Source organism: Pseudomonas sp. NPDC087358 (genome assembly GCF_044900785.1).
Lineage (GTDB): Bacteria > Pseudomonadota > Gammaproteobacteria > Pseudomonadales > Pseudomonadaceae > Aquipseudomonas.
On the sequence record NZ_JBJDOA010000004.1, the window covers coordinates 417095 to 474490 of the forward strand.

Here is a 57396-nt window from a genome sequence, read left to right on the forward strand (position 1 = left end):
GCGCACCATTGACGAAGCTTGAGTCGTCACAGGCCAGGAACAGGGCGGCCTTGGCGATCTCATCCGCCTCACCCACTCGACCCATCGGGACGAGGGTGCCCAGGTAATCGAGCATGCCTTGTTGATGTGCGGGATCATCACCTGCGTATTCCAGCAGCGCCGGAGTGCGGACAGGGCCTGGGCTCAATACATTGATCCGAATACCGGTGCCTTTAAGGTCGATAATCCAACTGCGAGCCAGATTGCGCACCGCCGCCTTGGACGCCGAGTAAACGCTGAACGCAGCCGTGCCGGCAATGCTGGCGCTGGAGCCGGCGAGAATGACGGATGATCCAACGACCAGCAGTGGCAGGGCTTTCTGAACGGTGAAGATCAACGCCTTGACGTTCAGCCCGAAGGTATCGTCGACCTGTTGTTCGGTGATCTGTCCCAGCGGCAGCAGCGTGCCGCCACCCGCGTTTGCGTATAGCACATCGATATGGCCTGCCTGGGCCTTGATCTGTTCGAAGACGTGATCAAGGTCGGCAAGATGAGTCGAGTCTGCCTGTATGCACGTCACATTGGCGCCGATTTCGTTTTGCGCCATCGCCAATGCTTCAGCGTTGCGGCCGGTGATGTAGACATGTGCGCCTTGTGCTGCGAACAACTTGGCGGTGGCCAGGCCGATACCGCTGGTGGCGCCGGTGATAAGTGCGATCTTGCCATCGAGTCTATCTGACATGGTCATGGTTCCTAGTGCCTGAAAGGTCTGACCTGAGGGAGTCAAGTCAGCAACTTGGGGCGAGTCTAGGGTGGGTGTGTCGATGGCAGAAGCCCGCCAGGATAGAGACATTATCCATGGCAATGGATAATCGAAATTGTGGGGTGCAGTCGTCCGCTAGCGAAAGCAGGTCAGTGGGCTTCCTCAGGATCTGAGGTTGTCGCTGCTGAATAACTCCACTGCCCAGTCAATGAAGGCGCGCAATTTCGCGCCGGGATGACGCGTTGCCGGGTAAACCAGTTGCAGCGGCAAGGATGGCTGAGTCCAGTCTTCCAGAACAGGCACCAACTGGCCCGACTCGATGTGTGTTCGAGCGCTGAAACGGAAGATCTGACCCATACCGATGCCGCTGAGTAACGCCTCGGTCAATGCCGTGCTTTCACTCACGTTGAGGGCGGGTTGGCCGTTCACTTCGTATTTCTCGTCACCTTTGCTGAAGTTCAAAGGCAGCGTTTTACCTGTGTGGGGGAAGAAATACCTGACCGTATGGTGACTTCGCTCAATGTCCAAAGGATGCAGCGGGATACCGAATGCGGATAGGTAATCGGGAGTCGCACAGGTCACGGAGTCGACATTACACAGATGGCGTCCGATCAGCGAGCTGTCCGGCAGGGCACCCCCGCGAATTACACAATCCACACCCTCGCCGATGAGGTCGGCAGGGCGATCACTTACGCCAAGTGATAACTCCAGATCCGGGTAGCGCGCACGGAACTGAGGCAATGCCGGAAGGATGACCAGGTTTGCGAGCGATGAACCTATATCCACCCTGAGGCGACCCCGAGGGCTGGCTCGCGCGTGCCGAGCAGCGCTATCCATGCCCTCCAGTTCAGCCAGCAGGCTCAATGCCTGGTCCCGGTAGATCTCACCCGCCTGTGTCACGGTGAAGGATCGGGTACTTCGTTCAATCAGTTTGCTGCCCAGGTGTTGCTCCAGATCTTGAAGCAGCTTGCTGACCGAAGAGCGCGGAATGTTCAGCGAGTCAGCCGCTTTGGCAAAAGAGCGAGCTTCCGTGATCCGGATGAAGACACGTATGGCGAGAAGTTGATCCAAAGCTGCGCTCCGTCGAAACCTGATGAGAGATGCCCAACCTGACGATTAAACCTGAGCGACCTCGGGTTCTCGCTGATCGAAAGCCGCTTGAGTCTGAACCACCGCCGCCAGATGATCGAGCGTGCAGAGGTACAGCGGGTTAAAGGGCTGCTCGAGCGTCCTGCCCAGCGCAGTGATGTTGTATTGGAGTGCAACTGGCGAGGAGGGACGACTTGCCGCGCCAGAATACCGTTTGGCTAAAGGCGCCTAAGGGTGTGGGTCAGGGCTTTATGAGTGGTGCGGTCGAGGCAGCGTTTGAGTTCATTGAGTTTGAAAAGTGATTGAAGCAAAGCCACACGTGTCTTTACTCGAATAAGCGATACAGATATGAGAGCGCTACTCACGGTTTTACTGCTGAACTCAAAGTCGATGGGTTCGTCATATTGTTCCTCGTGTCTGGATCTGACGATGCTGCGACCTGCTCATACCCCGGTTGTCATCGCAACGCGAAATGCTCACAGCGATCAGCCGGTTACTTGAAAAATTTTCCAGGTCCGAAGCCGACCTGCGCTGCGGATGCCATCTGCCGATTCAATACGTCAAATACGACCGCTATGCGACTCTACGATAAGGTCGCTGAGAAATCGGGTTTTGTCGTGTACCGAAAACTGCTGTAAGGGGCCGCCGCTCCGGGCCGGACGATACTGTCACAGCACGGGGCTCAAGTGTCGATACTGCTGTTTCGCGGCCGTATTTGCTCGGGCTCGCCAACGGACAGCAACTTCCCAGCGTCTGTAAACCGACGCAAGAATCCAGACCTTCAAGATCAAGCATCAGATGAAATCCAGCACTCTGTTGCAGGTCAAGTCATCGATGATCCCGGCTTCCGGGGCTAGCCTAGGGTCAGCCGCCGCCATTTGCCAGGGCTGCAGTTTTCGCTGCGGGTGAACACGCGGGAGAGATGGCTCTGGTCGACGAAACCGCAGGCCAGGGCGATCTCGGCCAGGCCCAATGTGTTGCCCTCCAACAACTGCTTGGCCCGCTCCACACGTTTTTTTACCAACCACTGATGCGGGGCCATGCCGACTGTCTGCTTGAAGGCGCGGGAGAAGTGGCTCGCGGAATATCCGGTTTCAATCGCCAGTTCGGTGATCGAGATGTCACGGCCCAGATGCTGGTTGATGAACTCGTGCGCACGACGCAACTGCCATGGGGCCAGGCCCCCTCTAGGCGGCGCTTGGCTTTTCGGTGCATTGCCGTAATGGCGGATGATGTGGTCGTGGAAAGCCAGGGTGATGTGTTCGGTAAACAGCTGCGATGCCGTTTCAGGTTGTGCCATCGCCGCCGCCAGCATCTGCGCCAGCCCATGCAGGACGAAATCCTTGTCTCCGTACCCGGTGGCACGCAGACCGCCTACGCGCTTGTGCCCGCGTTCGTAAGCCATCTGATCCAGCGCGTGCTGGGAAATGTACATCCGTAGCGTATTGAACGGTGTGTCCAGTTCGACAACGGGCATGGCCGCCAGATCGAACAGGAACACCGAGCCCTGATCAGCTGAGGGCAGGGTCGTGCGTTGTTTGCAATTCCAGACAGTGGAGAAAAACGGCCCCGACAACGGCACCTGAAACGCGAAGGCTTCTTCCCCCGGGATATTGAGTGATCTTGCGCTCAGGGCCTGGGTGCTGCGCAGATGCGAGAAGGTGATGGGCTGTTTGACCAGTGAGGGCACCCATAATGCGGGAGGCTTGGTGATGCGGAAACGCTGCGCGAGTATTTCTTCGGGATCTTTGACCGCCATCGTCGGCACCTCGGCTGTTAACAGGTTTCAACGCGGGCAGGTTGCTGGGCGTCTACGGCGATTGCGAAATGGATGCCGCAGGGGTCGAGGAAGTATATCGCTTTGAAGCGGTCCTGCTGACATTCGGCCGTAACGTTCAGACCTGCGCTTTTGACGGCTGCGCCGATGTGCCTGAGGGCCGATTCGTCAGCCACGCGCCATACCAGGTCATGGGCTACGCCAGAGCCTGGAAATCCCGAACGTGTGTTCGGCGCTGACACGACATCGAGGGTGATCGCCCGGCCCATCGCCTCATGCCTGAAACGTGACACGGCACCTTCCCGGCCCGAGCGAACAAAGCCCAGGGTCCGGGTCAGAAAACGCGTGGTCTCTGCCAGCGCACGCACCTGGATTTCCACGGCGCTGATGCGTTCGATTTCATGCTCGGCGTCGCCGCAGGCCGCTGCCTGCAAGCTTTGCGTATCGTCCTCGACCATCGCCAGCTGCAGCCCGTCGGGGTCGCTGAAGCACAAGTGTTCCTTGCCAAATGCCCAGGCCCGACCAAATACCTGACTGCCAGCACGCTCAAGCCGATGCTGCCAGTGCCACATCGAGCCGCTGGGGATCGAGAACGTGACCGCGCTGATCTGACCACTTCCGTTACTGCCCGGCGTCGCGGCCTCATCGACCACGAAGCTCAGAAGGGAAGTGGGGTTGTCGACGTGATCCCCGCAGTAGAAATGCATCAGCTTTGTTGCGCCCGTATACAGCGGCATGCCGACCAGATTGAGATCCAGAGTGCCCATGTAAAACCGTAACGTGCGCTCGAAATCCGTCACCACCGAGCAAATGTGATGAAGGCCCAGAATGGACTTGACGGGTTTCGCGCTCTTGGAGTTTTGCATGCCATACCTCAATAGGGCCGACTGCCAGGCACTCAGGTGATCAAGCGGTTGCGCTGGGGCGGGCGCAGACAGCGTCATACCATCTGAGCAGGTTGTGCTGGCTGTGGCCAATGGCATGATTGAGGGCGCGAGTCGCGAAATCCACTGCCGCCAACGCCGTGATATCTGCGGCACTGAACGAGGCACCCGCAACGAAGACAACATCCGCCAGACGCAGGTCAAGGTCGGCAAAAAAGTGCGCGACCCGGGCCTTGCTGCGCTCGGCCAGTGCCGGGATCTGTTCGTAGGCGTGCGGGCCAGCCAAGGCCCGGCCTTTCAAGCCGGGCACGCTGTTGCGCACCGCTTCCATTACCGGGATGAAACCGTCCAGCTCCGCCCGGCGTTCCCACATGGCGACCAGTGCTTTTTCCTCAGGCGTGGTCCCCAACAATGCCGGCGCTGGATAGCGCTCTTCCAGATAACGCCAGATCGCCGGCACTTCGCTGATGGCCGTGCCATCCTCCAGCACCAGCGCCGGAACCATGCTGCGAGGGTTGATCGCGCGGTAGCTGTCGGAGAATTGTTGCTGGGTGCCCAAATCGACTGCGACCAGCTCGATGTCCAGATTTTTCTCGGCGATGAAGATGCGTACGCGGCGGGCATTGGGCGAACCGCTGGCGTGATAGAGCTTGAGGGCTGACATGGGAAAAGCACTCCGTTGGAACGAATAGAGATACGGCCCCGGCAAGAGGCCGCATGCATTACTGAGCTGATTTACCGCCGTCCACACTCAAGATGTGTCCGGTGATGAACGAGGCTTCAGGGGAGGCGGCGAACACAATTGCGCGTGCCACTTCTTCGACCTGACCGATACGCTGCATCGGTACGGTCGAGGCCATATAGGCCTTGCCTTCGTCACTGCCGGTGAAGCGGTCGAGCATGCCGGTGTCGACCGGGCCGGGTGCTATCGCATTGACCCTCACCCCAGAGGTGGCGGCTTCCAGCGCGGCTGACTTGGTCAGGCCTTCGACGGCGTGTTTGCTCGCCGCATACAGCGAAGCGCCCGCGGCACCGGTATGACCGTAGGTTGACGAGATATTGATGATCGATCCGTTGCCTTGGGCCTGCATCACCCGCAGTTCGTGCTTGAGGCTCAATACCGTGCCCAGCACGTTGGTGTCGAAGGTCGCGGCGTAGCTCTCGGGCGTTTGTTGCTGCAACGGGCCGGGCTGGCCTTCGGTGCCCGCATTGTTCACCGCGATATCCAGACGCCCGAAACGCGCCACCGTCTGATCCACCAGTTGACGAACCTGCTCGTCGTCGCGCACGTCAGCTTTGATGAACTCGGCCTCGGCACCCAGGCCGCGCAACAGCGTTACCAGCTCCTGGCCGATCTCCGTACGACGACCGGAGACCACCAGCTGCGCGCCTTTTTTGGCGAATTCGATGGCAGTTGCGCGACCGATACCGGTCAGCGCGCCGGTGATCAAAACCACAGACTTGGTCATGATATTTCCTTGAAGTCAGAGGCGCACAAGCGGCGCCGGGGTTTCACGTCATCACCTGGGTGAAGCGCTTTGAGGCCCCATTATCTGGACTGCAAGGAAGGCGCGATTGTATGGACTGAGCACGGTTTGCATAAAACGATCATGTTCTGGGTAGTCGACACGGCGATGCATCAGTGCGACGAACAGGGGCGGTACCGCGACTGCCGTGACTCGAAGCAGTGATTCCATCCTGCGGTGAACCACAGCTTTGGCTCTCAGCCGCCAAGGGCGTAGCGCCGGCAATGCTCCAGATAACCTTTTTCATGGCTTCCCACCAACAGCACCACACTCGACCAGAGCCAGGAAGGGGCGTCCAGTGATTGGGAACGGTGTTGGCGCAGGTCCCGGATCCACGACGAACGTGTCGGGTTGTCCATCTGCCTGGCGTGGGCCCGTCCCACAACGTTGGCCAGATACCCCGCTGCGCGCATCGCCTCACGCTGGCTGAGCTGGTCGAGCTCAAGCTTCATATCCTGTGGCAGCAGCTCTCGAACGAAGAATCCCTGGTCAAGCATCCGCGTCGCAATCATCCGCTCGCCCAAACCGGGTGACAGATGACGTGCGCCTACGACTACGCGTTTGCCGTTGTCCCTTGGCATCGACGCGCGAGAGGTCCGCGGCGCCGCAGCACCCACGGCTTCCTTGATGTCCAGCAGGCAGTATTCCTGATCCTCTTCATCCCCAACGCCCAGGAGGACGGCATAGCGGTTCAGACCCAGGGAGCTGCAGCCCTTGACCCAGTAAGCCGAGTCGAGCATCTCGACGCTGTCCTGCGCCGATCGGCCTTTGAGCGAAGTGACCAGACTGTGGATTTCGGCGCTGGAACAAAAGCGCTTGAGGGCATCACGCTCGGCGCGGGAGAGTGACCAGAAATTTTTACCGAGCGGTATGGTCGGCCGGGTGTCTTCGATGCGCTCCTGAGCCAGGTGCTTCCAGGTTCTGCGCACGGCGGTGCGCATACCCGCTTTGACCTGCGCAGGGCGGGCGGGCTCTTGGTCAACGTCTTGTTCAAACGCTTGCTCATAGCCCTGCATCATTTCTTCGAGTATGCGTGCGGTGGTGACGCCTGGCAGGTCAGACCCGCGAGCTGCCGTGGCCAGTGACAGTGCCAGGCGGACCAGATCATGCGCAGGATTGCCGATAACGGTCTGGTCAAGGTCGCGAATGTGGATATCGATGCGGCCTTTCACATCCCCGGTAGGCCCCAGATTGCCAGCGTGGCAGTCTCCGCATATCCAGACCGGAGGGCCACTGGGGAGTCGACGTCCCGGTTGGCTGTGCAACCACTCATAAAACTGAACTGTGCTTCCACGAACATAAGCGTGGGCGGACCTTGCCATCTTCAGATTTCGAAGTTGATTCAGGGGCTCTAGACGTGCGGATGGACGGGGTGTTTTCATGGGTCACGCTTGGCTGAGTATCATCCTTCGACATCCCCCGGCAGGTGGATGTTTCAGAATGTTTCAGTGCGCGACGCCAATTCTGGCAGGCAGTGCCGAAAAGGCCAGCTTATAAAATACGCCGCCGCGCGCTCATGCCTGACCGCACTCGACAGCAGAGTGACAGGCTGCGGGTCGCGATGTACAAGATCCAGCTGCACCTGGGCGACCGCCTCTTACATCTGCATCAGCGGCGCCCGGGGGGTGGCAGGTATGCAACTAGCGAGACACTACCTTGCGCAGGATCCGGGACAGCTGTTCTACGGAGTAGGGCTTGTGCAAGAGTTCAAAGCCAGAGGTCCCGTTCTGCGCCAGGACATGGCTGTAGCCTGAAGTGAGTACCACCGCAAGCCCTGGGTATTGCCTGCGGATCTCCTGGCCCAGTTCAATGCCGCTTTTGCCAGGCATGACCACGTCGGAAAAAACGACATCGAATTCATCGGCGTTTCCAGCCAGTTCAGCCAAAGCTTCCTCCGCATTGGCCGCCAGAACCGTGACATACCCCAGTTCTGCCAACGTCTGTGTCGCGAAGATGCCCACGTCCGGATTGTCCTCCACCACCAATACGCGGGTGCCGTGTCCGTCTGCCAGAATTTCCGGTTCAGCCGTTTCCCTCGATACGGCCATGTCGTCTTGTACCCGGGGGAGATACAAGGTGAAGGTTGTGCCTACACCCATTTTGCTAGCCACAGCAATTTCGCCCCCAGACTGCTTGGCGAAGCCGAATACCTGGCTCAAGCCAAGCCCTGTGCCCTGGCCGACGCTCTTGGTTGTGTAAAAAGGCTCGAAGATTTGCTCCAGGCGGTCGGCCGGGATGCCGATGCCCGTGTCAGAGACCGACACCGCTACGTATGGACCCCGGACTGCCTCCTGCAAGCGAATGGCGGGCATGTAATCGGCAGATTCGACGGTGATTTTCAGTCGACCTTCGCCATTCATGGCATCCCTGGCATTAACGGCGAGATTGACCAGAGCGGTGTCGAATTGGCTTGGATCGGCATTGACGAAACACAGGTGCTCTGGAAAATCCGTGACGATCTCTACACGCGCCCCGATCACCGTCCCCATCATTTCGACAATCGCGCGGACGCTGTCGCAAGCGGCGAACACCTTGGGGGTGAGGGCCTGACGGCGAGCGAAAGCCAATAACTGCCCGGTCAGTTTGGCGGCGCGCTCCACGGTTTCCGAGATGGCACCGATATAACGATTACGCCGTTCATCACTCAAATTCCGCCTTTTCAGAAGGTCGGTCGAGGATTTGATCACGGTCAGCAGGTTGTTGAAGTCGTGAGCGACGCCCCCGGTCAACTGTCCCACTGCTTCCATCTTTTGCGCTTGGCGCAGCGCCTCTGCCTGGGCCTTCTCAACCGTTACATGCCGTCCCGCCGCATAAATTCGCCCTTCCTCATAGGACCCTGTCCAACTGAACCAGCGATAGGAACCGTCTTTGTGGCGAAACCGATATTCAACGGGCGCGGTGAGCGGCGCGGTCAAGATGCTCTGGTAAGCTGCCAACACTGCGACAAAGTCATCTGGATGGGCGTAGGCCATCAATGTCTTGCCGAGCAGCTCATGTTCTTGCCATCCCAGCTGTTCGGTCCATCGAGCGTTGACGGCCTCGAGGGTGCCGTCAGGCATCGCTATGACGAGAAGTTCCTGCGACAGCCCCCATGCTCTGTCTCGTTCACGAGTGCGCGTATCGAGGATCGCGGAATGATTTTTCTCAGCGGTGACGTCGCGAGCGCTGCAGTAAAGCTTTCCTTCTTCCAGGACTGCCACCCATGACAGCCATCGGTACGACCCGTCTCGATGTTGATAGCGGTTTTCAAACTGGACCATGGGTGTGTCGTTCATCGCTTGTGCGAAGGTGGCTAGAGTGCGGGCCATGTCTTGCGGATGGACGAATTTCAAGTAGGGCCCTTGCACCTCGTCCGCGGACCAGCCAAGCGTGTAGAGCCAGGCGGGGTTGGTCGCCTCGAACTGGTAATCGGCGCCTATGACCGCCAGCAGGTCGGGGCTTACAACCCAGGTGCGGCTGCGCTCCCGGGCGCGCTCGTTGACCTGCTGCTCCAGGTCGCTATTGAGAGCCTGCAGCTTTTCCTGACTTCTTCGAAGTTTCAAATCTGACCTGTGCCGCTCAATCGCCAGAGCGGCTGTTTGGGTCATGACCGTGATGGCTTCGATGTCACCGGGGGTAGGAGCGCGCGGCTCGGCATAATAGATGGCGAACGTGCCCAGTACTGAACCGTCGGCGCCTTTGATCGGCATCGACCAGCATGAACGCAGTCCATGGCCTACGGCCAGGTCCACAAAGTCCTGCCACAATGGATCGGTCGAAATGTCGTTTGCATAGACCGCAGTACCGCGAGAAGCGGCCGTGCCGCAGGAGCCAATCCCTTCACCGATCGCTATGCCATCAACCGCGCTATTGTAGGCCGTCGGCAAACTGGGGGCCGCGCCATGAAGCATGTGCTGGCCGTCCTCGCTTACAAACAATACCGAAGCCATCATCGTATTGCCGCTTTGCATCTCTATCGCACGGAGCAAGGAATCGAGGACGCGGGCGAGAGGCACTCCGGCGGCAATTTCGCTCAGGACATGCCGTTCACGCTCGACCAGTGCAACTGGCGAGTATCGGCCACCCAGCATGCTGAGATCGCCAGCGGGTTGATCGCGCGGAGTTTCAAGCACAATTGAAGGTCCACTGACAGTTGGAAGTAGTAGAGAGTCTCGCGAAGCGTCGGCGTTCAATCATTCTCTACAGTGGCAGGGGCGAGCAGTGCCCGTTCCCGCCGCATCACCCATGCGATGGCTTCAGGGCTGGTATGAAATCACCACAAATGAAAGACTGCACCTCTCTTGAATCTGGATGAGACACACGCCTTGATCGCAAATTGGGAAGGTCTGTTGCCGATAGTGGGCGATGTGGTTGTGGTGGAGGACGACGAGATCTTGCGGGCGTTGATGATAGACATCCTGGATGATATCGGGGCGTCATCTCAAGCATTTGGCTCAGCTGACGACGCGCTGATGCATATGCTGTCCGGGCGTGATAAATGCGTGATGGTGATTGCGGACCATGGCGTGCCCGGTCAAATCAAGGGTACGGAATTTGCCTCGATGGTCGCTCAGAAATGGCCGGGGACACCGACCATCCTCACGAGCGGTTATGAGCTCGATGCCTCAACTGTGCCGGCAGGTGTGATCTACTTGCAGAAACCCTGGTCAGTCGATCTGCTGGTGTTGGCAATTGCCGAGTTACTCCAGCCGGGTGTCGCGGTTCGACGCATTTGAACCTGCAGCAGCGTTAGACGAGGCCGGTGCATTGCGGCGTTACGCAGCAATCAGCGCCAAGCCTGCCAAACCCTGGCCACAGGGCGCCTCTTTAACTGCAGGCTCGAGGCAGGGACGCCCGGCTCGCAGTTGCGCCATCGGCAACCGTGCTCGTCGAGCCTTCAATCCTTGACCACGATTTTGTACAACGAAGTCTTCAGCGCCGGTCCCTGCTTGGGGTTGTAGAAGTTCATGTCCGGAATCCGCGAGTCGGTGACGTAAACGGTCCCGTCAGGCCCTTGAGTGAAGGTGTCGGGCCAGCGCATCTTCTTGTCCTCGAGCAACACGCTGACCTCGGCGCCGCGGCGGACCTTGATGGCGTGATCCTCCACGGAGCTGATGTACATCGTGCCCGCGTTATCAATCAACAAACCGTCGGCGGGGCCATTCTCGCCGACCTTTTCCACCTTGCCAGGCAAATCCGCGAGCGGCGCGCTCTGCAATGCATCTGTAGCCATTTGGTACAAGGTCTTTCCCTTGACCGCTTGCCAGTAAAGCGTGTCGCCGTTGGGCGACAGCGCGATGCCATCCGCGGCGAACTGGACGCCGCGCCCGTCCGGCCGTTGCAATGGCTTGCCGTCGACCTTGACCGTCAGGCGTTTTTCAAACTGGGTGCTTGGCGCGCCGTCCAGCGCACGTCGCGCCTTGCCCGACTCCAGGTTGACGACCACGAGCGCACCGCTGGTGCCGGAGTCGGTGATATAGGCAAACTTGCCATCGGGGCTCAGGCGTACGTCATTCAGATAGCTGCCCTGAGGCGCAACGTCGAGCCCGAACGGATACACCTTGGCGACGGTGTTGCTCGCCAGATCTATTTTCACCAGCTTGGGGCCGCCCGGTAACACTTGTGCCTGGGCCGGCGCGCCGGCGTCGATCACCCACAGGCTGCCGCGCTTGTCAGCCACAACCGACTGTACGCAAACCCAGTGATCGGTCGCAGTCAAACTGTCTTGTTGGGCGTTGCGCCAAGCGTTCCATCGGGGGTCCGGATAGGCTTTGAGATCGCCGTTGGGGAGCAATTCGGCGACCGACACCTCGGAGTCCTCGGTCCATCTCGGGAAATTGACGAAAAGCCGGCCTGTTTCATTGGCCGTCACACCGGTGACCTGATGATCAAAGCTGGCCACTTCCTTGAGCACATAGGTTTGACCCGCCACTGCGCTCTGCGCGGCTATCAAGTTGGCCAGCAAGGCAGTGATAGCGCAAAGCGCGAAACCTGTTCCACGGTTCATGGGCAACTCCAGAAGTAGACCTGATTGGGTCAGCAAGTCTTGAGTGGAGCATCAGGGTCAAGCCTTCGTTCCATGTGGATGGCGTAACGGTAGCGACGGGGTATTGATCGCGATGCGCTGCTCATGGCCAGGGTGTCTGGTCAGCAGGGCATGCGCGTGAGGCGTACGCGGCAAGGCGGCGAAAGGAAGGTGTCAAGGGGAGGGGGGTAATACGGGAACCACCATCTGGGGCGTCGGGCGGTGTGTAGAGCTTGCCGGCGTGGGTGATCGAGGATCACCCACGCCGACAGGACGCTCGGGACTCGATCAGAACTTGAATGCCTGACGGCCGATGAGCAGCCAGTGACCTTGCTGTTTCTGCCAGATCTGGAAGTTTTCGATCTCGGTCGGAACTTCCACGCCACTGTTTACGGCCTGAGCGGAAAAGTGGTTACGGACCAGTGCGACGTCGCCATCGAGGGTGATTTTCTGGTTAAGCATTTGCAGGGTTTTGAAACCGCTGCGGCCCGTTTCAATGTCAGCAATGAATTCCTGCTTGTTCTGAATCTTGCCGCTCGAATGCCCATAAGTGACGTTGTCTGAGGTAAGGGCACCGAGCGCCTTGGTGTCCTTGTGCAGCATCGCCTGAGTCATTTTGTCGACAGCCTTGGCAACATCCTGCTCGTCGGCAGAAGGTGCTGCAGCGACATAGCCTGAAAACAGACAGAGAAAGGCGACTATCAGTTTGAACTTGGGCATCAATATTTCCTTTTTGTTGTTGTCGGGTCGACGCGCATCCTCTGCAGATGCACGCAGACGCCAGTGAGAATGAGGTTGTCAGGAACGATCAAAGATCGGTGATTTCTTTATGGCGCGGCACCAGCACCTTCATAACGCTCCACGCCACCAGATAAGCCAGGGCGCAGATGGCGAACATGATCATGTAGCCGGTATGGATGTCGTTGATCGACTTGTAATAGTCAAAGACCCAACCGCCAATCTTGGTCATCACCACACCCCCCAAGCCACCTGCCATGCCGCCTATACCCACCACCGACGCCACGGTCTTCTGCGGGAACATGTCGGACACCGTGGTGAAGATGTTGCAGGACCACGCCTGGTGCGCCGACGCGCCGATGCCGATCAACAGGACGGGTACCCAGAAGCTGATATAGCCGAACGGTTGCGCCAGCAGCACCACCAGCGGGAACAGCGCGATCACCAACATGGCTTTCATTCGGCCGTCATAAGGCTTGTCACCGCGGGCCATGAAGTAGCTCGGGAACCAGCCACCGCCGATGCTGCCGACCATGGTCATGCTGTACAGCACGAACAGCGGAATCACGATGGCCTGGCCTTTCATGCCGTACTGCGCCGACAGATACGTCGGCAGCCAGAACAGGAAAAACCACCACACGCCGTCGGTCATGAACTTGCCGAAGGCGAACGCCCAGGTCTGGCGGTAGGTAAGCAGTTTGAACCACGACACCTTCCTGGCAGGCGCGCCCGGGACCGGGGCAGCCTTGACCTGCTCGGCCTCGTCACTGCGGATGTAGGCCAGCTCCTCGGCGGTCAAGCGTTTTTGCTGATCCGGCTTCTCGTACAGCGCCACCCACACGCCCAGCCAGACGAAACCCAGCAGGCCAATCACGATGAACGCCGACTCCCAACCCCACATCGCCGCGATCAACGGCACACAGATGGGCGCCGCAATCGCGCCGACGTTGGCACCGGAGTTGAAGATGCCGGTGGCAAACGAGCGTTCTTTCTTCGGAAAGTATTCGGCGGTGGCCTTGATCGCGATCGGGAAGTTACCCGCTTCGCCGACCGCGAGTACCGCCCGTGACAGCATGAAGCCTGCGATGGACACCGGAATTGCAGCGAAACCCAATGCGCTGGTGATCGCACCGATACCTTGCCCCAGCGGCACTGCAAACGCGTGCATCACCGCACCGGTGGACCAGATGCCAATGGCTACCACATAGGCGGTCTTGGTGCCGATCTTATCGACCACGCGACCGGCGAAAAGCATGGCAATCGCATAAATGAACTGAAACACCGAAGCGATGTTGGCGTAGTCCGTATTACTCCAGCCAAATTGCGTGGACAGATCCGGGGCCAGCAGACTGAGCACCTGTCGATCCAGGTAATTGACCGTCGTCGCAAAAAACAGCAGCGCGCAGATCGTCCAGCGGTATTTGCCGACGGACCGGGTGGCCGCCTGAGTGATGCTTTGCGGATGGGTGGACTCGTTCAGATTCATGACGTCACTATTATTATTGGTTGGGTGATGATCTCGCGATCGTACTCGCGAGAGCGCACGCGTACGCCCCCTGGGCGCGGAGCCCGGAGTCAGACGTCTAACAAGTGCTTTGAAGCGTGGTGTGAAGGGTGTTGGTGGGCGGACCGGACGTCCCATGGCCGCACAAGGCCAGCGAAGTGCCGATGCACAGGGAATTTGGGGAGATGAACAAGCAAGTCGAATTCATGAGGGTGACCGACATTTTTATTGTTAGTGGAGACGCAGACGTAATTCGTCTGTCGTCGTACAACGGTGTAGTTATAGCGAGCGTTTCAGGAGGTTGTCAATATCCGGTTGTGTCGCCACCCCGGCAGGTTTGCCGTGCCCCAGCGCCGCGCACACTTCAAAGTGCCAATTCTGCCCGAGCAAACTGCTTGCGATAACAGCTTGGGCTGCTGTTCAGGTTTTTGCGAAAATGGTGCCGCAAGGTAGCGGCCGTACCGAAGCCGCACTGTTCGGCAATCAGTGGCATGGGCAATGTGCTGGTTTCCAGGAGTGCCTTGGCGCGCTCAAGCCTGACCCCTAGCAACCAGTTGGAAGGCGTGGTGCCAGTGGCATCGTGAAAGCGGCGCAGAAATGTCCGGCGACTCATGTGGGCGCTGCGCGCCATGCTTTCGATGTCTAGACCGTTGTCCGGGCTGGCCCGTAGTTTGTCCAGCAGTGGCGCCAGGCTGCTCGCGGATCTGACCGTCACCGCCTGTTCGATGTATTGCGCCTGGCATCCCAGCCGGTGGGGTGGTGTCACCATACGGCGCGCAGCCCGGTTGGCCGCCTCAGGGCCAAAGTCTCGGCGGATCAGATGCAGGCACGCATCGAGTCCGGACGCGCAGCCGGCCGAGGTCAACAGATTGCCCTCGTCCACGTACAGCACCGAGGGTTCGACCTGAACATCTGGATATGCCTGGGCCAAGGCCTGGTGATGGTGCCAATGGGTGGTCGCGCGTCGGCCGGCCAGCAAACCGGTGGCCGCCAGCACAAAGGTGCCGGCGCAGATGGTGACGATGCGGCAGCCACGTTGACTGGCCGCCTTGAGCGCATCGAGCAAATCGCAAGGCACCTCTTGAGCCAGATCGCGCCACCCGGGAATGACGATGGTACCCGCCTGTTCCAGCAGCTCCAGGCCACCTTCCACGCAGATCTGCACGCCGCCGAAAGCCCTTAGTGGACCGGGCTCGGCCGCAGCCACACTCACGTCATAGAGGGGTGATTCGAGCTGCGGGTCGTTGCGCCCGAAGGCTTCAATGGCAGTGCCGAATTCAAAGGTACACAGCTGGTCGTACGCCAGAATGACCAGACGTCTGTTGAAGGGGATTGCGTCGGATGGGTGTTTTGGCATGAAGTTGACGATACATGGCGTTTGCGCCGATTTCCACCAGGCGTCGAGTCCTTGATCATCGCTGCACTCATTGTGGTCAGGGAAGGGTGCAGCATGAAGGATTCGGTCAAGGCGCTGGCCGCTGTTTGTGTGGCAGCGATGATGTTTGGTCTGGAAATCTCCAGTATCCCGGTGATATTGCCCACCCTCGAAACACTACTGGACATTCAGTTCAGTGACCTGCAATGGATCATGAACGCCTACACACTCGCTTGCACGACCGTGCTGATGGCAGTGGGCACGCTGGTGGATCGCTACGGGCGCAAAGCCTTGTTTATCCTCAGCGTCGCAGCGTTTGGCCTGGCTTCGTTGGCCTGCGGCCTGAGCGGCAGCGCCGCGATACTCATCATCGCCCGCGCGGTTCAGGGGGCCAGTGGTGGTGCCATGTTGGTGTCCCAGATTGCCATTCTGTCCCGGCAGTTCCCCCTGGCCCGTGAACGCAGCAAGGCCTTCGCGGTGTGGGGGATCGTTTTTGGTGCTGGCCTGGGACTGGGACCGATCATTGGCACGGGTATCCTCGCGCTAGCCAATTGGAAGTGGGTGTTTCTGATCCATGTGCCGTTAGCCGCGATCACTTGCGTTCTGGCAGGTGCCGGGGTGCAAGCCTCGAGCGAGGCGAGCACTGGCAAGCCCGATGGCCTGGGTATGGTGTTGTTGGCATCAGCCGTGTTCGGTTTGACCTACCTGATCATTCAAGGCTCGCAGCCTGACATGTCGATTCTACAAGCCGGGGTGATCCTGTCATTGAGCCTGCTTGCGTGCGTAGCCTTCGTGGTCTGGCAACGGGTCGCCCGCCAACCGATGATGGATTTTTCGGTGTTTCGCATCCGAGGGTTTTCCGGGGCGCTGCTGGGCTCGGCAGGCATGAACTTCAGTTTCTGGCCGCTGATGATCTACTTGCCTATCTATCTTCAGGCGGGGATAGGGCTGGGTACAGGGGAAGCGGGCGTACTGATGCTGGCCTACACATTGCCGACGCTCTTTGTGCCGCCGCTGGGTGAACGCCTGGCGTTAAAACTGCATCCGGGTGTGATGATCCCTGCCGGGTTGCTGGTGATCGGGGCGGGCTTGTGTCTGATGTGTGCATCCATCGGCCATATCGATCTGTTGCTACCCGGTATGGCGGTCGGCTGCTTGCTGGCCGGGACCGGGTTGGGCCTGACCAATACACCGGTGACCAATACCAGCACAGGCTCCGTTCCCGCTACCCGTGCCGGTATGGCGTCGGGCATGGACATGAGCGTCCGGATGACTTCGCTGGCCATCAACATCGCGGTCATGGGCTGGATATTGGTGCAAGGTATAAGCGCTGGGCTGCGACACGCACTTCCTGAGTCGAGCGATGGTTCAATGTTGCAGGCTGCGGCCCAGGCGGTGGCAGCCGGTAAGCAAACGCTACCCGCAGCGACCTTCCACATGGCACTTGATCATGGTTTCACATGGGTGCTGTTGTACGGCGTCGCAAGCGTATGGGTGGCGGCGTTGGCGAGCGTTCTGGTGTTCAAGCCATGGGCCAGTGGTGTGGTTCTGAAAACTGCCTGATCTGCGATAGCGTCAGGTGCCCCTCGCAGAAGGCAGTGTTGGGCAGAAAGCGGACAGCCATGAGTGTCCGCGTCTGCCCGCTACTGGCCGGACGACAATTTCCCAGCGCCTCACCCCGCCCCCTGATGACGCTGACAGCCGCTAGCAGCTTGTCAGGTAGCGAACCCTGCACGCCGTCCAACCACAGTGCGCCCGCCAGGATGACTTCGTTCAGCTACGGACAATCAGGCAGCCGGTTGAGCGTTTTGCGCGATCGGGCTGGCGCTGCGCAGCGCGTCCCAGACGGTCATGACCTGAGTGACTGCTGCGTTCAGCGTCTTGAACGACGCGCCGTCGCGCGCCAGTACCGACATGCCCAGCAGGAAACTGTCGAACATGGCGGCCAGCGCTGCCGGCGCCACCGTTGCTGGCAGCTCACCCGCAGCCATGGCACGTTCGATACACGCCACCATCGCAGCACGGTTCAAGGCTCTTGCCTCAGCGAGTGGCCGGGATATGGCTTGGCTTTCTTGCGTGCACGCACTCAGCAAACCCAGTGACACCAGGCAGCCTTTGGGATGGTCTGGCTCACACTGCATTTTTGCCGAGCGACGCAGCGTGCGTTCGATAGCGTCCCTGGGGGGCAGGGTGGTGTCGAACAGGCTTTCGGTCACCCGACCATGGGTGTTCAGATAACGCTCCATCACTTCACTGAACAGCGCCTGCTTGGAGCCAAAAGCGGCATAAAAGCTCGGCGCAGTGATGCCGCCGCCGATGCTGGCCTTGAGCTGGCTGAGCGAAGTCGCATCGTAGCCATGCTGCCAAAACAGATGCATTGCCTGCGTGATTGCCACGTCACGGTCAAACGTGCGCGGCCGTCCCATTCGAGCCATGAGTACCCCCTTTTCCAGTCATATAGATACTAGTCGATACATAAGTCATTGACCATCGTCCCTCGTCTACCTATATTCATACCGATCAGTATATTAGTCGGAGGGGTCCAATGATGACGAATGAGCGACAGGGCGCGACGCTGCCGTACGGGGCACTGCTGGCGCTGGCGATGACCGGTTTTATCTGCATTGTGACGGAGACGCTGCCAGCCGGGTTGCTGCCTGAAATTGGCGATGGTTTGGGCGTGTCCCCATCTTGGGCGGGGCAGATGGTGACCGTGTATGCGCTAGGATCATTGCTGGCAGCCATCCCGCTGACGATCGCGACGCGAAGCTGGCGCCGCCGGACGGTACTGCTGTTCACGGTCGTCGGCTTCCTGCTGTTCAACTCCCTCACGGCGCTGTCTTCTACATACTGGCTGACCCTGATTGCGCGTTTTTTTGCCGGTGTCTCTGCGGGATTGGCCTGGAGTCTGATCGGCGGCTACGCACGGCGAATGGTCAACCCCGACTTACAGGGTCGCGCCATGGCGGTAGCGATGGTGGGTACGCCCATCGCGTTGTCATTGGGTGTACCCCTTGGAACCTGGCTCGGTGGGGCGATTGGGTGGCGCATGTCGTTTGCCGTGATGTCCGGACTGACCCTGGTATTGATCGCATGGGTGCTGATCAAAGTCCCGGACTACCCGGGTCAATCACAATCGCAACGCATTGCTTTGCGCCAGGTCTTGTTCACGCCCGGCGTGCGCTCCGTTCTCGGCGTGGTAGTCACCTGGATGCTGGCCCACAACATCCTTTATACCTATGTCGCACCCTTTGTTTCTGCCGCCGGGCTTGGCCGTCATGTTGATTTGGTGCTGCTGGTATTCGGTACGGCGGCGCTGGCGGGCATTTGGCTAACGGGTCGGCTGGTCGATCGCCATCTACGAACAGCGGTGTTGGTCAGCCTCGCCACCTTCGCCGCCGTTTCGGTTTTCTTCGGCATGTTCCCAGGTTCTGCCATGGCCATTTATATCGGCGTGTTCATCTGGGGCATGACCTTCGGGGGCGCCGCAACATTGCTGCAAACGGCGCTGGCCGACGCAGCAGGCGAAGGCGCCGACGCTGCACTTTCGATGAACGTGGTGGCCTGGAACGGCGCCATCGCGGGCGGCGGACTGTTAGGCGGGATGTTGCTGGGCCAGTGGGGGGCGAGCGCTTTTCCTTGGGTGTTGCTGGCGTTGGTGCTGGGAAGCCTTGCCATAGCGTGTCGAGCGCGGGTGAGTGGCTTTCCCCAGGGAGAGAGGTTTGCCGGCCACGGTGCCACTGATCATTGAGCCCTGCGACTGCGTTGATTGCCTGCCAGCGTTTGTTGTCCTGAGACACAGAGAGAAGTGGTCACAAGGGCCGAAAAACGCTCGCGTCAATGGCCGCCACCGTGGCCTTGCCATTCAGATCGAGCGCTGATTGACGCGCGAGGAAAGCTGCTCGGCAGACTCTTTGCGCTCAGAGTACCTGTCCACCAGAAAGTCCTTGCGGTCACGCAGCAGCAGGGTGAACTTCACCAGCTCTTCCATCACGTCGACGATACGGTCGTAGTAGGGCGACGGCTTCATGCGATTGTGGTCATCGAACTCCATATAGGCCTTCGGGACGGAAGATTGGTTCGGGATGGTGACCATGCGCATCCACCGGCCCAGTACCCGCAGCTGGTTGACCACATTGAATGACTGCGAGCCGCCGCACACCTGCATGACCGCCAGGGTTTTGCCCTGAGTCGGGCGAACGGCGCCGAGCGCCAGGGGAATCCAGTCGATCTGCGCCTTGAACACCGCCGACATGGCGCCGTGGCGCTCCGGTGAGCACCACACCTGACCTTCCGACCACAGCACCAGATCACGCAGCTCCTGCACTTTTGGATGCTCCACCGGTACATCGTCCGGCAGCGGCAGGCCTGAGGGATTGAAAATACGTACCTCAGCGCCAAAGTGCTCGAGCAGGCGTGCTGCTTCTTCTACCGCCAGACGGCTGAAAGAGCGCTCGCGTGTCGATCCATACAGCAGGAGGATGCGCGGCTTGTGAGTGCTTGACGGCGTTGATGGCGGCTCGATGTCAAACAGGCTGAGATCGAGGTTGTGCAGTTCTTCTGACATAGGTGCTCCTGCTTAAAGGGTGGCGATTCGGTCAAGCTCGCGCTTGAGCTCTTGCGGGTTCATGAGGCTCAATGGAAGTTCGAAAAACGCTCGGCAGCGTCTTTCGATATGCGCCAGCGTCGCGGCGAATGCCGCGTTCACTGCTCGCTCATCACCGGCGACGTCTGAAGGATCCTCCAGCCCCCAGTGCGACTTCAGCGCCGGGCCGAAATAGACCGGACAGGCCTCGCCAGCCGCCTTGTCGCAGACCGTGATGACAATATCCGCAGGGCAATCCCTGAACGCATCATTGCCCTTGCTGCTCAGCCCTTCGGTCGAGACGCCGGCCAGTTGCAGGGTGGTCAGGGTGCGAGGCAGAACCTGTCCTCCGGGATGGCTTCCGGAACTCACCGCTTCAAAGCCTGCGGGTGCCAGGTGATTAAACAGCGCTTCGGACAATATGCTGCGACAGCTGTTGGCCGTGCACATGAACAGAACTCGCATCGATAGCTCCTGCCGCCGTGTGGCGGGCATCAAAGGCTCAGGCGCAGGGCCAGGGCACAAAGGGTGATCAATAGAACCGGCAGAGTCAGCCAGACGCCGACCTTGAAGTAATAACCCCAGGTGATGCGCATGCCTTTGCGTTCCAGCACGTGCAGCCAGAGCAGCGTGGCAAGACTTCCGATCGGGGTGATTTTCGGGCCCAGGTCGCAGCCGATGACGTTGGCGTAGATCATTGCCTCACGCACCACACCTTCGGCGCCGCTGGCCTGGATCGACAACGCCCCCAGCAGCACGCTGGGCATGTTGTTCATCACTGAAGAGAGCAACGCCGAGAGCAGGCCGGTGCCCAGGGTGGCGCTCCACAATCCGTTCGCTGCCAGTGAATCGAGCACCCGGGTAAGCAGATCCGTGAGCCCGGCATTTTTCAAGCCGTAGACAACCAGGTACATGCCCAGGGAGAAGATCACCACCTGCCAGGGGGCTTCGCGCAATACCCGGCGGGTCGAGATCCGCTGGCCTCGGGCTGCCACCGCAAAAAGGATGGCGGCGCAGGTGGCGGCAACCACGCTGATCGGGATGCCCAGCGGTTCCAGCGCGAACAGTCCGAGGAGCAGAGCCAGCAAAATCCACCCGCCGACAATGAACGTGGCAGGGTCACGGATGGCGGCTTTGGGGTGCTGCAGGGCATCGAGCGGATACTGCCTTGGCAGGTCGCGGCGAAAGAACAGAAACAACACCAGCAGCGTGGCGGCGACACTGACCAGGTTCACCGGCGCCATCACCGAGGCGTACTCAGCAAAGCCGAGGTGGAAGTAGTCGGCGGAGACGATGTTGACCAGGTTTGATACCACCAGCGGCAAGCTGGCCGTGTCCGCGATAAATCCTGCGGCCATGACAAACGCCAGGGTCGCTGCGGGGGAGAAACGCAACGCCATCAGCATCGACATGACGATCGGGGTCAGGATCAGCGCCGCGCCGTCGTTGGCGAACAGTGCCGAGACCGCCGCGCCCAGCAAGATGCAGAAGGCAAAAAGCCGATAGCCACTGCCATTGGCCCAGCGCGCGACGTGAAGCGCCGCCCATTGGAAGAACCCAGCTTCATCAAGTAGCAGGCTGATGACGATGATCGCAATGAAGGTCGCGGTGGCATTCCAGACGATGGCCCAGACCGTCGGAATATCCTGCAGTGAGACCGCACCCACGGCAAGGGCGAGCACGGCACCCAGGGCCGCACTCCAGCCTACACCCAGCCCTCTGGGCTGCCAGATGACCAGGATGAGGGTGAATACGAAAACAGCAACGGCAGACAGCATCACAGGCTCGCTCGGTCGATTCAGCAGCAGGCGGTTTCGCGGACAGGGCGCCCGTCCATGTTCTGCAGGCGTGCGGCGTTGATCTGCAGCCAATCTGCGTTGGCCAGCATCGTCACCTCAAGCATCTCATTCACCCACCTTGGCAGGTCGGGGTTGAGGCGGTAGTAGACCCACTGGCCTTGACGACGGTCCAGCAACAGCCCGCTGCTGCGCAGTTGTGCAAGATGACGGCTGATTTTTGGCTGGCTGTCATCCAACGCGCACATCAGCTCGCAGACGCACAGCTCGCCTTGGCTTGCGATCAGCAGCGTGGCCCGAGCGCGAGTTTCGTCAGCCAGGCTTTTGAAGACCTCAGGAGGAGTGATCATGGGAAGTGCCTTAAATATGGATAATCGAATATACGCATATCCATATGTCTATGGCAACCCGGATGTCGAAACGGATGGGCCGCTCGATCAAGTACGCAGGACGAAAAGGGCGGCATATGGGGTGGCGGGTGTCCGCGCTTTGCACGCGCACACCTTATCTGCCGGCCACTGCCACGAGTGCGGGAATCGCCTAGGGTTTTGCGCCATTAGCCGCCGCTCATTATTCACTGCTATTGGTTGGAACTGCTGCGCGGCTTCGCGGCCTTAACCTGACAACCGGCAAGAGGACACAGCGATGAATAACGACCAGTTCAATCAGTACGATGCGCAACGCTTCGAGCTTCAGGTGGCGACGGAGTTGGGCATCAGCGTCGAGGAGCTGAAAACCTGGATGATCAACGATATAGAACGGGTCACCGAGGGCGGCAAGGACGTGGGCCACATGGTGGTTTTCCGCGAATCGACCCCGGCTGAAGTCCTCGATAAACTGCGCAACAGGCAAAGCCATTTCACCGCGATGACCGGGGTGATCGCTTAGCACCAGGAACAGTAGAGATGCACATGGATGTCGAAACCGCCCTTCGTATCGAGGCCGCTGAAAGGGATTACTTGCGCACGCGCGTGCAGAACCTGACCCGCATCGCGGGTAATCCCTACGGCGCCGAGGTTTTCTCAAATGCAGGGCAGGCGTGTTTTCAGGTGACAGCCTCGCCCAGCCCCATGCTTAACCGCATCTACGGCGACAGCACCCACGAGCCACAGGCCATCGTGGACCTGCTGGCCCGCTCGGTTGACTGTTCGGCCGTCACAGCCCTGATCGGGCCGCCGTCATCCCTGGAACACAATGTGTGCATGGCCGGTCGTCAGCTGCAGCGCTTGAAGGGGTGGACGCACTTGCAGCTCGCTTGTGCCATCGAGCAGACGCTGGTCAGTGACCATCCGTTCGACATCGAGCAGATCACCCCGCAGACGTTTCGCGCCTTCGCAAAGATCCATGCCGATGGCTTTCATACCAAAGCGGCGCAGCGGCTGGTCAATCAGGCGTCGTTCGACAGTTTGCAGGCAGATGATTCGTTGAAAATCTATGTGATCAAGGAAGGTGCAGAGGTGGTTGCGTGCGCCGTGATGTACCTTGCGAGCAATGGTGTGGCGTACCTTGGCACCGCGGCCACAGGTAAACAAGCGCGCGGGCGAGGCTATCATGCAGCACTGATCGCTCACCGGGTGGGTCAGGCCAGGGAACACGGTTGCAGTCTGGTTGCGGCCACTGCATTGGCCAACTCGCAAAGCCGGCGCAATTTGCAGCGAGCAGGATTGAAGGTATCGCATGCCCAGGGCCTGTATCGCTTGCACGACCCTGAGTAACCCCGGTTGCCGATTGCTTTTGACCGCCATAAGCGCATCGAACGATATACTGCGGGCCCCTCAGGCAGCGTTCGAGACAAGCCCATGCGTCAGGTTTTACTTATCGTCGATATCCAGTCCACGTTCAGTCCCCCGGAGTGGCTTGTCGACGGTGCGCGGGCGTTCTCTGCACAGATCCCGACCATTGCCTCGGTCGAGCTGCATGATGAGCAGGTCACGCCATTCCACCGGCAGCTGGGCTGGCATCCGGCGGCACAGGATCAGAGCCTGGTCGAGGCAGACAAGGTATTTGTGAAGCATGGCTACGGGCAGACTGTCGAGACCATCGACTACATCAGACAAATGGGTGTGGAGCGTGTGCTGGTGTGTGGCATGCAGACCGAGACCTGCGTGCTCGCCGCCGGGTTTGCGCTGTTCGATGCAGGGCTGGCCCCTACGCTGGTGACCGATCTGACGGTGGGGTCATCGATGGACAGGTCAGGCCAGCTGGGGATTGACCTGTGGAAGCATCACTTCGGCCAGGTCATCACCAGGGCGCAGGTGCTTGCCGAGCTTCAAGCCTCTGACTCCCGCGCCCACACCGGCCAGCCACAGGATCTGTAGACACCGGTGCAGCTTGGGCTACAACCATCAGCTCGGAGCAGGCGTGTCCGACTCCGGACTGGATTCGGCAGCCAGTTTCAACCGGTCAGCCTTACTGATGTACCGGGTCTTGCTGGCAGGGGCGAGCTTGGCGCTGGCCTTCTTGGCATGCGCCTGTAACAGTTGTTTGATCTTTTTACGACGATTCATACGGTTCTACCGGCTTTTGAGTTTTTCAGCGATCTGAGCTCAAGACGATCGAGCCGGATCTATTTCTTCTGGGCTTTGGCCTCTGCGGCCAGGCACTCAAGGGCAAATTGCTCTGTGTACGTCATTTGGATGGGTGTGGTCTCGCCCTTGACCGTCCTTTCGCCTTCAAGAATGTACTTGATGCGCTTGTCGGTTACACCGATACGCTTGGCGATCCACAAGGGTGTCTGTCCAATGCGCGAAATCAACTTGTCGGCATATTCGGTCGAAGGGTTGTAGTGTTCTGCGTTGGGGGTCATGTGAGGTCCGGATGAAGGTGGGCGCTGTGCGTTTGGCAAGTATGCAACACGGCGCCGCAAAGAGTGGCATATGTCGAGACTTCAATCGCCTTGCTGACGAACAGTATCGTCCACGCTCTGCGGCAGGCGTCACGCCATCGACGAATTGCCAGAACGATCCATGCCGCCGCGCAACGGCTTGCTCGGTTGCCGACACTGATTCAGCAGTTTGCCTGAAGTGATGCACGGTGGCGCTGTCTGCAGTTCGCTAGACGCCTGATTCGCGGCCCTCTGTTGGCTGGCATGAAGAGTGCGAGGTTTGCTCCACGCGATCTATAACCTTGAGATATCACTGCCATGAATGACCCCAGCCAAGTGCCCGGGCTGCTGATCCGTGCCCCTGTCCCCGATGACGCCCAAGCGATTGCCATGCTGCACATTCGCAGTTGGCAGGCGACTTATCGGGGGCTGCTCTCCGATGGCTACCTGAGCGCGCTGGATGGCAGCGTGGAACGACGCGTGGCGTTCCTGAGCAAAGCCATCGAGGAGCAAAGCCTGGCCATTCGGGTCGCCGAAGTGGAAGGTTTGATCGTCGGCTGGAGTTCGTTCGGCCCAAGCCGTGGCGAGGACGCCTGCGCAGGCGACGGTGAACTGATGGCCATCTACCTGGATCCGCACGCCTGGGGCCGCGGCATTGGCTCGGCATTGTGGTCCGCAGTGCGTCAGTGGCTGGTCGACGAGGGTTACCATCGCGTCAGCGCATGGGTGCTGGATGGCAACCAGCGCGCCAGCCGCTTCTACCAAAAGTCAGGCTTCATGCCGCAAGCGGCCAGTCAGCGTGTTGTCGAAGAGAACGGCGAAGGGCTGCCGTTGACGCGTTACAGCCTGCTTCTGGGCGCTGGCGAGTAGATGTTTGCCAACGGCCTTTGCCCTGCGAAACCGTGCCGTGGCGTTTCGCCAGTGGGTACCGGCGCGGGAGGGTAGGCCGATGGCATGTGGTCAGGGCAGCGGCGGCAAGCAGTTCCGATGCTTGCCACGGCAGATCCAGCGGGGTGGCGCAAAGTGTCGCTGCTCTAAAAACCGGCCTTGCTGGTAGAATCGGTCTGGTTAATCCTCACACCCCTGAGAAATCGCATGAATACAGAATTGACGGAAGAAGAGATGCGCCGCGCGCTGTTCGGTGGTGCCGAGTCCCCAGCGCCGGTGAGTGCGCCAGCGGCGCCAGACCCGGTCCCGCAGATCGTGATCGAGCCGCCGGTGAAGACCGTGGCGAAAAAGAAGATTGCCAAAGCCTTTACTCCAAGGCTCAGGGTCACCCTGCGGGTGGGCAATGAGTTCGAAGGCCAGATGCACGAGATCGTGCATGAGGCGGATACGCTGAGCACCCTGCTGGCGGAGCAAGAAGCGACCAAGGCGGCCAGAAAGAAATTCAGGTTTGTCGAAGTGGTGTCGGTCAAAACCATGTGAGGCGGCCAATCACCGAGGGTGTGAGCCACCTGAAGCAGGCGATGTCCGCCATGCCAACGCCTCCCAGACAGGTAACGAGAATGCAGCACGTCATGCTGAACCGCTTTTTTTCTGGACTGCTGGCCCTGTTGCTGCTGTGCATCACCTTGCCAACGCTTGCCCAATCTTCGCCTTCTCAGACCGCTGACTCCAGCGCTCTGTCGACGCCAGCCGACGGCGCGACGCTGGAGGAGCTCAACAATCAACTGGACCTGATCCGGCAGAAGGTCACCGTCAGCGCCAATGACGACCTGCTCTCGACTCTGCGCCAGGCGGCGCTGCAGGTGCAGAAGCAGGCTGACGCGCTGGTTGCCGAGCAAGCCGCAACCATCGAGCACCTCAACGACCAGCTCAACATCCTTGGTCCGGTGCAGCCTGATGAGCCGCAGAGCATCGCCAGCCAACGCAAGGCGGTGAGCACACAGAAGAACGCGCTGGTCAGTGACGAGCGCCAGACCAATGCACTGAGTCAGTCCGCCCGCGACCTGGCGACACAGATTTTCAGCCTGCGCCGCAGCCTGTTCGACTCACAGATCAGCACCCGCTCGGCCAGCCCCCTGAGCTCGACGTTCTGGTCCACGATGATCCGCCCCACCGACGACGACCTGGGACGTCTGCGCGGCCTTTACGACGATCTCCAGAGCGCCGTCAGCACAGCGCTGGCACCGGGCAAGCGCCTGTTCTTCAGTTTCGTGCTGGTCGCTGCCTTGTTGATCTGGGTGGTGGGTCGACGGTTGATGGAACAACTGTTGATCTGGCTGATGGTCCGCTGGCTGCCCGAGGGTCGCCTGCGGCGAAGCGCGCTGGCGCTGACCGTAGGCCTTACGACAGTGCTGACCATCGGCGCCGCCACTTCCTTGCTGCGCTGGGGCATCGATAGCAACGCGGTGTTGAGTGCCGACGTGCTCAACCTGCTGAATCAAATGCAGACGCTGATCATCTTCTGCGCCTTCATCGTCGGCCTGGGCCGCGGGCTGTTGATGCTGTCTCATCCCTCCTGGCGCTTACCGCAGATCCCGGACCAGATCGCCAGCGCCGTAGGCTATTTCCCGGTATTACTGGCACTGGCGCTGGTGATCATCGGCACCCAGGAACGGATCAACAACGTGATCGCCAGCAGCCTGGCGCTCACGGTAGCGGTCAACGGCCTGACAGCACTGGCCGTTTCCCTGGTGTTCTTCTTCGCCTTGCTGCGCTACCGCCGAACCCGTCGCAAGTTCGATCTCGAGCGGCTGCCCAGTTTCGCCGGCCTGATCCCGTTCGTAGTGGCCGTGTGGGTGGGCCTGAGCTTGCTGGCGCTGTTGAGCGGCTACCTGACATTGGCGTACTTCCTGACCGTCAAGCTGCTGTGGATGAGCGTAGTGGCCGCCACGGCCTATCTGTTGATCGCCTGTTTCGGTGATATCTGCGAAACCCTGCTATCGCCCAAACAACCTGGCGGCATGGCGCTCGGCGCAGCCCTGGGTCTGTCCGCCAGTCACCAGGCCCAGGCCAGCACGCTGCTGGCGGGCGTCGGTCGTACCTTGCTGTTGTTCACGGCGGTGTTGCTTGCGTTCATGCCGTCGGGCTCCAGTCCCGGCGAGTTGCTCGAAGGTTTTACCCAACTGGATTTCGGCAACAAGCCGCTGGGCGGGCTGAACATCGTCCCGGGCGACATCCTTCTGGCCCTGGGCGTTCTGGCGGTCGGCATGCTCGGCATCCGAGTACTCAAGGAATGGCTGGGCGAGCGCCTGCTGCCGGAAACCAGTATGGACGCCGGCATGCGTGCTTCGCTGGTGACCCTGGTCGGTTACATCGGGGTGGTCCTGCTCGGTATCGTGGTGATGTCCACATTGCATGTCAGCCTCACCAACCTCACCTGGGTGGTCAGTGCATTGTCGGTGGGGATTGGTTTCGGCCTGCAAGCGATCGTGCAGAACTTCATTTCCGGCTTGATCCTGCTCACTGAACGGCCGGTCAAAGTGGGCGACTGGGTCAGCCTGGCCGGCGTGGAAGGCGATATCCGGCGAATCAACGTGCGTGCCACGGAAATCCAGATGTCCGACCGCTCCACGGTGATCGTGCCGAACTCCCAGTTCATTACCCAGAACGTACGCAACGTCACCATGGGCAACGCACTGGGCGTCGTTGGCATTTCCCTGACCCTGCCGCTGGATACCGATGTGCTGCAGATACGCGAACTGCTGCTGCAAGCCTTCACCGAGCATGAGGCCATCCTCGACACGCCGGCGCCGTCGGTCTCGTTCAAGGACCTGACCACTTCAGGGCTGATCATCAGCGTCAGCGGCTATGTCAACAGCCCGCGTTCGGTAGGCGGGGCGCGAAGCGACTTGTTGTTCACCGTGCTCGGGCGCTTGCGCGAACTGGGCATTGCCTTGTCGTCACCGCAGAGCATGGTGCTGGTCAACGAAAGCCTCGAAAAGGCTCAGCCAGAGGAGTGACGGGGCCGCATCGCTGAACAGATCTGCCCTGACGCGGGGAACGCGGCTCGTCTCTGGGCCGCATCCAGACCAGAGTATGTAAAAACCCTCTCGATCGCTCCCACGCTCCGCGTGGTAGCACCTCGCTAGACGCTGCGCATCGCCTATAGGGTGACGCAGAGCGTCACGGGCTGCATTCCCACGCAGAGCGTGGGAATGATCGCTCTACGCGCAGCCGGTTTTCGATTCTGCACCTGTGGCGCCGCCCGGTTTTTGATCGCTCCCACGCTCCGCGTGGTAGCACCTCGCTAGACGCTCCGCGTCGCCTAGCGGGTGACGCAGAGCGTCACGGGCTGCATTCCCACGCAGAGCGTGGGAACGATCGCTCTACGCGCAGCCGGTTTTCGATTCTGCACCTGTGGCGCCGCCTGTTTTTTGATCCTTTGATCGCTCCCACGCTCCGCGTGGTAGCGCCTCGCTAGATGCTCCGCGTCGCCTGTCGGGTGACGCAGAGCGTCACGGGCTGCATTCCCACGCGGAGCGTGGAAACGATCTCAATACGCGCAGCCGGTTTTTGATTCTGGACCGGTGGCGCCGCCCGGTTTTTGATCGCTCCCACGCTCCGCGTGGTAGCACCTCGCTAGACGCTCCGCGTCGCCTAGCGGGTGACGCAGAGCGTCACGGGCTGCATTCCCACGCAGAGCGTGGGAACGATCCCTCTACGCGCAGCCGGTTTTCGATTCTGGACCGGTGGCGCAGTAGGCGCTTCATCCCTGCGGCCTGCGCTGAAAGAGCAGCGCTTAGCGCGCGGTGGCATCGCTCAATCGGGCTTCAGTCAGGGTTTGCAGCTCGGCGAAACTCAGCTCCGGTATGATCTCGATCACTTGCAGGCCGGTGGCCGTAACGTCGATCACGCACAGGTCGGTGTAGATGCGGTCGACGCAGCCTTTACCGGTCACTGGATAGCTAAGCTTCTCGACGATTTTCGGCGCGCCTTCCTTGGTCAGGTGCTCGGTGACAACGAAGACTTTCTTCGCCCCGATGGCCAGGTCCATCGCCCCGCCAACGGCAGGAATGGCGTTCGCGTCGCCGGTGTGCCAGTTGGCCAGATCGCCATTGCCGGCGACCTGAAACGCACCCAGGACGCAGATGTCCAGGTGCCCGCCGCGCATCATGGCAAAGGAGTCGCCGTGATGGAAAAAGCTCCCGCCTTTGAGCATGGTGACGAATTCCTTGCCGGCATTGATCAGCTCCGGGTCCTCCTCACCCTTGGCCGGCGGCGGACCAAAGGCCAGCAGGCCGTTTTCCGAATGCAGGAAGATCTCCTTGTCGGCGGGCAGGTAACTGGCGATTTTGGTCGGCAGGCCGATGCCAAGATTGACGTAGGCGCCTTCCGGAATGTCCTGGGCGACTCGTTGCGCGATGCTGTCGCGCGAGCGTTTTGTGTAAGTCATGGTCAAGCCTCCGCAACCTGGTCAGGGGCGCCGACGCGCACCACGTGCTGGACAAAAATACCGGGGGTGACGATATGTTCCGGGTCCAGGGCGCCCAGTTCGACGATATCCCTGACTTGCGCAATGGTGGTCGTGGCTGCCATCGCCATGATCGGCCCGAAATTACGTGCCGACTTGCGATACACCAGGTTGCCCCAGCGGTCGCCCTGGTAAGCCTTGATCAGGGCGAAGTCGGCTTTGAGCGGATACTCCAGCACGTAATGCTTGCCGTCGATCGCGCGGACCTCCTTGCCTTCGGCCAGCAAAGTGCCGTAGCCGGTGGGGGTAAATACCGCACCCAGACCGGAACCGGCCGCCTGGATTCGGCAGGCCAGGTTGCCCTGCGGGACCACCTCCAGTTCGATCTTGCCCGCGCGATACAGGCCGTCGAACACCCAGGAATCCGCCTGCCGAGGGAAGGAACAGATGATCTTGCGCACCTGACCCGACTTCAACAGCAGTGCCAGGCCGTAATCGCCGTTGCCCGCGTTATTGCTGATCACGACCAGGTCCTTGGCGCCATGCTCGATCAGTGCGTCGATGAGTTCGGCCGGCTGTCCGGCCGGGCCGAAGCCGCCAATCATAATAGTGGCGCCATCGTGGATCTGGCTGACCGCGTCAATCAACGAGGTTTTGGTTTTATCTAGCACTTGTCCCTCCCGCATGAGGATAAAGTAATCATGAATCGTGCAACGCCGGGCCTGATTAACTGGAACATATAACCGGCGGCATCATCTTGCTGGTTGTAACGGTTGGATTGCTTCACGTTCGCCATCATAGCTTTCGCGGGTAGGCGGGCAATGCTGGAAACCGGATATCGTTCGATAATCGCACACATTGCCCCGGCACGTTGCGCGTCGTGGTCAAGCTGCACACCGTGCGCCGGTTGGCGCGATGTCGAGTCATAGGACGCGGCCACCTAAAAGCCCTTATCAGACGGGCGACGCCAGGCGTGGGTCTGGCCCTTGGTCGAACCGCAGGGCCTGCGAGTGGCTGAATCAGGCCGGCAAGTTGTTTTTTAATTATGATCGATTATCAGCTGGAGTGGGTTCATACCAATTCAAGTTAAATCGCAGACGCCAATCGGCCAAATGCGAAGTTCATATTTATTATTAAGTTTCGTTTGGCTAAGGTGGCGACAAACACTGGCGCTAAACGCTGCGCTGTAGCGGCTTGAGCTCATGAAAACAACTGTACCTAAAGCCGCCGATTAATCTTGCGCCAACAATAACTCGAACGACCCGAAGTCTTTTTCTGCAGTGGGTCAACACATTCAATTGTTTCATCGGCACGTCCCGCGTTGGGGCGGCCACCGCCATGGAAGCCGATATGATCGTCAATAACTCCTCCAATGCTGCGTTATCGGCTTATGCCAGTTCGGCCACCCGCAACACCGCCGCTGACAGCAGCAACGTCCAGGGCGCCGGTGATCAGAGCGATGACAGCAGCCAGACCCGCAGTAGCGATTCGGTAAGTCTCTCCAGCACCTCGACCGACTACAGCCACTCCATCGCCAATTATTCAGCGTACTTCCCGGTACGTGCAGGCATGGCGGCCGATGCCTTGGTACTTGGTGTCACGCAGCCCGGCGCGGTCAGCAGCTCCAGAGACCAGACTTTCGCCCAAGTCGGTACCGACGCGCGCAAGCGCATGGACGCCAACTATGCGCTGATGAAGAGCAGCGGCAAGCCGTACGACGGCAGCGCCACCGATCGCAACTCGCTGATGGGGGCTTTGGACCGGCGCTCGCTGTACGCCGTGGCGACCAACCAGGGTGGCCAGTTCAGTTCCGAGGAGCAGGCGGCCGCCAACGGGCTGATGCGCCAGCAAGAGCGTCTGGCGACCGGCTATTTCAGTGGCCCGGTGGATCAACAGGCGCACTTTACCGACCCGTACGCCAACGATCCGGTCGGTCGTGCCAAGGCCGCGCTGGCGTTTCTGGACAACATGAGCCCGGAAGAAAAAGCCGCCCCGCAATGGCTGACCCAGCATCAGACGCTCAGCGACGCCCTGGCTCAGACGGGGACCGATGCGCACGACTCGAGCACGAAAAAGGACAAGGGGCACTTCCACAACCTTTCGGAGATTCTGGCGGGTATCGACACTGACGGCTCGCAAAGCAAACAGGCGGCCAGTGATGAGAAAAGCGGCGTTTCGATCGTTCGCTCATAGCCTTTGTTGAAGCAGGCCGGGTTGCCCAGCGTTGCCCGACCAGCGCCGCCCGGCCAGCGCCGGGCGGCTTGCCAGCTAGCCGGTGTGATGACTCGCCGCCAGGCCATACACCGATGTCGGCAGGCCTTCGAAACGCGCCTTAAGCTGGAGCGCCAGATACAACGAGTAGTGCCGCGACTGATGCAGGTTGCCGCCATGAAACCAGAGGTTGTCCTGCTGCGTGGGCTTCCACATGTTGCGCAGCTCGCCCTCGTACGGCCCCGGATCATTGGTGGTGCCAGAACCCAGGCCCCAGCAGCGTCCGACCTTGTCGGCGACGTCCTGGGAAATCAGCTTCGCTGCCCAGCCGTTCATCGAGCCATAGCCGGTTGCGTAGATGATCAGGTCAGCCGGCAGGCGGGTGCCGTCGTTGAGCACCACAGCGTCCGCTTCAATGCGCTCGACCCCAAGGCCCGGCGCGCTCTTGAGCTTGATGGTGCCGTTGGCGATCAGCTCCGAAGCGCCGACGTCGATGTAATAGCCCGAGCCACGACGCACGTATTTCATGAACAGACCGGACTCGTCGTCACCGAAGTCGAGCATGAAACCGGCGTTTTCCAGGCGCTGGTAGAAGTCCTTGTCTCGTTCCTTGATCGCTGCAAAGACCGGCTGGTGAAAGCTGGGCATGACCTTGTACGGAATCGAGGCGAACAGCATGTCGGCCTTGTCCGTGGTCAGGCCGCTGGCCACGGCGTCCTCGGAGTACAGGCCACCGAAGACCAGGTCCATCAGGCTGTCGGAACGCACGATATGGGTACTGGAACGCTGCACCATGGTCACTTCGGCGCCGTTCTCGATCAGGTCGGCGCAGATATCGTGGGCCGAATTGTTCGCACCGATCACCACGGCGCGCTTGCCACGCCAGGCGTCGCCACCGGGATGGCGACTGGAATGGTGCTGCTGACCGCTGAAGGCCTCGGCCCCCGGATAGCTGGGCACATTGGGTACGCCGGACATTCCGGTGGCGAGGATCAACTGGGTGGGCTGCAGCACCAGGCGTTCGCCGTCGCGCTGCACCTCGACCGTCCAGGTGCCGGCCTGCTCGTCGAAGCTGGCGCTCACGCATTCGGTGCGCGGCCAGTAATTGAGCTCCATGACCTTGGTGTACATCTCCAGCCAGTCGCCCACCTGATCCTTGGGGGTGAAGACCGGCCAGTGATCGGGGAAGGGCAGGTAAGGCATATGGTCGTACCAGACCGGATCATGCAGGCACAACGACTTGTAGCGGCCGCGCCACTGATCGCCGGGCCGCTCGGCCTTGTCGACGATCAAGGTCGGCACACCCAGGCGTTTGAGGCGTGCCGCCAGGCCCAACCCGCCCTGGCCGCCGCCGACGATCAGGCAGTAGGGTTGGGTGGTGATGCCCAGCGAGGCCTCTTCATCGCGGCGGCGTTCCAGCCAGTTGCGTTTGTCGGCGTGGCCGTGCCCGTGATTGGCGCCCAGCGGACGGCGCCGGCCGCTCGGCTCTTCGAAGCCCTTGAGTTCGCGCATGGTCGTGAGCAGCGTCCAGCACAGGCCGTCTTTGAGACGCACATAACCCTTGCCCCGCGCGGTGGCGGTTTCCAGGCTGATCCAGCCTTCGAGCACACCGTTTTCCAGGGTCGCTTCACCTTCCACTTGCCACTTTTCCGGTTGGGTCTGCTGCAGACGCGTCTGCAGCATCTCGGCGATCGCGGGTTTGCCTTCCAGGGTCACCAGGTTCCAGCTGAACAGCAGCAGGTCTCGCCAATAGCAGTCGTCGGCAAACAACTGCAGCGTGCCATCAAGGTCACGTTGGGTGAGGAGTGCGTCGAGGCGTTCGATCCAGGCCGCCAACTGCGCGGTCGGTGTTTGCAGGGGTGTTTCGACAGCGATATTCATGGGGTGTCTCCCGATCTTGTTGTTTTTGTCTCCTCCTGTCTTGAGCAAGCGCCGGGCCAACTCCGGCAAAGCGGCGGCGCAGAGCCGTCGCAGGCCAATCAGCCAGGTGCGGGCTCGGGGCTTTGTCACGATTGCGATAATCGGCATGACAAAGTGTCACCCGGCGCCGCAGGCCACGCGCGCCACGTTTTGATCTAAGCTGCGGACCAAGCCGTGTCCAGATCGCAGCGGAGAACAAGAACGATGACCACAGCCTTGATCAGTGCCCACGCGCAACAGGTACTGCAAGCGGTGCAGGGCCCTGTTGCCAGCCAGGGCTCTGCCTGCAACCCCAACCCTGCGGCTGATCCGGCGATTACCCGCTCATGGCGCCGTTGCCTGGATCAACACCAACTCGACCCTGCCAGCCGCCGCGCGCCGAACGTGGTCGAGCACCCGCGTCTGCAGGATCATCGCGCGCCGCTGGAGCACATCATTGCGGTGGCGCGCTGGCAGATGAACAGCCTGCACCAGCAACTGGGCGGCGACGGTCACGTGGTGCTGCTGACCGATGCGCGCGGGGTGGTGATCGACAGTGTGTTCAATGAGGCCGAGCGGGTCGGCTTCCAGCGTTCCGGGCTGTGGCTGGGCGCGGTGTGGAGCGAGGATTTCGAGGGCACCAATGGCGTCGGCACCTGCCTGGTCGAGCGGCAGAACGTGACGATCCGCCGTGACGAACATTTCCGCGGCAAGCACGTTGGCCTGACCTGCTCGGCCAGCCCGATCTTCGATCCGAGCGGTGAACTGCTGGCCGTCCTCAACCTGTCGTCGGCGCGGGAAGAGCACAGCCTGCAACAGCGCTTTCAAGCGATGGCATTGACCAACCTGTCGGCCAAGCTGATCGAGAACTGTTTTTTCCTCGGGCATGACCCGCAGCGCTACTTGCTGCGTTTTCATCCCGAAGCCCGGTTCGTCGGGCTGCTAGGTGAGGGTCTGCTGAGTTTCGATGACAGTGCGCGCATCTGTTCAGTCAACCACGCGGCACTGGATCTGCTGGGTGTGAGCCGTGAACAGCTGATCGGACAATCGCTGACGGCGGTGCTGGAAACACCTCTTGACCAGATACTGGCCCAGGCCCGCCCACAACCGGGCGTCTGCTGGCCCCTGCGCTCGGCGAGCGGACGCCTGTTCTACGGGCAGCTGCGCGGGCCGCTGCGGCATGCTCCGGCGGTCACATCGCCAGCCCCGAAAATCGTCGACCTGCGTGTGTGCCTGGACGACCCGCGCCTGCAACGCGGCTTTGCGCGGGCCTTGCGCGTTCTGGAGCACGATGTGCCGGTGTTTCTGCAGGGCGAGACCGGCACCGGCAAGGAAGCTTTCGCTGCGGCATTGCACCGCGCCAGTTCGCGGGCGAACCAGCCATTCGTGGCCATCAACTGCGCAGGCATTCCCGAGACGCTGATCGAAAGCGAGCTGTTCGGCTATCGCGGCGGCAGCTTCACCGGGGCGCGCAAGGAAGGCATGATCGGCAAACTGGAGCAGGCCCATGGCGGCATCCTGTTTCTCGACGAGATCGGCGACATGCCGCTGGCCTTGCAGACCCGCCTGCTACGCGTGCTGGAGGAGCGTGAAGTGGTGCCGCTGGGCGGTGCCCAGGCCCGCGCGCTGGACGTGCGGCTGATCAGCGCCAGCCATCAGCAACTGCAAGCGTGCGTGGCCCAGGGGCGTTTTCGCGAGGATCTGTTCTACCGCCTGGGCGGCCTTACCGTGCAGCTGCCGCCTTTGCGTGAGCGCTCCGACAAAGCCAGCCTGCTTGACCTTTTGCTGCGCGAAGAGGCGGCCGCAGCGGTGGTCGAGCTGGACCCCGGCGTGCGCGAACATTTGCTGGCGCAGCCTTGGCCGGGCAACGTCCGACAACTGCGTACCTGTCTGCGTACCCTGGTGGCGTTGGCGTGGGAAGGGCGGGTCAGCCTGGAGGACGTCATCGAACTGCTGCCGGCGCAGGCGGCCACGATCGGCCAGAGCGAAGATCCGTTGGGCAGGTCCGAACGCCAGACGCTGTTGACCCTGATCGAAGCCGAACACTGGCATATCGGCCAGGTGGCTGCGCGGCTGGGCATCAGTCGCAACACGCTGTACCGCAAGCTGCGCCATCACGGCATTGCCCGGCGCAGCTGAGCACAGCGGCAAGGCGGCGCAGGAGGGGCAGGGGGCTTGCATGGACGGTCGTCTGGATCTGATGCAAAGCAGTTGAACCAATAAGCTGACTGGAAGGTCAGGATATTCAGCTGCACTTTGCCCACCTCGAGGATTGCCCATGCGCGTCTACACCCTTCACTACCGATTCAACGACCAACCCCGCACCCACTCAATCGAGCTCAAGCAACCGGAACTGCCCGTCCATGAGGCCGCCATGCATTTGCTTGAGCTGCATTTCGGCGATGGCGAAAACAGCCTGATCATGCCCAACGCGGACGCGACGCCGGAGGACATTGTGCAGCAGGCCGAGCGCGATGGGCTGACGCAGATTACGGTGCTCAATCAAGCCGATTGACGCCGCGCGCACGCATAAATTTGTAATGACCGGCGTTGCCCGACAGAATCGCCCCCCGATCCGGCCAAAGGCGCCGGACGTTGGCGCTGAAAAGGGGTAGCAGTTGAACCAACACACATTGTCCATGCGCCTGGAGCGCGTGGCGGCACAGGTGCCAATCGGTGCGCGGCTGGCCGATATCGGCTCGGACCACGGTTACCTGCCGGTGGCGTTGATGCGTCGTGGCGCCATTGCCGCTGCGGTGGCCGGTGAGGTCGCACTGACGCCGTTCCACTCGGCCCAACGCACGGTGCGCGAGAATGGCCTGCAGTTGCACATCAGCGTGCGCCTGGCAAGCGGCCTTGCGGCGATCGAGCCACAGGACGCAATCACCGCGATCAGCATCTGCGGGATGGGCGGGGAGACCATTCGTGACATTCTGCAGAGCGGCAAGACCCGGCTGAGCGGCCAGGAGCGCTTGATCCTGCAGCCCAATGGCGGCGAGCAGCCGCTGCGTCAGTGGTTGATGGAAAACGGCTATCGCATCCTCTGCGAGGAACTGCTCCAGGAAAACCGCTTCTACTACGAAATCATCGTCGCCGAGCGCGGCGCCGCGGTGACGTACAGCGCCGAGCAGCTGTACTTCGGCCCGTTGCAGATGCAGACCCGCAGCCCGGTATTTCTCGCCAAGTGGCAGCGCATGCTGCGCCAGAAGCAGCGAATGTTGACCGAACTGGCACGGGCGCAGCAGACAGTGCCCGAGCACAAGGTCCAGGAGATAGCCCAGCAGGCGCGCTGGATCAGCGAACTGCTGGGGTAAGTGAGGCGGCGCCGCAGTGGCGCCGCTCGAGGCAATCTGGCCCGTCTTGCTGTCGGGCCGGCAAGCCGATCAGAGGGTTGGCAGTTGTCCGATGCGGCCCATCATCTCGGTGACGATCTGCAGGTCCAGCAGAAACTGCTCGGTGGTCTTGAACTCGGCGTCGGTGTGGCCGGTGTACTTGACGTCGGGTCGAGCAAGCCCGAACTGCACGCCATTGGGCAGTTCATGGACCGAAGTGGCGCCGGCCGAGGTGCCGAATTCATGCTTCATCCCCAGGTTTTCGCTGGCCACGGCCAGCAAGGCCTTGACCCATTCGCCTTCCGGGTTGCGGTACATGGGCTCGGCAATCGAGTAATCGAAAGCGGGCGCGATGTGGCTGCGCTTACTCCAGGCATCGAGCCGGGTAGCGATCTCGGTTTTCAGGGTCTGTGGTGACTTGCCCTTGGGCACGCGCAAATTGACTGCGAGCTTGAAGGCTTTCTCATCCACGGCCACATAGGTCAGCGAGGCGGTCAGCGGCCCCATGAACGGATCGGCGAAGCCCACGCCCAGCTTGCTGCCCAGATAATCCAGACCCCAGTTGTCGGCGGCGTAACGGGCGGCGTCGGTGATCTGGTTGTGCTTGAGCGCGACCTTGCCGTCCAGACTGTTGATCAAGTCGAGCATCCTGGCCACCGGGTTGACGCCCGATTGCGGTTCGGAGGAGTGCGCCGACACGCCCGTCACCGTCAGGTTGACGTCCTTGCCGACGACCTCGGCGCTGACCTTGAAGTCACCGCCATTGCGTTGGGCATATTCGGCGCCGGCCTGTTGCAGGCTGGCAGCAAGCTCGGCGGGCTGATCGCTCACCAGCGTAGCGACGGAACGGGACGGGATCTGGTTGGTCGCCAGGCCGCCGGTCATCGACGTGATCGCCGCGCCCTGGCCCTCGGCGGTGCGGTTCGGGAACGTCGCCATGACCGTGCCGTAGCCCTTCTCGGCAATCACCACCGGGTAGCTGCCATCGAGCGCCAGGTTGTACTCAGGCGTGGGGTTGCGCTCGAAGTAGTAGGGGATCGCGTCGCCTGCGGTTTCCTCGGTGGTGTCGATCAGCAGCTTGAAGTTTCGGGCCAGGGGCAGCTTCTCCTCCTTGATGATCTTCATCGCGTACAGGGCGACGACGATGCCGTTCTTGTCATCTTCGGTGCCGCGGCCATACAGGCGATCGCCAATCTGCGTGACCTTGAACGGATCGAGCTGGGTGCCGTCTTCCAGTACCCAGTTCGCCGGGGTCACTGGCACCACGTCAGCGTGGGCATGAATGCCGACCAGTTCCTTGCCCGAGCCTGACAGCGAGACCTCGTAGATGCGGTTGTCGACATTGCGAAAATCCAGGTTGAACGCCTGGGCCAAACGCTGGATCTTGTCGGCAATCTTGATGAATTGCGGGTTCTCGTGCTGGGGAACGCCATCCACGCGCACCGTCGGGATCGCGACCAGCTCCCGCAAGGTCTGAGTCGCGGCGGCGCCGTATTTGACCCGCGCGTAGAGACCCAGCAGACGATGAATCTCATTCTGCTGTTCGGCTTCGAGCTGCTTGTTGTCGAGGAAGGCGCTGATCGTAGGGCCGAGCTTGTCGGTGCTGGCCACGTCACTCTTGCTCAGGCGTGCGAGAAACTGCCTGAAATCGGTCACCGATGCGTCGTTGAAGGTCTTGAGGATGACCTCGCTCTGTTGTGCGCTGATGTTGGCCCAAGCGCAGCTGCTGAACGAGGAAAAACTGGCGAGCACCAGTGTGGCGGCGGCCAGGTGCTTGAACGGCAAATTCATGGTGAAAGGCATTCCTTTGCAGGTATTTTTGTGGGAAGGATCTGATCGTTTGATCAGAAAGACCAGCAAACTAACATCGCAAAGGGGGATCGGCGAGTCCCTGATGGGTCATCTGTCGCGCTGAAATGCAAAAGCGACGCAGATATGAAAAAGCCCGCAAGCGCGGGCCTGGGGCCAACCGTGGTGCCATCAGTGTGCTGGCCACAACCGGTGGAAACGGGGCAGACGCGCCCCGTTCGCCCTGTCTGCCTAGCGGTTGCGGGTCACCCGCCACACAGTGTTCGAGAGATCGTCGGCGATGATCAGCGCGCCGCGCGGATCGACCGTGACCCCCACGGGTCGACCACGGGTTTTGCCGTCGGCCCCACGGAAACCCGTGGCAAAGTCAACAGGCTCGCCAGCCGCGTGGCCGCCGCTGAAGGGTACGAAAACCACCTTGTAGCCCACCGGGTTGTCACGGTTCCAGCTGCCATGCTCGCCGACGAACACCCCGTCCGCGAACTTCTCGCCCATGGCAGCACTGGAAAAGTCCAGGCCCAGCGCGGCCACGTGCGAGCCCAGGCTGTAGTCCGGTTTGATCGCGGACGCGACTTTCTGCGGATCCTGGGGTTGGGCGCGGGTGTCGACGTTCTGGCCCCAATAGCTGTAAGGCCAGCCGTAGAATCCGCCTTCACGCACCGAGGTCAGGTAATCGGGTACCAGGTCCGGCCCAAGCTCATCGCGCTCGTTGGCCACGGCCCACAACTGCCCGGTGCCAGGCTGGATCCTCAGCGCCGTCGGGTTGCGCACGCCCGTCGCATAGGGTTTGTGGGCGCCGCTGCGGACGTCGACCTGCCAGATTCTCGCCCGCTCCAGCTCGACCTCCATGCCGCGCTCGGTAACATTGCTGTTGGAGCCGATGCCGACATACAGCGTGCTGCCATCGGCACTGACCGCCAGGGACTTGGTCCAGTGGTGGTTGATTTTGGACGGCAGTTCGGTGATCAAGGTCGGCGCGCCGCTGGCCTTGGTCTGGCCCTCTGCATAATCGAAGCTGACCAGTGCGTCCTGGTTGGCGACGTAGATCTTGCCATTGGCAAACGCCAACCCATACGGCGCATTGAGGTTCTCGGCGAACACGGTCCTGAGCTCGTACTTGCCGTCGCCATCGGCGTCACGCAACAAGGTCAGGCGATTGCCTCCCTTGACCTTGGTATTGCCCTGAGCCTTGATGTAGCTGGCGATCACGTCCTTGGGCTTGAGCTTCGGCGCCTCGGTCCCGCCTTTGCCTTCGGCCACCAGGATGTCGCCATTGGGCAAGACCAGGGTCTGGCGCGGGACCTGCAGGTCAGCGGCAATCGCCGTGACGCTATAGCCCTGGGGCACCGTCGGTTTCTGTTCGCCCCAGGCGGTCGGCTCGGCGATCTTCATGCTCGGCAGCAGGCCGCGTTCGGCCTCTGGCATCTTCGGATCGGAACCGTGGGTTTGAGCGCTGTCTTTCTCGCCACCGCAGGCGCTCAAAAGCAGGGCCATGGTCAATGCCGTCAGTGCGTAGGAATGTCTCATTGCGCGGCCCCCGAGCGTAGGTTGGTCAGTCCGGTCCATGCCGCTGCGCAGCTGAGCAAGGTCACCACCACCGACAGGATCAAGCCCGCCGGCATCACGGCCCAGGCGTCCTTGGCGTGCTCGAAGGAATTGACCAGCCCCAAAACCCAAGTCGCCAGCAAAAGCAGGAAGTACACCAGCGCACGGCCTGACTTGTGACTGGCCCGGATCAGATTGACCAGGGCAAACAGCAGCGCCAGCCCACACAACAGCATGCCGCCGGCAATCAGCCAGGAGGCGAAGTTGCTCCATTGAATCAAGTAGGTCTGGTAGTAAGCGATGTCGCTCAATAACCCGCCGAGGAACAACGGCACGGCTCCCGCCAGCACAATTGTGTGAAGCGGGCCGGGAAGGCTTCGGTAGGGAGAATAGGTAGTGTCGGTCACGTGGGTTCCTTATCGTTCATCGACCCAGGGCTGTTCCCTGCGCGAATGTGCCGGGCTGGCATTACGCTGACTGCGCGATAAAAAAGAGCGTGCTGGCCAAGTGTTAGTTCAATGGGATTTCATCGCGGACACTAAGGCGTTATATCGGCGGTTTGTAAAACATCGCCTAGACTCACTTTCGCAACTGCGCTTCGTTCTTTGCCCCCCGGTCTCTTGTGCTGGCATATTGGGCGGTTGCCGAGATCCACGCCCGACGTTCGATCACCTATATGCCGCCGATGCGCAACGCCACATCGATGCTGTGCAAGCTGGAAGTTATTCAGCCCCTGGATGGGCCGCTGCACTACGCCTCAAAGGCGCGGTGTGCCGGGAGTTACCGATGGACAGCAATAAGGAAGCTGGCAGTGGCCCTGGATTCTGGATACCCAGCGGCGCCGTGTTATTGAGTTTGTTGTTTTCGACCTGGGCCTTGCAGCGTGAGCCGTTCATCAACGCTCGACCTGCCTCATTGCCCGCCGTGGTCCAGACCCAGGTTGACGCGCGGCTGTGGCAGGACCCGTTCGATGCCCTCGAGCGATACCGGGAGCTGTATAAGAGCAGCAGCCCGCAGCAGATGGCAGGGCCATGCCCGCAGGTCACCAGCGTTGCAGGCGTTGCGCAGGCGCCCACGGCTGTCGATACCAGCGGCCCGCCTCCTGAAATCATGATTGCCCTGGTGCGAGGTTCTGCCTACGCGGACGATGTCGAGCTGCGCCGGCGGATTCGCTACGCAATGCTCGCCGGGTTCAAGAGCAGTCGCATGGTGCCCGATGATGAACAACATATCGGCTGCTACAGCACCACCATCGGCAACACCCAAACCGGGTTGCCGTTCGAAAGCTTCAGCGCCGACCCGTTTGATCCGCCTGCCACGCTGGATGAGGTGCCTGACAGACAAGCACGCACCTATCTGTTCTGGCTCAAGGAGGAGGCGCTGGGCGACAGGCCGCTGGCGGGGCTGGATGAGCTGCGTCAAAAACTGACGACCTATCTGGGGGGCCAACTCTGCTACCGCAACTGGCCCTTCGCAAAAGACCCGCAGCAGCGGGTGCTGAAAGTGATCGGCCCTTCGAGCTCGACGGTGTTGCGGGCGATGTACCTGGAGGAAGCAGCCATTCGCCGAAGCGAGGACGGCGTCGTACCGCAGCAGGTCGAAATCTATTCGCCGCTGGCCACCGCAGAGTGGGCCATGTTGATGCGCGGCAGCGATCCGTCGACCGACCTCGAAAAAATCGACCACCCGCAATCCATGCAGTTGCTGCGCACCGTCAGCGACGACGGCAGGATGGCCAAGCTGCTGCTGGACGAATTGGCACTGCGCCATGTCGATCCTGCGCTGGGCATGCGCTGCGCCAGAGACCCCGGCTCGCGGCCGGAAACCGGGTGTCCGACCAGCCGCTGGAAGAGATCCAATCGGGTGGCCATCCTGGCGGAGTGGGACAGTTTCTACAGCCGGGCGCTGATCGAGAGCTTCATGGGGCAGCTGGCCACGCGTGCCAGACCTTACTCTGAAGACTCCGGCCAGCCAGGCGACAGGCCGGGCATGAGCGCCCCTGAGCGGCGGGAAGTCGGAAAGTGGGTGATGAGTTTCGGCTACTTGCGCGGGCTGGACGGACGGCTACCCGACAAAGGCGCGACGCCGCCCAAGGTGCCAGCGGCCGATGACAAGCAGGCGCCACAAAAAGCACCGGCGGAAACGGCCGATGGCAACGGTCAGCTCGACTACCTGCGGCGGCTGGCGGACCATATCGCCAGCCTCGATGAGGCGCAGCGCAACGCCGGTGAGGATGGCATCGGTGCCATCGGCATCTTCGGTCAGGACACCTATGACAAACTGCTTGCCCTGCAGGCGATGAAAAGCCGCATGCCGACCAAAGTCTATTTCTCCACTGACCTTGACGCTCGCATGCTGCAACAGGGCCAGGCGCAGATCACCCGCAACCTGGTGCTCGCCGCACCGTATGGATTGACCCTGACCCGCGCCTTGCAACAGGACGTCCCGCCGTTTCGCGAGAGCCTGCAAAGCTCGGTGTATATCGCGGTCATGGCCGCGCTGTCACCCCAGCCGTTGGCCGCCAAGCGCCTGATGTTCGACTATTCCAAATCTTCGCTGCTCTCGCCCTCGATCTATGAGATCGGCAAAAGCGGGTTCATCGCGCTGGCCAGCCAGTTGACCGACCGGCAATCGAAGGACTGTTCCGTCGCCAGCGTTTCCAAAACCGGTGAGCAGACACCTGCGCGGGACATCATGTCCCTGCGCTGTCTGCAGGATCCGCCGCCTCCCGCTTATCTGGAAGCGTCCTCCAAGATGCCGGAGTGGCTGGGGCAGGCTCAATCGTTCTTCTGGGCCGGGCCGCTGTGCATTGTGCTGGTGCTGATCGGCATCCTGTTGGGCTGGCTGCATACCGGACTGCACCCTGACGAAAAACGTCACGACTGGGTCCGACGCTTGCCGTTGATGCTATACGGCGCGGCGGCACTGAGTGGCTGGGCGGCCACCCTGTACTGGCGCGTGGAACTGCTGTGGCTGGCCGGCGCACTGGTGATCCTGGGCATGCTCAGCGCCGACCTCAACCGCAGGCAGCGCAGATTGCAGGCCAGCCTGCCGGGCGCTGGTGGGGCCGGCTATGACGACAACAGTGACGGCAAGGGCGTTGGCTGGTACGTCACGATCCCGGCAATCGTGTTCATCCTTCTCTTGCTCATGGGGTACCAGAGCCGTGTCGAACTGACTGACAAAGGCCTGGGCGAGCCGATGTTCCTGTTTGAAGGCATCAGCTCCTGGCCGACCGTCGCGCTGCGGCTGCTGGCAGCCATCATCTCCCTCGCTGCCCTGGCCTGGGCCTGGCGCAAGCTCAACCGTAATCGCCAGGAAATCGAACGCGCCTACGGCCTGGACGGTTATTCGCGCACGCTGTCGCTGGGCTTTTGCCAGCAATGGAAGACATGGCACAGCAATGACAGACACACCCGCCAGCATCGCTGGAAGTGGGTAGGGCGCATGTTTTATCGGATGCTTTTGCCGTTGGCTGAACGCCAGGACGCATCCCGGTCAGGCGGCCGGGGCAAGCGTGTGCAAGGTTTCGCCGATTCGCCAGATGGTCGCCAACCTCAATCACTGGTCAGGTTCTGGGCCGAACACCGGGTCGCCGGCAGCTTTGCCGCGCGGCTGGTGAGGGTACTGTTGTGCAGCTGGATTTTCCTGGTCGTGACCAGCGTCTTTTACGTGATCCTGCCGGTCGAGGACATCCCCGTGCGCGGGGCGTCCGAGGGGATATGGCTGTGGAGCTGGGTGCTGCCTACGGTGTTTTTCCAGATCCTGGTGTTCTGGGTGATCGACGCGAATATGTTGTTGAGTCGCTTCATCCGCCAGCTGAGCCGCGACTACCTGATCTGGCCCAGAGCGGTGCGCCGCCGCTGGGAGGATTTGCCGATCCCAACCACCCATTACTGCCTGGACGATTATCTGGACCTGACCCTCATCGCCCAACGTACCAGCGCGGTCAACCGGCTCATTTACGCACCGACGCTGGTAATGCTGGTACTCATGGCCTCGCGCAGCACGCTGTTCGACAACTGGCCGGCGCCGATCAGCAGCATGATCATTCTGTTAGTCAATGCGCTGCTGTTGCTCGGCTCTGCCTTGACCCTGAGACGCTGCGCCGAAAGTGCGCGCAGGACGGCGATGGAACGCATCGACCGATACCTGCTGCAGGGCGTCGAAACCAGACAAAGCGAAGCCATCCGCCTGGCCCGCATCCAACAGGGCATCGCCTCGGCAGAAGCGGACCTGGAGCAGGCGAAAACAATCGCCGTACGCGAGACGCTGATCACCCTGCGCGAGCGGATGAAGGCATTGAGAACCGGGGCATTCTCACCCTATTCGGAAGAACCGTTACTCAGGGCGGTGCTGTTGTCGCTCACCGGGCTGGGCGGGACGGTGATCATCGACGCCCTGAACTTCCTGAGTTTCTAGCGCGTGCCGTGCGCCTGGGATCGAAGTAGCGCAGCGCAACGGGACACACGCGTGGGTAGCAATAGATGGATCTGGAATAACCACCGACCGCCTCATTGCCTTTAACTCGTGGTCGGTTGTAACCGGTCAGCTATATTTGCTCAGGCTTTTGCCCAGGGGCGCCGCGAACCGGAAGTACGGCGTGTGAAACCTGCAAAAGCTGTTTCCAACACCTGGGCCGGTGGAATTGAGTAGTCATTGGAGAAGAGCCACAGCACATCCTTCAAGGAAGTCGACCATGTCGCTGGTCATCGATGGCAAACCCAAACGCATCGGTCTTGCCATGTCCGGAGGCGGTTTCAGAGCCGCTGCGTTCCACCTGGGCGTCATGCAACAACTACAGACGCTCGGGCTTCTCGACAAGATAGACCTGCTCAGTTGCGTGAGTGGCGGCAGTATTGCCGGCGCCACCGTAGCGTTGAACTGGGCGTCGGCCACCAAGCTCCAACTGCTCGACACTTACCTGCGAACACGCTCGGTCGCGGTTTCATCATTCATCGCTGGCAGCCTCGATCCGTTTGCCTCGCGCCTGGACAAACTGGCCGACAGCTACGACGACGACCTGTTCAAGCGCAACACCCTGTCGGCATTGAGCAACGGCCCTCGGCTCTACTTGAATGCGACCAACCTTGCCACCGGCAACCTGTTTTTCTTCGTTGCCGGCGGCGGTGGGCTGGCGGAGATCGGCGAGCATGAGCTGGGGGTGGTGCCAGCACCGGACTTCCCGATCTGCAAGGCCGTCGCCGCGTCGTCTGCCTTTCCTCCGGTCTTTCCACCCCTGCGACTCGGCCCTGAGGCCTACAGCCCGGCCAGTGTCGAATACGTGACCCTCACAGACGGCGGCATCTACGACAACATGGGCGTCAATCCGCTGTTGCGCGACAGGAATGCCCTGGACTACATCATCGTCAGCGACGGCGGCAAGCCTTTCACCAACAGCAGCCAGCCCACCGAGTCCGGTGCCATCGTGCTCAAGGCGGCGCTGGACATCATGATGGAGCAGATCCGCGGCCTTGAGTTCGACCGTCTGCAATACCGTCATCTGGCAGGCCAGGGGCCAACACCGATGTGGTTCTCCATCGACAGCCGTGAAGGGCAGGCGCGGGAAGGCGACGCCGCCTTTGCCTCGGCCATCGACACCAATCTGCGACGCCTGTCCGATGAAGAAATGGCCGTACTCACGCGCCACGGCGCAGCGCTGGTCGATGCCAGGCTCAAGCGCTATGCGCCGGAACTGCTCGCCCGTCCTGCTGGATAACGCTACCGGGCTGTTTCTGCTGGCGGTGTCATCAAGGCGCTGACGGCCTCTCGACTCTGGCTTGGGCTGCCTGAGCCGTTTCGCGCAACGCCAATAGCCGTCGGATTGCTCAAGGGAATCGCTATGACTGACTATCCGCCACCGGCGATGCGCAAACTGCGGGTGTACGCCTTCGATCCGCAGGCCGCCACGCAACTGGACACCGCCCGGATCAGCCACGCCACGATCCAGATTCCCTGGGAGGAGCGCTGGGAAGCGAAGATGCAGCGGGGCCCGGTCAACGAATACTTCGAGGTGATCGATATCGACCCTGGCAGCGGCCAGTTCTACGACCCGGTGGACCTGAACGACCCGCACCTGCTGGCTCAGGACGGGCTCAAGCCTTCGGAGGGTGACCCGCGCTTCCATCAGCAGATGGTTTTTGCCGTGGCCATGAAAACCGTGAAACTGTTCGAGCGGGCGCTGGGGCGTAAAGTGTACTGGTGTCCGCAGTGGGACGAGGCTGCCGGCACGTATCGCAAGGTGCGCAAACTGCGTATCTATCCCCATGGCTTGCGCGAGGCGAATGCGTACTACAGCAAGGAGAAAAAAGCCCTGCTGTTTGGCTACTTCAAGGCGTCGATGACCGATCCCGGAGTCAATCTTCCCGGGAGCTGGGTGTTCACCGCCTTGTCCCACGACATCATCGCCCACGAAACCACCCACGCGATCCTCGATGGCCTGCACCGGCGCTACAGCGAGTCGACCAGTGTCGACAGCCTGGCGTTTCATGAGGCATTTGCCGACATCGTGGCGTTGATGATGCACTTCATGCTGCCCGAGGCCGTGTCCATGCACGTCGCTGCCAATGGCGGCAGCCTCGACCAGCGCTCCTGGATGAGTGGACTGGCTCGCCAGTTCGGGGAAGCCACCGGCCGCTATGCCGCGTTGCGCGAAGCGATCGACGACAAGGACAGCCAGAAACTCCCAGACCCGACCCTGCTGTCGAAAACCTCTGAGCCCCATGAGCGCGGAGCGATTCTGGTGGCGGCGGTGTTCGACGCGTTCATCGGGATTTATGAGCAGCGCTCGGCCGATCTGTTGCGTCTGGCCGAGGGTGCCGGGCGCACCGGCAGTCGTCTGCCACAGGAACTGATTCAGCGCCTGACCCGCGAGGCGACCAAGTCTGCCGACCACGTGTTGCGCATGTGCCTGCGCGCCCTGGATTACCTGCCGCCGGTGGACGTGCGCTTCGGTGAGTTCCTGCGCGCCATCGTCACCGCTGACACCGACCTGATCGCCGACGACCCGATGCAGTACCGCCTGGCCATGATTCAAGCCTTCCGCCGGCGCGGCATCTTGCCGGAAAACTGCCTGTCGCTGGCACCGGACAGCCTGTTGTGGGAGTCGGCCGCCGCCGAGCTTGGCGCCGAGCCATTGCTGGACGCCAGCGACGGCCCCTATGCGCTCGACCTGACCCCGCAATATCAGCGCGACAAGGGCTTCAGCCAGGCCGAGCATAACCGCAAACGGGTGTGGAACTGGCTGATCACGGTGTGTAGCAGCAACCCGCGGTGGGCCTCGGCGTTGGGGGTCGTCTTCAACGCCGAGCGCAGCGGCGCCGAGCCCTACATCGCGGGTAGCCTTTTCAGCGCAACGGATCAGAGCCGGCCGGCAGTCGAGGTGCATTCGGTCAGAACCTGCCGCCGTGCAGGGCCCGATGGTCAGGATCTGCGCCAGCTGGTCATCGAGATCACGCAACGACGCCGGGGCTTTCTCAGCGAGCAGGATCAGCAGCGGCAGGACAGCCAGGATCTGCCGGGCCCGGATGATCAAACCAATGATTTCCAGTTCCGCGGCGGGGCGACGCTGATCATCGACCTGCGCGACGGCATGCTGCGCTATGTGATCCGCAAGCGCATCGACGATACGCTGCGACTGGCGGCGCAGCGCCTGTTTCTGCAGACCGGCTCCGACAGCCTGACCCTGGCCTACCGGGCGGCGGACTCCAGAGACAATCCCTTCGCCATGATGCATCGGGGAGTGTGAGGCCATGGCCCAGGTCAAACGGTCAGGATCGGTCAGCGTGCGTATGTATCGCGGCATCCTCGGTGACTGCTTTTTGCTTCGCTATGAAGAGCAGGGCGAGGCGACCCGGCATGTGCTGATCGACTGCGGAGTCTTGCAGGGGGTGGCCAATGCCAGAGATAAAATGACAGAGGTCGTCAGCGACTTGCTGAGCACCACCGGTGGCAGGCTTGACCTGTTGGTGGTGACCCATGAGCACCACGATCACCTCTCAGGCTTTCAATATGAGCAGGAGCGGTTCGTCAAGGACTTCTCTGTCGATGAGTTCTGGCTGGCCTGGACCGAGGACCCCACCGACCCCACGGCCATCGGTCTGCGGGCGCAGTTCGACAAGAGCAAAAACGCCCTGGCAGCGCTGGCCGCTCAGCCAAAGATGACCGCGTTGAAGGATCAGGACGCGCGGATCAGAAATGTCCTCGAGCTCAGCGCTTTCCTGGGGCTGGACACACAGGGTCGGCCGACCGGCGCCAAGAACCTGCAGATGCTCAAGGACAAAGCCACACCGGCGCGCACTCGCTATCTGGAACCCGGAGATGTGGTCACGCCGACCCGGATCGACTCGCTCAAGGTCTACGTCATGGGACCGCCGAGGGACACCGCTGCATTGCGCAGAGATGCACCGCGCACCGGTGCGGCCAAGGAGGTCTACCTGAGCCGTCAGGAGGAGGCAAACGCCCTGGAACTGCAACTGGCGCAACTCGACGGAACTCAGATACCGCCGCAAGAGCTGCCGTTTGCCAAGCCTCATCAACGGTCGCTGGACGCCCTGGCCAAGACCCGTCCCGAGGACTACAGCCTGACCCAGAAGCTGTACTACGACGCCAAGGCGACGGGTCGGAAAATCGATGAGGAGTGGTACTCATCGGCCGAAACCCTGGCCTTGAAAATGGACTCCGACACCAATAACACCAGCCTGGTGCTGGCTATCGAATTACCGGACGGACAGATTCTGTTGTTCCCCGGCGACGCCCAGGTCGGCAACTGGCTGTCATGGGCCGACCAGACCTACCCGCGCACTCCCGATCCGGCCGAGGGCGCGGCGCTGAGCGTTGATGACATCCTGGCGCGGGTGAGCCTGTACAAGGTCGGTCACCATTGCAGCCACAACGCCACGCTGCGCCAGATGGGGCTGGAGAAAATGATCAGCCCTCGGCTGGTGGCGATGATTCCGGTGGTCACCCAAGTGGCCAGGGACAACCACTGGAACATGCCTTATCCCGATCTGTATCAGGCCCTGAAGGACAAAACACAGCAACGGCTGGTGATTGGCGACAGCGTGATGGCCGATGAGCGCCAGGCATTTGAAAAAAACCCGACTTCGTCGCAACTGCCCGCCGTACTGGCCTACCGTGACGACGGTCTATGGGTGGAAATCAAGATTTCATTCTGAGACCCGGCAGCACTTTTCATACAGTTTCAAGTTAAAACACCTGGAACTGATCGGGTTCCTGCCACCCATCGGCTGTTGCCAAAACAATCAGAGTCATTTTCTTCAAGTGGATATCGGAAGTTGTGTCCGTTATTGACAACGGACGCTGCAATAAACCAGATCATTCATATTGGAGAACTCTCATGACTACAAACAACAAGAATCCGGGCAACTTCGCCAACGATCGCGAAAAGGCCTCCGAGGCCGGTAAAAAAGGCGGTCAGGCCTCAGAGGGCGGTTTCGCCAACGACAAGGAGAAAGCATCCGACGCGGGCAAGAAGGGCGGTGAACACAGCCACGATGGCGGCCGCAAGTCTTCGTGATCAAACACCACCGATGACGTCACGCGGTGCAGCACGGCCGGGCCAACCTGGGAACAACATCGAACAGCAGTGGCAACTATCAGCGGATGCGGGACGCCGCACCTGGAAGATATTGCCAGTGTGTTTGAAAGCACTGGATGCAAAGGCCGAAGCCGAGACGATGCAGTATTGAACTCGGATTGATAAAAGAACTTCACACTTCAAAGAATGAGGTAATAAACAATGACGCAAGATAAACAAAACGAGATGTCCAACCACCAGGCGGGCAAACAAGGCGGCGAAATGACTTCCGCCAGCCCGGACAAACAGTGCGCTCAGGAAATGGGCAGCCAAGGCGCGCAGAACAGTGGCGCGACTGCCGAACGGGACGCCGGTCGCGGCGCTGACGCTGGCAGCCAAGGCGCTCAGAACAGCGCAGACAGTCTTGGGAATGACGCCGCCCGCAGCGCAGAGGCCGGCAGGCAGGGTGGCGCGGGCAACTTCGCCGCTGACCGTGAAAAGGCCTCCGAGGTTGGTAGCAAGGGCGGGCAGGACAGCCACGGCGGTGGACGCGGTGATGCCTGAATCCGTTGCGCGGCGCCGCTAGGCCTCGTGCATGTTAAACCCTAACCTATGCCGCGAAGGACGCTGGTGCTGTGCCACGCCTCTCGCGGCGTACTCAGGCGGTCAGGGCTGGCGGGCAGTGCAGCTGACCGCCAGCCAATCGACAGGTGCTCGATATGACGACTCATGTGATTAATTTTACCGGCCCGATCAACGCATCGACGTGTGGACAGCTGATCGACAAGGCATCGCTGGCGGTCGAACGCGGCGCATCGCAGCTGCTGGTCAATATCGCCACGATGGGAGGCGAATGCAGCTACGGGTTTACCCTGTACAACTTTTTGCTGGCGTTGCCCGTCCCGGTTCACACCCATAACCTGGGCACGGTCGAGTCCATGGGCAATATCGTGTTCCTGGCGGGGCAACAGCGCACAGCGTGTCTGCACAGCAAATTCCTGTTTCATCCCTTTCATTGGCACCTGAACGGTTCCATCGATCATACGCGCATGTCCGAGTATGCGATGAGCCTGGATTACGACCTGCTGCTTTATACGCGCATCGTCAGCGAACGAACCAGGGAGGCCAAGGAGACGCTGGAAACGCAAAAATACCTCAGCGCGGCGCCTCGCATTCTGGACCCTGAGCAGGCGATGAGCTGCGGCATGATCCAGGCCATCGGCTTACCCAAGATCAGTGGCGGCTGTGTCAGTTACGGCATCCATTCGTAGAAGGCAGCCATCGGCCTGTTCACCTGCCCGGATCGGAAGCGAAGACTTCATCGAGCACGGTTTCGAGGTCCGATACGCTAAACGGCTTTCTCAACATCAGCGCCGACTTGCCCACCGCCTCCTCGATAGCGGCGGTCTGCGAGTAGCCACTGGCGAAAATCACCGGCAGATCAGGCCGTTTGCTGCGCACCGCCTTGGCCATTTGCGCGCCGTTCATGCCAGGCATCGCGAAGTCCACCAGCAGCAGGTCAGGATCGACGTCGTCCAGAAGCGCCAGCCCGCTCTCGCCGTCGTGTGCCACCGCGACCTCAAAGCCAAGGACTTCAAGGGAGGCATGCAGAAACAGCCTGACGTCCGGATCATCATCGACCACCAGCACCTTGCGCGCCTTGTAGGTGGTGGAAGACGCTGACGACTGCTCGGGCGACGCCGCCTTGCTGGCGATATCCACCGCAGGCAGGTACAGGATGATGCTGGTGCCTTGAGGCATTCGCGGGTCGATGCGTGCCGTTCCACCTGCCTGTCTGGCCATCGCATAAACCTGACTCAGGCCCAGGCCGGTGCCTTTGCCGACACCTTTGGTCGTGTAGAAGGGTTCAAAGGCTCGGGCCGCGACGGCGGGTGTCATGCCTGCGCCGGTGTCGCGCACGCGAATCTCGACGTACTTGCCGGGAGGAACATCAGGGTCCTCGAGCAAGTGGCGCTCATGGGCAGTGATGCGCAGGTCGCCGCCTTCGGGCATCGCGTCGCGCGCGTTGATGGCCAGGTTCAGCAGCGCCATTTCCAGTTGGGTCGGATCCGACAATACCCCCAGATGCTGTTCGCCGACCTCGATGCTGACGCTGATCAGCGGGCCGACCGAGCTGTGGAGGATTTCGCGCATGTCGGCAATGAGGCCGGCGATGTCGATCGGGCGTAACTCGAATTTCTGCGCGCGCGAGAACGCCAACAGCTGAGCGGTGAGCTTGGCCCCACGCTCGGTCGCCTGCATGCCGTTCTTTGCAAGCCGCGCAATCCGTTCTGGATCGTGCGGGGTGCGCAGAATCAGGTCCATGCAGCCATGCGCCGCCTGCAACAGGTTATTGAAGTCGTGAGCCAGGCCGCCAGTGAGTTGGCCCACGGCCTCCATCTTCTGACCTTGCCTGATGGCCTCTTCGCGCTGCAGGTCGTCGCTGATGTCGCGTCCCACCGTGTAGAAACTTCCACTCTGTGGATCTGCCTCGGGCACCGCAGACCAGGCGAACGAAATCGGCGTACCGTCGGCCTTGAGCAGCCTGACGTGGAACTGATGTACCGGATGGCCGGCTTGCAGCCTGGCGACCACATCACCGGTGGCTGCAAGATCGTCCGGATGGATGATCTCGGAGAACGGTTTGGCCAGCAGCTCCTCGACGGATCGATTCAACTGGCGCGACCAGGCCGGGTTGATCGACTTCAGGTAGCCGTCGAATGTCGCCACGCCGAACAGGTCGCGGCTCATCTCGAACAGGCGATCGCGCTCGCGTTTCGCATCCTTGGCCTCTTGCCGTTCGAGGGTCACCCGGCCGGTGGTCTCGGTGCACGCACAGAACAGGCCGACGACTTCACCCGCGTCGTCGGGTACCGGCGTGTAGGAGAATGAAAAGTGGGTCTCCTCCGGGTAGCCATTGCGATGCAGGGTCAGCGTGAGGTCGTCCATGTGCACAGGCTCACCGGCGAACACCTGATCCATCAGCCCACCGACCGAGTCGCGCACTTCCGGCCAGGTGTCGAAGAATGGCCGGGCAAACGCCTGCGGGTGCCGACTGCCCAGCATCGCCGAGTACGCGTCGTTGTACAGCAAGATGCGCTGCGCGCCCCAGGCGACGAACATTGGCTGGCCAGAGTTGAGCATCACCCTGACCAGGATAATCAGTGCCTGCGGCCAGGTTGCCGGATCGCCCATCGGGATCCGGGTCCAGTCTTGCGCCCGAAGCAGGTCTCCGGCATGCCCGCCGCCCGCGAGCAGGGCCCCAGCAGTTGGCCGAGTATGGTCATTCAATGGATCGCGCCCCACATCTCAAAACAAAGGGTTGGGAAAACTATGGGTTCGAGGGCCCGAGCCGGTGAAAAGTTTCTGAAAACTGTGGGCGGGGTGGCGGGGGAGATCGGCCGGGAGAAAAGCGCTCAGATCCTCTCGCCGCACGGCTTGCCTGCGGCGACGCTCGAGAACGCCACCGCCGGCAGGCCGGACGGCTACAGAGTTTTGATCGAGGGTAAGCCCCGCCTGATCAGCCTCGGGCCGCAGCCTTTCGACCCGATGCCGTCCTTGGCCAGCGCCGCTGAGGGCTCATTTATTATCCGAAAAGAAGACAAGCACGACCGGCGTCCAGCGCTTTTGTGAAGGCGCTGCGCTATAAGGCGTATGGATCGTTGAGGGACGGTTTGTTGGGAGAGACTGATGAGCGATTTGAGCATGTTCGGTGAGAAATACTCAATAATCGGCGCGTTCAGGGTAGGTAAAATCTATCAACGCAGCTACCTGCAAGGGTCGCTCATCACTGCAGCCAAGGACTTTTCATGAGCGTCAGCCGCGCCAACCTCGCTGATTTTGTTTATTTCCTCGCCATTGCCCGCCATCAAAGCTTCAGCCGAGCGGGTCAGGAAGTCGGGATCAGTGCCTCTGCGCTGAGTCATGCCATCAAAGGCCTGGAGACGCGAATTGGTGTGCGTCTACTTAATCGAACGACGAGAAGCGTTACGTTGACTGATGCGGGCGAGCGGTTGCATCAGGTGATCAGCACGCCCATGAAAGAAATCGACGATGCCATGGATATCCTGAACAAGTTTCGGGACGAACCCACAGGCCGTATCCGATTAAATATTCTGAGCGATGCCGCTGACCTCTTGCTCGGCCCGGTGCTGCCCATCTTCATGGAACGTTATCCGCAAATCCAGGTAGACCTGACGGTGACCAACCTTATCGTCGATGTGATTGGTGGAGGCCATGACGCAGGTATCCGCTACGGTGGGACTGTCCCTGAAGACATGATTGCCCAGCGCCTGTGCTCAGACATTCGATGGGTGGTCGCCGGGTCACCTGACTACCTCGAACGGTATGGAGTGCCCAAGCACCCTGAAGATCTGCACAACCATCGCTGCTTGCGCATCCGCCTCGGCAACGGCGCGATGTACGACTGGGAGTTCGAAAAAGATGAGCAGAAGCTCGCGATTGCAGTTCCTGGAATGATTACGATTGATGAAACTCGCGTGGGCCTGTCCCTGGTGCGCAATGGTGCGGGCCTGATGTACGCCCCTGAGCCCGCCATGCGACCGCTGCTGGAAAGTGCAGAGGTCGTTACCGTTCTGGACGACTGGGCGAGCGTTGCCCCAGGTTTCCACATGTACTTCTCAAGTCACCGGCAACTCCCGACAGGATTACGCTTGCTGATCGACCTCATCCGAGAAATCCAGCCACTCGGTGAATAGCGGGCAGTTCGGCTGCTTCAAAGTCACGGTTTGCACTCCTGATTCATCGGCTGGGTCGCACGCCGCAATGAGCGAGACTCAGGGATTAGCCGCCTGGACTGCTGCCGCGATCAGGCTTTGCGTGCGGGCGCAAAGTCCTCCTCAGGATTTCTCTCGGCTGGTGAATACTTCGCTGACGACCGGTACGGCGGTAAACACATTGGGCCAGCCGGTGTAGAACGCCATCTGGGTCAACATTTCCGAGGCTTGCGCCTGCGTCAGTCCGTTGTCCATGGCGCGATTGAGGTGCGCCGCCAGTTGAGCGACCTGTCCCGTAGCGATCAGTGCACTGACGGTGATCATGCTTCGATCGCGCGGTGCCAACCCCGGGCGCAGCCACAAATCGTGGAACAGCGAAGCGCTTGTGTAGTGAACAAGACCTGGCGCTACGGGGCCGACGTTCTTGTCGACATACGCCGTGCGCACTTTCTCGGAAGCCTGGTCGATAGGCAGCAGGGGAGGTGAAACAGGCGGCAATTGCTCCGCAGTGATACCGCGCTTTGCAAAGATATCTTTGGTGATCAGGAGGGTCGCGGTCGCATTGCCCCATCCGGTGTAGAACGCCAGGTGGTTGATGGCTTCGGAAATCTCGGCAGGCTTGACGCCATTGTCCAGCGCCAGATTCAGGTGGTATGCGAGTTCCACCGTTTGCTGTTTGGAAATGAGGACTGCCAGCGTGACAAGACTGCGATCGCGTGGTGACAAGCCCGGACGTTTCCATACCTCACCCGACAGAGTGGACTCGGTGTTATGGGCCAGCGCCGGGGATACCGCACGCATGTCGTCCAGCGTCGGCACCGGCGGCGAGCCTTCGGTAGACATGCGGCTCGCAGCCGAACAGGCAGCCAGCAGCAGGGTAAAGCAGGCGAGACCCGCCTTGGCGAAACTCATCGAGATGCCTCGTACTGGGCTTGAGTAACAGGCTCCATCCACTGGACATTCTTGCCGTCGACAGCTTCCTGGATCGCCATGTGAGTCATGCCGGTAGTAGCCGTAGCGCCATGCCAATGCTTGACGCCAGGCGGTGTCCAGATGACGTCACCGGGCTTGATCAGTGTTTTCTCGCCGCCCACTTGCTGTACCCAACCGGTACCCGCAGTGACGATCAACGTCTGGCCTTTTGGATGGGTGTGCCAGGCCGATCGTGCACCTGGCTGGAAAGTCACGGCGCCTGCTGAAACGGTCGATGGCGCCCGAGCGGCGAAGAGCGGATCAATTCGGGCGTTTCCGACAAAGTTGGCAGGTGCACCCATGATCGAAGCTTGGTCGCCATTTCGGCTGATGGCCATGGCCTGGTCTTTGGGGATATCAGCGCTATGGGCAGACATTGCGGTGCACAACATAGCGACCAGCGAAGACGTTTTGATGAGTGCGCTCATGGACAAGCTCCTGCTCAGTGGGCGGAGCTGACACGCTAAACGAGGATCTTCGCTGGGACTACCGGCCAAAACCAACATGATCCGATGAGCTTTGCTCATCAATCTCGCTGCGCGCACGTGTGGATGCTTGCAGGCGCTTTAAAACGACGCTCTTGGCAATTGATGAGTCCCACTCAGTAGAACATCCCGAATTTGCCCGGTATTCAGGGCCTTCCTGGTTGATTAGCGTGGGCGGACTTAAACACTCCTGCGCCTCTTCCGGGCACGGTAGTCGCCGCCTTGCTCATCTGTAGCGGCCTGAGCTCTAGCGCCTTATGCGCCGAGACGATGAGGAGGCAGAAACAAAAAGGGGCATTCATGAAGTGGGAGCAAGCTGAGCTGAACGCCATCGTCAACGCCGACGATTTGCATATCTCCGTGTTCAGAGATGACGGGGTCAATTACGGAACTCGGACCTGCGTTTGGTGTGTAGATCAGCGCGCGTTCGCGAGCCGCGACTTTCGCCTATTGCCCAACGGCAGCTCGCAGTGAGTGAGATTGGAGTGGCGACGGCTGAGCCCCGCTCGCGCAATGCTCAAGGATCAGGGTATGAGCCGGAGCACGGTATTCGCATCCTGTTGATCCTCAGCGCCTTGCTGGCATTCGCGTCCATTTCCACCGACTTGTATCTGCCAGCGATGCCGATCATGGCGGCGTCGCTGCATGCGGACGATGGCGCGATGG

General features: G+C 60.8%; 52 protein-coding genes (2 of these 52 only partly in view). 24 read left to right on the forward strand and 28 right to left on the reverse strand.

From position 1 onward, the window contains the following. From ACI2KS_RS11985 to ACI2KS_RS12020, 8 genes are all read right to left on the reverse strand, one after another. A protein-coding gene (locus ACI2KS_RS11985; RefSeq protein ID WP_404620340.1) for an SDR family oxidoreductase crosses the window boundary here: on the reverse strand, positions 1-721 show its 5' portion. Its footprint begins 35 nt before the window's first position; 721 of the gene's 756 nt are visible here — the first part of the coding sequence; the start codon lies at positions 719-721; the stop codon falls past the left edge of the window. Between the two features lie 183 nt (positions 722-904). Then, the gene (locus ACI2KS_RS11990) at positions 905-1813 is read right to left on the reverse strand and encodes a LysR family transcriptional regulator (RefSeq protein WP_404620342.1); all 909 of its coding nucleotides are present in this window, start codon (positions 1811-1813) and stop codon (positions 905-907) included. Positions 1814-2684: 871 nt separating this feature from the next. Continuing rightward, positions 2685-3590 (reverse strand): helix-turn-helix domain-containing protein, encoded by a 906-nt coding sequence (locus ACI2KS_RS11995; protein ID WP_404620344.1) that lies wholly within the window; start codon positions 3588-3590, stop codon positions 2685-2687. A 17-nt stretch (positions 3591-3607) separates the two neighbouring features. Beyond that, the gene (locus ACI2KS_RS12000; RefSeq protein ID WP_404620346.1) at positions 3608-4474 is read right to left on the reverse strand and encodes a VOC family protein; all 867 of its coding nucleotides are present in this window, start codon (positions 4472-4474) and stop codon (positions 3608-3610) included. Between the two features lie 40 nt (positions 4475-4514). Further along, positions 4515-5156, reverse strand: coding sequence for a glutathione S-transferase family protein (locus ACI2KS_RS12005; RefSeq protein WP_404620348.1), 642 nt, complete (start codon positions 5154-5156; stop codon positions 4515-4517). A gap of 58 nt (positions 5157-5214) precedes the next feature. Then, positions 5215-5961, reverse strand: coding sequence for an SDR family NAD(P)-dependent oxidoreductase (locus tag ACI2KS_RS12010; protein ID WP_404620350.1), 747 nt, complete (start codon positions 5959-5961; stop codon positions 5215-5217). Positions 5962-6215: 254 nt separating this feature from the next. Then, the gene (locus ACI2KS_RS12015) at positions 6216-7400 is read right to left on the reverse strand and encodes a DUF2252 domain-containing protein (RefSeq protein WP_404620352.1); all 1185 of its coding nucleotides are present in this window, start codon (positions 7398-7400) and stop codon (positions 6216-6218) included. 258 nt (positions 7401-7658) lie between these two features. Further along, positions 7659-10190, reverse strand: a complete 2532-nt coding sequence (locus tag ACI2KS_RS12020; RefSeq protein ID WP_404620354.1) for a PAS domain-containing protein — start codon at positions 10188-10190, stop codon at positions 7659-7661. A 108-nt stretch (positions 10191-10298) separates the two neighbouring features. On the opposite strand from ACI2KS_RS12020, the gene ACI2KS_RS12025 reads away from it, so the two are divergent. Then, entirely contained in the window at positions 10299-10733 is a 435-nt protein-coding gene (locus tag ACI2KS_RS12025; RefSeq protein WP_404620356.1) for a response regulator, read from the forward strand. Between the two features lie 161 nt (positions 10734-10894). On the opposite strand, the gene ACI2KS_RS12030 is transcribed toward ACI2KS_RS12025, so the two are convergent. The 4 genes from ACI2KS_RS12030 to ftrA all read right to left on the reverse strand — a co-directional run bounded on the left by ACI2KS_RS12030 (position 10895) and on the right by ftrA (position 15621). Next, positions 10895-11911 (reverse strand): L-dopachrome tautomerase-related protein, encoded by a 1017-nt coding sequence (locus ACI2KS_RS12030; protein WP_404620358.1) that lies wholly within the window; start codon positions 11909-11911, stop codon positions 10895-10897. A gap of 399 nt (positions 11912-12310) precedes the next feature. Next, positions 12311-12742 carry a nuclear transport factor 2 family protein gene (locus ACI2KS_RS12035; protein WP_404620360.1) on the reverse strand — a complete coding sequence of 144 codons (432 nt, stop codon included), beginning with the start codon at positions 12740-12742 and terminating at the stop codon, positions 12311-12313. A gap of 88 nt (positions 12743-12830) precedes the next feature. Beyond that, positions 12831-14246: an MFS transporter gene (locus tag ACI2KS_RS12040; protein ID WP_404620362.1), complete on the reverse strand. Its 1416-nt coding sequence runs from the start codon at positions 14244-14246 to the stop codon at positions 12831-12833. Between the two features lie 382 nt (positions 14247-14628). Beyond that, complete coding sequence (ftrA, locus tag ACI2KS_RS12045) at positions 14629-15621, reverse strand: transcriptional regulator FtrA (RefSeq protein ID WP_404620364.1); 993 nt, start codon at positions 15619-15621, stop codon at positions 14629-14631. 93 nt (positions 15622-15714) lie between these two features. On the opposite strand from ftrA, the gene ACI2KS_RS12050 reads away from it, so the two are divergent. Continuing rightward, complete coding sequence (locus ACI2KS_RS12050; protein WP_404620366.1) at positions 15715-17202, forward strand: MFS transporter; 1488 nt, start codon at positions 15715-15717, stop codon at positions 17200-17202. 224 nt (positions 17203-17426) lie between these two features. On the opposite strand, the gene ACI2KS_RS12055 is transcribed toward ACI2KS_RS12050, so the two are convergent. Next, a complete protein-coding gene (locus ACI2KS_RS12055) occupies positions 17427-18074 on the reverse strand; it encodes a TetR/AcrR family transcriptional regulator (RefSeq protein ID WP_404620367.1) in 648 nt (215 codons plus the stop codon). A gap of 110 nt (positions 18075-18184) precedes the next feature. On the opposite strand from ACI2KS_RS12055, the gene ACI2KS_RS12060 reads away from it, so the two are divergent. Then, a complete protein-coding gene (locus ACI2KS_RS12060; protein WP_404620369.1) occupies positions 18185-19390 on the forward strand; it encodes an MFS transporter in 1206 nt (401 codons plus the stop codon). A gap of 114 nt (positions 19391-19504) precedes the next feature. Here ACI2KS_RS12060 and arsH read toward each other — a convergent pair whose 3' ends face one another. From arsH to ACI2KS_RS12080, 4 genes are read right to left on the reverse strand one after another with little or no spacing between them, the layout of a single operon-like run. Beyond that, positions 19505-20206: an arsenical resistance protein ArsH gene (gene arsH, locus ACI2KS_RS12065; RefSeq protein WP_404620371.1), complete on the reverse strand. Its 702-nt coding sequence runs from the start codon at positions 20204-20206 to the stop codon at positions 19505-19507. Between the two features lie 12 nt (positions 20207-20218). Beyond that, complete coding sequence (locus tag ACI2KS_RS12070) at positions 20219-20689, reverse strand: arsenate reductase ArsC (RefSeq protein WP_404620373.1); 471 nt, start codon at positions 20687-20689, stop codon at positions 20219-20221. A 29-nt stretch (positions 20690-20718) separates the two neighbouring features. Beyond that, on the reverse strand, positions 20719-22002 hold the full coding sequence (locus tag ACI2KS_RS12075) for an arsenic transporter (RefSeq protein ID WP_404620375.1): 1284 nt from the start codon (positions 22000-22002) through the stop codon (positions 20719-20721). Between the two features lie 20 nt (positions 22003-22022). Continuing rightward, the gene (locus tag ACI2KS_RS12080; protein ID WP_404620377.1) at positions 22023-22370 is read right to left on the reverse strand and encodes a metalloregulator ArsR/SmtB family transcription factor; all 348 of its coding nucleotides are present in this window, start codon (positions 22368-22370) and stop codon (positions 22023-22025) included. Between the two features lie 295 nt (positions 22371-22665). On the opposite strand from ACI2KS_RS12080, the gene ACI2KS_RS12085 reads away from it, so the two are divergent. From ACI2KS_RS12085 to ACI2KS_RS12095, 3 genes are all read left to right on the forward strand, one after another. Continuing rightward, positions 22666-22908 carry a hypothetical protein gene (locus ACI2KS_RS12085; protein WP_404620379.1) on the forward strand — a complete coding sequence of 81 codons (243 nt, stop codon included), beginning with the start codon at positions 22666-22668 and terminating at the stop codon, positions 22906-22908. A 23-nt stretch (positions 22909-22931) separates the two neighbouring features. Then, positions 22932-23735, forward strand: coding sequence for a GNAT family N-acetyltransferase (locus tag ACI2KS_RS12090; RefSeq protein ID WP_404620381.1), 804 nt, complete (start codon positions 22932-22934; stop codon positions 23733-23735). 84 nt (positions 23736-23819) lie between these two features. Beyond that, entirely contained in the window at positions 23820-24338 is a 519-nt protein-coding gene (locus ACI2KS_RS12095; protein WP_404620383.1) for a cysteine hydrolase family protein, read from the forward strand. Positions 24339-24365: 27 nt separating this feature from the next. On the opposite strand, the gene ACI2KS_RS12100 is transcribed toward ACI2KS_RS12095, so the two are convergent. Both ACI2KS_RS12100 and ACI2KS_RS12105 read right to left on the reverse strand, forming a co-directional pair. Next, entirely contained in the window at positions 24366-24527 is a 162-nt protein-coding gene (locus ACI2KS_RS12100; RefSeq protein ID WP_404620385.1) for a DUF2986 domain-containing protein, read from the reverse strand. A 59-nt stretch (positions 24528-24586) separates the two neighbouring features. Continuing rightward, the gene (locus tag ACI2KS_RS12105; RefSeq protein WP_404620386.1) at positions 24587-24826 is read right to left on the reverse strand and encodes a hypothetical protein; all 240 of its coding nucleotides are present in this window, start codon (positions 24824-24826) and stop codon (positions 24587-24589) included. 336 nt (positions 24827-25162) lie between these two features. Between ACI2KS_RS12105 and ACI2KS_RS12110 the strand changes: the two genes are divergently transcribed. The 3 genes from ACI2KS_RS12110 (at position 25163) to ACI2KS_RS12120 (ending at position 28752) form a co-directional block, all read left to right on the forward strand. Next, complete coding sequence (locus ACI2KS_RS12110; RefSeq protein ID WP_404620388.1) at positions 25163-25714, forward strand: GNAT family N-acetyltransferase; 552 nt, start codon at positions 25163-25165, stop codon at positions 25712-25714. Positions 25715-25939: 225 nt separating this feature from the next. Beyond that, positions 25940-26272, forward strand: a complete 333-nt coding sequence (locus tag ACI2KS_RS12115; protein WP_404620390.1) for a hypothetical protein — start codon at positions 25940-25942, stop codon at positions 26270-26272. 80 nt (positions 26273-26352) lie between these two features. Next, positions 26353-28752: a DUF3772 domain-containing protein gene (locus ACI2KS_RS12120; RefSeq protein ID WP_404620391.1), complete on the forward strand. Its 2400-nt coding sequence runs from the start codon at positions 26353-26355 to the stop codon at positions 28750-28752. 779 nt (positions 28753-29531) lie between these two features. Here ACI2KS_RS12120 and ACI2KS_RS12125 read toward each other — a convergent pair. Together ACI2KS_RS12125 and ACI2KS_RS12130 are read right to left on the reverse strand one after the other, a co-directional pair. Then, positions 29532-30185, reverse strand: a complete 654-nt coding sequence (locus ACI2KS_RS12125) for a 3-oxoacid CoA-transferase subunit B (protein WP_404620393.1) — start codon at positions 30183-30185, stop codon at positions 29532-29534. A gap of 2 nt (positions 30186-30187) precedes the next feature. Further along, entirely contained in the window at positions 30188-30874 is a 687-nt protein-coding gene (locus ACI2KS_RS12130; RefSeq protein ID WP_404620395.1) for a 3-oxoacid CoA-transferase subunit A, read from the reverse strand. Between the two features lie 679 nt (positions 30875-31553). Between ACI2KS_RS12130 and ACI2KS_RS12135 the strand changes: the two genes are divergently transcribed. Continuing rightward, complete coding sequence (locus ACI2KS_RS12135; RefSeq protein WP_404620397.1) at positions 31554-32396, forward strand: hypothetical protein; 843 nt, start codon at positions 31554-31556, stop codon at positions 32394-32396. A 75-nt stretch (positions 32397-32471) separates the two neighbouring features. Here the strand turns inward: ACI2KS_RS12135 and ACI2KS_RS12140 are convergent, their stop codons facing one another. After that, positions 32472-34295, reverse strand: a complete 1824-nt coding sequence (locus tag ACI2KS_RS12140) for an NAD(P)/FAD-dependent oxidoreductase (RefSeq protein ID WP_404620399.1) — start codon at positions 34293-34295, stop codon at positions 32472-32474. A gap of 243 nt (positions 34296-34538) precedes the next feature. Between ACI2KS_RS12140 and ACI2KS_RS12145 the strand changes: the two genes are divergently transcribed. From ACI2KS_RS12145 to ACI2KS_RS12155, 3 genes are all read left to right on the forward strand, one after another. Beyond that, positions 34539-36452, forward strand: a complete 1914-nt coding sequence (locus ACI2KS_RS12145) for a sigma-54-dependent Fis family transcriptional regulator (protein ID WP_404620401.1) — start codon at positions 34539-34541, stop codon at positions 36450-36452. Positions 36453-36591: 139 nt separating this feature from the next. After that, positions 36592-36828, forward strand: coding sequence for a hypothetical protein (locus ACI2KS_RS12150; RefSeq protein WP_404620403.1), 237 nt, complete (start codon positions 36592-36594; stop codon positions 36826-36828). Positions 36829-36931: 103 nt separating this feature from the next. Beyond that, complete coding sequence (locus ACI2KS_RS12155; protein ID WP_404620405.1) at positions 36932-37627, forward strand: tRNA (adenine(22)-N(1))-methyltransferase; 696 nt, start codon at positions 36932-36934, stop codon at positions 37625-37627. 69 nt (positions 37628-37696) lie between these two features. Here ACI2KS_RS12155 and ACI2KS_RS12160 read toward each other — a convergent pair whose 3' ends face one another. The 3 genes from ACI2KS_RS12160 to ACI2KS_RS12170 all read right to left on the reverse strand — a co-directional run bounded on the left by ACI2KS_RS12160 (position 37697) and on the right by ACI2KS_RS12170 (position 41406). After that, positions 37697-39436, reverse strand: a complete 1740-nt coding sequence (locus tag ACI2KS_RS12160) for a dipeptidase (protein ID WP_404620407.1) — start codon at positions 39434-39436, stop codon at positions 37697-37699. Positions 39437-39685: 249 nt separating this feature from the next. Further along, a complete protein-coding gene (locus ACI2KS_RS12165) occupies positions 39686-40981 on the reverse strand; it encodes a PQQ-dependent sugar dehydrogenase (protein ID WP_404620409.1) in 1296 nt (431 codons plus the stop codon). Next, entirely contained in the window at positions 40978-41406 is a 429-nt protein-coding gene (locus ACI2KS_RS12170; RefSeq protein ID WP_404620410.1) for a DUF2231 domain-containing protein, read from the reverse strand. The genes ACI2KS_RS12165 and ACI2KS_RS12170 overlap by 4 nt, the downstream gene beginning before the upstream one ends. A gap of 379 nt (positions 41407-41785) precedes the next feature. On the opposite strand from ACI2KS_RS12170, the gene ACI2KS_RS12175 reads away from it, so the two are divergent. From ACI2KS_RS12175 to ACI2KS_RS12205, 7 genes are all read left to right on the forward strand, one after another. Continuing rightward, complete coding sequence (locus ACI2KS_RS12175; protein ID WP_404620412.1) at positions 41786-45421, forward strand: hypothetical protein; 3636 nt, start codon at positions 41786-41788, stop codon at positions 45419-45421. A gap of 277 nt (positions 45422-45698) precedes the next feature. Continuing rightward, entirely contained in the window at positions 45699-46718 is a 1020-nt protein-coding gene (locus ACI2KS_RS12180; RefSeq protein ID WP_404620414.1) for a patatin-like phospholipase family protein, read from the forward strand. A gap of 123 nt (positions 46719-46841) precedes the next feature. After that, a complete protein-coding gene (locus tag ACI2KS_RS12185) occupies positions 46842-48746 on the forward strand; it encodes a hypothetical protein (RefSeq protein ID WP_404620416.1) in 1905 nt (634 codons plus the stop codon). A gap of 4 nt (positions 48747-48750) precedes the next feature. After that, positions 48751-50175, forward strand: a complete 1425-nt coding sequence (locus ACI2KS_RS12190; RefSeq protein ID WP_404620418.1) for an MBL fold metallo-hydrolase — start codon at positions 48751-48753, stop codon at positions 50173-50175. A 182-nt stretch (positions 50176-50357) separates the two neighbouring features. Beyond that, positions 50358-50537 (forward strand): general stress protein, encoded by a 180-nt coding sequence (locus tag ACI2KS_RS12195; protein WP_404620420.1) that lies wholly within the window; start codon positions 50358-50360, stop codon positions 50535-50537. Between the two features lie 222 nt (positions 50538-50759). After that, positions 50760-51101 carry a general stress protein gene (locus tag ACI2KS_RS12200; protein ID WP_404620422.1) on the forward strand — a complete coding sequence of 114 codons (342 nt, stop codon included), beginning with the start codon at positions 50760-50762 and terminating at the stop codon, positions 51099-51101. Positions 51102-51256: 155 nt separating this feature from the next. Further along, entirely contained in the window at positions 51257-51808 is a 552-nt protein-coding gene (locus ACI2KS_RS12205; RefSeq protein WP_404620424.1) for an ATP-dependent Clp protease proteolytic subunit, read from the forward strand. A 19-nt stretch (positions 51809-51827) separates the two neighbouring features. Here the strand turns inward: ACI2KS_RS12205 and ACI2KS_RS12210 are convergent, their stop codons facing one another. Next, complete coding sequence (locus tag ACI2KS_RS12210) at positions 51828-53732, reverse strand: response regulator (RefSeq protein ID WP_404620426.1); 1905 nt, start codon at positions 53730-53732, stop codon at positions 51828-51830. Positions 53733-53774: 42 nt separating this feature from the next. Between ACI2KS_RS12210 and ACI2KS_RS12215 the strand changes: the two genes are divergently transcribed. The 3 genes from ACI2KS_RS12215 to ACI2KS_RS12225 are packed head-to-tail and all read left to right on the forward strand — an operon-like array spanning position 53775 to position 55255. Continuing rightward, on the forward strand, positions 53775-54170 hold the full coding sequence (locus ACI2KS_RS12215) for a hypothetical protein (protein ID WP_404620428.1): 396 nt from the start codon (positions 53775-53777) through the stop codon (positions 54168-54170). A gap of 57 nt (positions 54171-54227) precedes the next feature. Continuing rightward, complete coding sequence (locus tag ACI2KS_RS12220; RefSeq protein ID WP_404620430.1) at positions 54228-54350, forward strand: hypothetical protein; 123 nt, start codon at positions 54228-54230, stop codon at positions 54348-54350. After that, positions 54347-55255 (forward strand): LysR family transcriptional regulator, encoded by a 909-nt coding sequence (locus ACI2KS_RS12225; protein ID WP_404620432.1) that lies wholly within the window; start codon positions 54347-54349, stop codon positions 55253-55255. The genes ACI2KS_RS12220 and ACI2KS_RS12225 overlap by 4 nt, the downstream gene beginning before the upstream one ends. Before the next feature lie 141 nt (positions 55256-55396). Here the strand turns inward: ACI2KS_RS12225 and ACI2KS_RS12230 are convergent, their stop codons facing one another. Together ACI2KS_RS12230 and ACI2KS_RS12235 are read right to left on the reverse strand one after the other, a co-directional pair. Then, complete coding sequence (locus ACI2KS_RS12230; protein WP_404620434.1) at positions 55397-56185, reverse strand: carboxymuconolactone decarboxylase family protein; 789 nt, start codon at positions 56183-56185, stop codon at positions 55397-55399. Next, complete coding sequence (locus ACI2KS_RS12235) at positions 56182-56673, reverse strand: cupin domain-containing protein (protein WP_404620436.1); 492 nt, start codon at positions 56671-56673, stop codon at positions 56182-56184. Before ACI2KS_RS12235 ends, ACI2KS_RS12230 begins: the two co-directional genes overlap by 4 nt. Positions 56674-57200: 527 nt before the next feature. On the opposite strand from ACI2KS_RS12235, the gene ACI2KS_RS12240 reads away from it, so the two are divergent. Continuing rightward, positions 57201-57396, forward strand: partial view of a multidrug effflux MFS transporter gene (locus ACI2KS_RS12240; protein ID WP_404620438.1) — the start only. Its footprint extends 1058 nt past the window's final position; 196 of the gene's 1254 nt are visible here — the first part of the coding sequence; it begins with the start codon at positions 57201-57203; the stop codon falls past the right edge of the window.

Coding starts and splice junctions, on each gene's coding strand:
- ACI2KS_RS12210 (WP_404620426.1), bottom strand. CDS start 53,732: ATGGGCGATCCGGCAACCTGGCCGCAGGCACTGATTATCCTGGTCAGG.
- ACI2KS_RS12195 (WP_404620420.1), top strand. CDS start 50,358: ATGACTACAAACAACAAGAATCCGGGCAACTTCGCCAACGATCGCGAA.
- ACI2KS_RS12055 (WP_404620367.1), bottom strand. CDS start 18,074: ATGGCTCGAATGGGACGGCCGCGCACGTTTGACCGTGACGTGGCAATC.
- ACI2KS_RS12075 (WP_404620375.1), bottom strand. CDS start 22,002: ATGCTGTCTGCCGTTGCTGTTTTCGTATTCACCCTCATCCTGGTCATC.
- ACI2KS_RS12220 (WP_404620430.1), top strand. CDS start 54,228: ATGAGCGATTTGAGCATGTTCGGTGAGAAATACTCAATAATCGGCGCG.
- ACI2KS_RS12085 (WP_404620379.1), top strand. CDS start 22,666: ATGAATAACGACCAGTTCAATCAGTACGATGCGCAACGCTTCGAGCTT.
- ACI2KS_RS12145 (WP_404620401.1), top strand. CDS start 34,539: ATGACCACAGCCTTGATCAGTGCCCACGCGCAACAGGTACTGCAAGCG.
- ACI2KS_RS12225 (WP_404620432.1), top strand. CDS start 54,347: ATGAGCGTCAGCCGCGCCAACCTCGCTGATTTTGTTTATTTCCTCGCC.
- ACI2KS_RS12080 (WP_404620377.1), bottom strand. CDS start 22,370: ATGATCACTCCTCCTGAGGTCTTCAAAAGCCTGGCTGACGAAACTCGC.
- ACI2KS_RS12050 (WP_404620366.1), top strand. CDS start 15,715: ATGAAGGATTCGGTCAAGGCGCTGGCCGCTGTTTGTGTGGCAGCGATG.
- ACI2KS_RS12115 (WP_404620390.1), top strand. CDS start 25,940: ATGAATACAGAATTGACGGAAGAAGAGATGCGCCGCGCGCTGTTCGGT.
- ACI2KS_RS12105 (WP_404620386.1), bottom strand. CDS start 24,826: ATGACCCCCAACGCAGAACACTACAACCCTTCGACCGAATATGCCGAC.
- arsH (WP_404620371.1), bottom strand. CDS start 20,206: ATGTCAGAAGAACTGCACAACCTCGATCTCAGCCTGTTTGACATCGAG.
- ACI2KS_RS12180 (WP_404620414.1), top strand. CDS start 45,699: ATGTCGCTGGTCATCGATGGCAAACCCAAACGCATCGGTCTTGCCATG.
- ACI2KS_RS12110 (WP_404620388.1), top strand. CDS start 25,163: ATGAATGACCCCAGCCAAGTGCCCGGGCTGCTGATCCGTGCCCCTGTC.
- ACI2KS_RS12190 (WP_404620418.1), top strand. CDS start 48,751: ATGGCCCAGGTCAAACGGTCAGGATCGGTCAGCGTGCGTATGTATCGC.
- ACI2KS_RS12135 (WP_404620397.1), top strand. CDS start 31,554: ATGATCGTCAATAACTCCTCCAATGCTGCGTTATCGGCTTATGCCAGT.
- ACI2KS_RS12215 (WP_404620428.1), top strand. CDS start 53,775: ATGCCCGCCGCCCGCGAGCAGGGCCCCAGCAGTTGGCCGAGTATGGTC.
- ACI2KS_RS12150 (WP_404620403.1), top strand. CDS start 36,592: ATGCGCGTCTACACCCTTCACTACCGATTCAACGACCAACCCCGCACC.
- ACI2KS_RS12015 (WP_404620352.1), bottom strand. CDS start 7,400: ATGAAAACACCCCGTCCATCCGCACGTCTAGAGCCCCTGAATCAACTT.
- ftrA (WP_404620364.1), bottom strand. CDS start 15,621: ATGCCAAAACACCCATCCGACGCAATCCCCTTCAACAGACGTCTGGTC.
- ACI2KS_RS12230 (WP_404620434.1), bottom strand. CDS start 56,185: ATGAGTTTCGCCAAGGCGGGTCTCGCCTGCTTTACCCTGCTGCTGGCT.
- ACI2KS_RS12010 (WP_404620350.1), bottom strand. CDS start 5,961: ATGACCAAGTCTGTGGTTTTGATCACCGGCGCGCTGACCGGTATCGGT.
- ACI2KS_RS12175 (WP_404620412.1), top strand. CDS start 41,786: ATGGACAGCAATAAGGAAGCTGGCAGTGGCCCTGGATTCTGGATACCC.
- ACI2KS_RS12205 (WP_404620424.1), top strand. CDS start 51,257: ATGACGACTCATGTGATTAATTTTACCGGCCCGATCAACGCATCGACG.
- ACI2KS_RS12040 (WP_404620362.1), bottom strand. CDS start 14,246: ATGAATCTGAACGAGTCCACCCATCCGCAAAGCATCACTCAGGCGGCC.
- ACI2KS_RS12185 (WP_404620416.1), top strand. CDS start 46,842: ATGACTGACTATCCGCCACCGGCGATGCGCAAACTGCGGGTGTACGCC.
- ACI2KS_RS12060 (WP_404620369.1), top strand. CDS start 18,185: ATGATGACGAATGAGCGACAGGGCGCGACGCTGCCGTACGGGGCACTG.
- ACI2KS_RS12120 (WP_404620391.1), top strand. CDS start 26,353: ATGCAGCACGTCATGCTGAACCGCTTTTTTTCTGGACTGCTGGCCCTG.
- ACI2KS_RS12070 (WP_404620373.1), bottom strand. CDS start 20,689: ATGCGAGTTCTGTTCATGTGCACGGCCAACAGCTGTCGCAGCATATTG.
- ACI2KS_RS12140 (WP_404620399.1), bottom strand. CDS start 34,295: ATGAATATCGCTGTCGAAACACCCCTGCAAACACCGACCGCGCAGTTG.
- ACI2KS_RS12165 (WP_404620409.1), bottom strand. CDS start 40,981: ATGAGACATTCCTACGCACTGACGGCATTGACCATGGCCCTGCTTTTG.
- ACI2KS_RS12125 (WP_404620393.1), bottom strand. CDS start 30,185: ATGACTTACACAAAACGCTCGCGCGACAGCATCGCGCAACGAGTCGCC.
- ACI2KS_RS12035 (WP_404620360.1), bottom strand. CDS start 12,742: ATGCCCAAGTTCAAACTGATAGTCGCCTTTCTCTGTCTGTTTTCAGGC.
- ACI2KS_RS12095 (WP_404620383.1), top strand. CDS start 23,820: ATGCGTCAGGTTTTACTTATCGTCGATATCCAGTCCACGTTCAGTCCC.
- ACI2KS_RS12160 (WP_404620407.1), bottom strand. CDS start 39,436: ATGAATTTGCCGTTCAAGCACCTGGCCGCCGCCACACTGGTGCTCGCC.
- ACI2KS_RS12090 (WP_404620381.1), top strand. CDS start 22,932: ATGGATGTCGAAACCGCCCTTCGTATCGAGGCCGCTGAAAGGGATTAC.
- ACI2KS_RS12000 (WP_404620346.1), bottom strand. CDS start 4,474: ATGCAAAACTCCAAGAGCGCGAAACCCGTCAAGTCCATTCTGGGCCTT.
- ACI2KS_RS12100 (WP_404620385.1), bottom strand. CDS start 24,527: ATGAATCGTCGTAAAAAGATCAAACAACTGTTACAGGCGCATGCCAAG.
- ACI2KS_RS12005 (WP_404620348.1), bottom strand. CDS start 5,156: ATGTCAGCCCTCAAGCTCTATCACGCCAGCGGTTCGCCCAATGCCCGC.
- ACI2KS_RS12200 (WP_404620422.1), top strand. CDS start 50,760: ATGACGCAAGATAAACAAAACGAGATGTCCAACCACCAGGCGGGCAAA.
- ACI2KS_RS11995 (WP_404620344.1), bottom strand. CDS start 3,590: ATGGCGGTCAAAGATCCCGAAGAAATACTCGCGCAGCGTTTCCGCATC.
- ACI2KS_RS12235 (WP_404620436.1), bottom strand. CDS start 56,673: ATGAGCGCACTCATCAAAACGTCTTCGCTGGTCGCTATGTTGTGCACC.